38 protein-coding genes (1 of these 38 running past the window's edge) are annotated in these 41,210 nt (G+C 63.9%); 19 read left to right on the top strand and 19 right to left on the bottom strand.

All coding sequences use genetic code 11. The features are described from left to right. Nucleotides 1–66: 66 nt before the first annotated feature. The 7 genes from KF708_12335 to KF708_12305 form a co-directional block, all read right to left on the bottom strand. Nucleotides 67–2,163, bottom strand: coding sequence for an SMP-30/gluconolactonase/LRE family protein (locus tag KF708_12335; GenBank protein MBX3413469.1), 2,097 nt, complete (start codon nucleotides 2,161–2,163; stop codon nucleotides 67–69). Then, on the bottom strand, nucleotides 2,160–5,321 hold the full coding sequence (locus KF708_12330; protein MBX3413468.1) for a c-type cytochrome: 3,162 nt from the start codon (nucleotides 5,319–5,321) through the stop codon (nucleotides 2,160–2,162). Before KF708_12330 ends, KF708_12335 begins: the two co-directional genes overlap by 4 nt. Before the next feature lie 192 nt (nucleotides 5,322–5,513). Continuing rightward, the gene (locus KF708_12325) at nucleotides 5,514–5,876 is read right to left on the bottom strand and encodes a hypothetical protein (GenBank protein ID MBX3413467.1); all 363 of its coding nucleotides are present in this window, start codon (nucleotides 5,874–5,876) and stop codon (nucleotides 5,514–5,516) included. A gap of 18 nt (nucleotides 5,877–5,894) precedes the next feature. Further along, nucleotides 5,895–6,182: a hypothetical protein gene (locus KF708_12320; protein ID MBX3413466.1), complete on the bottom strand. Its 288-nt coding sequence runs from the start codon at nucleotides 6,180–6,182 to the stop codon at nucleotides 5,895–5,897. A gap of 65 nt (nucleotides 6,183–6,247) precedes the next feature. Next, nucleotides 6,248–6,595 (bottom strand): P-II family nitrogen regulator, encoded by a 348-nt coding sequence (locus KF708_12315; GenBank protein ID MBX3413465.1) that lies wholly within the window; start codon nucleotides 6,593–6,595, stop codon nucleotides 6,248–6,250. A gap of 132 nt (nucleotides 6,596–6,727) precedes the next feature. Beyond that, the gene (locus tag KF708_12310; protein MBX3413464.1) at nucleotides 6,728–7,030 is read right to left on the bottom strand and encodes a type II toxin-antitoxin system RelE/ParE family toxin; all 303 of its coding nucleotides are present in this window, start codon (nucleotides 7,028–7,030) and stop codon (nucleotides 6,728–6,730) included. After that, nucleotides 7,027–7,284 carry a hypothetical protein gene (locus KF708_12305; protein ID MBX3413463.1) on the bottom strand — a complete coding sequence of 86 codons (258 nt, stop codon included), beginning with the start codon at nucleotides 7,282–7,284 and terminating at the stop codon, nucleotides 7,027–7,029. Before KF708_12305 ends, KF708_12310 begins: the two co-directional genes overlap by 4 nt. Nucleotides 7,285–7,517: 233 nt before the next feature. Between KF708_12305 and KF708_12300 the strand changes: the two genes are divergently transcribed. Further along, nucleotides 7,518–7,928 (top strand): hypothetical protein, encoded by a 411-nt coding sequence (locus KF708_12300; protein ID MBX3413462.1) that lies wholly within the window; start codon nucleotides 7,518–7,520, stop codon nucleotides 7,926–7,928. After that, nucleotides 7,918–8,139 (top strand): helix-turn-helix transcriptional regulator, encoded by a 222-nt coding sequence (locus KF708_12295; protein ID MBX3413461.1) that lies wholly within the window; start codon nucleotides 7,918–7,920, stop codon nucleotides 8,137–8,139. The genes KF708_12300 and KF708_12295 overlap by 11 nt, the downstream gene beginning before the upstream one ends. 106 nt (nucleotides 8,140–8,245) lie before the next feature. Here KF708_12295 and KF708_12290 read toward each other — a convergent pair whose 3' ends face one another. After that, a complete protein-coding gene (locus KF708_12290; GenBank protein MBX3413460.1) occupies nucleotides 8,246–11,029 on the bottom strand; it encodes a zinc-dependent metalloprotease in 2,784 nt (927 codons plus the stop codon). A 335-nt stretch (nucleotides 11,030–11,364) separates the two neighbouring features. On the opposite strand from KF708_12290, the gene KF708_12285 reads away from it, so the two are divergent. Then, nucleotides 11,365–12,426: a phosphotransferase gene (locus KF708_12285; protein ID MBX3413459.1), complete on the top strand. Its 1,062-nt coding sequence runs from the start codon at nucleotides 11,365–11,367 to the stop codon at nucleotides 12,424–12,426. A gap of 20 nt (nucleotides 12,427–12,446) precedes the next feature. Here the strand turns inward: KF708_12285 and KF708_12280 are convergent, their stop codons facing one another. Next, nucleotides 12,447–12,692 carry a hypothetical protein gene (locus KF708_12280; protein ID MBX3413458.1) on the bottom strand — a complete coding sequence of 82 codons (246 nt, stop codon included), beginning with the start codon at nucleotides 12,690–12,692 and terminating at the stop codon, nucleotides 12,447–12,449. Here KF708_12280 and KF708_12275 point away from each other — a divergent pair. Then, nucleotides 12,691–14,661 (top strand): thioredoxin family protein, encoded by a 1,971-nt coding sequence (locus tag KF708_12275; protein MBX3413457.1) that lies wholly within the window; start codon nucleotides 12,691–12,693, stop codon nucleotides 14,659–14,661. The genes KF708_12280 and KF708_12275 overlap by 2 nt on opposite strands. 141 nt (nucleotides 14,662–14,802) lie before the next feature. Here the strand turns inward: KF708_12275 and purM are convergent, their stop codons facing one another. Continuing rightward, the gene (gene purM / locus KF708_12270) at nucleotides 14,803–15,867 is read right to left on the bottom strand and encodes a phosphoribosylformylglycinamidine cyclo-ligase (GenBank protein MBX3413456.1); all 1,065 of its coding nucleotides are present in this window, start codon (nucleotides 15,865–15,867) and stop codon (nucleotides 14,803–14,805) included. A 296-nt stretch (nucleotides 15,868–16,163) separates the two neighbouring features. Here purM and KF708_12265 point away from each other — a divergent pair, with 296 nt between their 5' ends. The 4 genes from KF708_12265 to KF708_12250 all read left to right on the top strand — a co-directional run bounded on the left by KF708_12265 (nucleotide 16,164) and on the right by KF708_12250 (nucleotide 20,611). Then, nucleotides 16,164–16,937 (top strand): cytochrome c, encoded by a 774-nt coding sequence (locus KF708_12265; protein ID MBX3413455.1) that lies wholly within the window; start codon nucleotides 16,164–16,166, stop codon nucleotides 16,935–16,937. A 207-nt stretch (nucleotides 16,938–17,144) separates the two neighbouring features. Beyond that, nucleotides 17,145–19,217 carry a glycogen debranching protein GlgX gene (gene glgX / locus KF708_12260; GenBank protein MBX3413454.1) on the top strand — a complete coding sequence of 691 codons (2,073 nt, stop codon included), beginning with the start codon at nucleotides 17,145–17,147 and terminating at the stop codon, nucleotides 19,215–19,217. A 392-nt stretch (nucleotides 19,218–19,609) separates the two neighbouring features. Then, complete coding sequence (locus KF708_12255; protein ID MBX3413453.1) at nucleotides 19,610–20,080, top strand: thioredoxin fold domain-containing protein; 471 nt, start codon at nucleotides 19,610–19,612, stop codon at nucleotides 20,078–20,080. Nucleotides 20,081–20,164: 84 nt separating this feature from the next. Next, complete coding sequence (locus tag KF708_12250; protein ID MBX3413452.1) at nucleotides 20,165–20,611, top strand: acyl-CoA thioesterase; 447 nt, start codon at nucleotides 20,165–20,167, stop codon at nucleotides 20,609–20,611. A 361-nt stretch (nucleotides 20,612–20,972) separates the two neighbouring features. On the opposite strand, the gene KF708_12245 is transcribed toward KF708_12250, so the two are convergent. Then, on the bottom strand, nucleotides 20,973–21,482 hold the full coding sequence (locus KF708_12245; GenBank protein MBX3413451.1) for an SRPBCC family protein: 510 nt from the start codon (nucleotides 21,480–21,482) through the stop codon (nucleotides 20,973–20,975). A 374-nt stretch (nucleotides 21,483–21,856) separates the two neighbouring features. Here KF708_12245 and KF708_12240 point away from each other — a divergent pair, with 374 nt between their 5' ends. The 6 genes from KF708_12240 to KF708_12215 all read left to right on the top strand — a co-directional run bounded on the left by KF708_12240 (nucleotide 21,857) and on the right by KF708_12215 (nucleotide 26,723). Further along, nucleotides 21,857–22,690: a class II glutamine amidotransferase gene (locus KF708_12240; GenBank protein ID MBX3413450.1), complete on the top strand. Its 834-nt coding sequence runs from the start codon at nucleotides 21,857–21,859 to the stop codon at nucleotides 22,688–22,690. A 97-nt stretch (nucleotides 22,691–22,787) separates the two neighbouring features. After that, entirely contained in the window at nucleotides 22,788–23,270 is a 483-nt protein-coding gene (locus KF708_12235) for a hypothetical protein (GenBank protein MBX3413449.1), read from the top strand. Nucleotides 23,271–23,580: 310 nt separating this feature from the next. Beyond that, nucleotides 23,581–24,645: a putative zinc-binding metallopeptidase gene (locus KF708_12230; protein MBX3413448.1), complete on the top strand. Its 1,065-nt coding sequence runs from the start codon at nucleotides 23,581–23,583 to the stop codon at nucleotides 24,643–24,645. After that, the gene (locus tag KF708_12225; protein ID MBX3413447.1) at nucleotides 24,642–25,670 is read left to right on the top strand and encodes a D-alanine--D-alanine ligase; all 1,029 of its coding nucleotides are present in this window, start codon (nucleotides 24,642–24,644) and stop codon (nucleotides 25,668–25,670) included. The genes KF708_12230 and KF708_12225 overlap by 4 nt, the downstream gene beginning before the upstream one ends. Nucleotides 25,671–25,872: 202 nt before the next feature. Beyond that, on the top strand, nucleotides 25,873–26,211 hold the full coding sequence (locus KF708_12220) for a hypothetical protein (GenBank protein MBX3413446.1): 339 nt from the start codon (nucleotides 25,873–25,875) through the stop codon (nucleotides 26,209–26,211). A gap of 74 nt (nucleotides 26,212–26,285) precedes the next feature. Beyond that, complete coding sequence (locus KF708_12215) at nucleotides 26,286–26,723, top strand: hypothetical protein (protein MBX3413445.1); 438 nt, start codon at nucleotides 26,286–26,288, stop codon at nucleotides 26,721–26,723. Between the two features lie 156 nt (nucleotides 26,724–26,879). On the opposite strand, the gene KF708_12210 is transcribed toward KF708_12215, so the two are convergent. From KF708_12210 to KF708_12195, 4 genes are all read right to left on the bottom strand, one after another. Next, complete coding sequence (locus KF708_12210) at nucleotides 26,880–28,196, bottom strand: type II toxin-antitoxin system HipA family toxin (protein ID MBX3413444.1); 1,317 nt, start codon at nucleotides 28,194–28,196, stop codon at nucleotides 26,880–26,882. A 2-nt stretch (nucleotides 28,197–28,198) separates the two neighbouring features. Next, nucleotides 28,199–28,540: a helix-turn-helix transcriptional regulator gene (locus tag KF708_12205; GenBank protein MBX3413443.1), complete on the bottom strand. Its 342-nt coding sequence runs from the start codon at nucleotides 28,538–28,540 to the stop codon at nucleotides 28,199–28,201. 153 nt (nucleotides 28,541–28,693) lie between these two features. Continuing rightward, nucleotides 28,694–29,134 (bottom strand): hypothetical protein, encoded by a 441-nt coding sequence (locus KF708_12200; protein ID MBX3413442.1) that lies wholly within the window; start codon nucleotides 29,132–29,134, stop codon nucleotides 28,694–28,696. A gap of 35 nt (nucleotides 29,135–29,169) precedes the next feature. Further along, nucleotides 29,170–30,333: an ACP S-malonyltransferase gene (locus KF708_12195; GenBank protein MBX3413441.1), complete on the bottom strand. Its 1,164-nt coding sequence runs from the start codon at nucleotides 30,331–30,333 to the stop codon at nucleotides 29,170–29,172. A gap of 265 nt (nucleotides 30,334–30,598) precedes the next feature. On the opposite strand from KF708_12195, the gene KF708_12190 reads away from it, so the two are divergent. The 5 genes from KF708_12190 to KF708_12170 are packed head-to-tail and all read left to right on the top strand — an operon-like array spanning nucleotide 30,599 to nucleotide 36,541. Next, complete coding sequence (locus tag KF708_12190; protein ID MBX3413440.1) at nucleotides 30,599–31,372, top strand: SDR family oxidoreductase; 774 nt, start codon at nucleotides 30,599–30,601, stop codon at nucleotides 31,370–31,372. An 8-nt stretch (nucleotides 31,373–31,380) separates the two neighbouring features. After that, nucleotides 31,381–32,817: a dihydropteroate synthase gene (locus KF708_12185; protein ID MBX3413439.1), complete on the top strand. Its 1,437-nt coding sequence runs from the start codon at nucleotides 31,381–31,383 to the stop codon at nucleotides 32,815–32,817. Then, a complete protein-coding gene (locus KF708_12180; GenBank protein MBX3413438.1) occupies nucleotides 32,817–34,250 on the top strand; it encodes an anthranilate synthase component I family protein in 1,434 nt (477 codons plus the stop codon). The genes KF708_12185 and KF708_12180 overlap by 1 nt, the downstream gene beginning before the upstream one ends. A gap of 43 nt (nucleotides 34,251–34,293) precedes the next feature. Further along, the gene (locus KF708_12175; GenBank protein ID MBX3413437.1) at nucleotides 34,294–34,959 is read left to right on the top strand and encodes an aminodeoxychorismate/anthranilate synthase component II; all 666 of its coding nucleotides are present in this window, start codon (nucleotides 34,294–34,296) and stop codon (nucleotides 34,957–34,959) included. Between the two features lie 28 nt (nucleotides 34,960–34,987). Then, a complete protein-coding gene (locus tag KF708_12170; protein MBX3413436.1) occupies nucleotides 34,988–36,541 on the top strand; it encodes a DUF447 family protein in 1,554 nt (517 codons plus the stop codon). A gap of 1 nt (nucleotide 36,542) precedes the next feature. Here KF708_12170 and KF708_12165 read toward each other — a convergent pair whose 3' ends face one another. From KF708_12165 to KF708_12150, 4 genes are all read right to left on the bottom strand, one after another. Continuing rightward, nucleotides 36,543–37,400 carry a DUF1570 domain-containing protein gene (locus KF708_12165; protein ID MBX3413435.1) on the bottom strand — a complete coding sequence of 286 codons (858 nt, stop codon included), beginning with the start codon at nucleotides 37,398–37,400 and terminating at the stop codon, nucleotides 36,543–36,545. Further along, entirely contained in the window at nucleotides 37,397–38,443 is a 1,047-nt protein-coding gene (locus KF708_12160) for a glycosyltransferase family 4 protein (protein MBX3413434.1), read from the bottom strand. The genes KF708_12165 and KF708_12160 overlap by 4 nt, the downstream gene beginning before the upstream one ends. Before the next feature lie 133 nt (nucleotides 38,444–38,576). Then, a complete protein-coding gene (gene tadA / locus KF708_12155) occupies nucleotides 38,577–39,020 on the bottom strand; it encodes a tRNA adenosine(34) deaminase TadA (protein ID MBX3413433.1) in 444 nt (147 codons plus the stop codon). A 162-nt stretch (nucleotides 39,021–39,182) separates the two neighbouring features. Further along, nucleotides 39,183–41,210, bottom strand: partial view of a TIGR03790 family protein gene (locus KF708_12150; GenBank protein MBX3413432.1) — the 3' portion only. Its footprint extends 195 nt past the window's final position; only the last 2,028 of its 2,223 coding nucleotides appear in the window; the start codon falls outside the window, past its right edge — the gene reads right to left on this strand; the stop codon is at nucleotides 39,183–39,185.

The raw sequence follows: 41,210 nt of genomic DNA, 5'->3' as shown, positions 1-41,210 counted from the left end.
GTGACTATTCGCCCTCTCCGCGTCTCCTCCTCACTCCGCGTTTCCGTGTGAGCTTGTTGGGTCGGCTTACTCGACAGGGTCGCTGGGCAGGGCGTTGGCCGTGTAGTAGGCGTCCTGGTGCAGAAGCGGCAGGCCATTGGCGGCGTTTACTCCGCTGAGGCGGAAGTGGTAGACGCGCCCCGCTTCGATGCCGCTGGCCTTGAGATGCACGGTGCGGCCGTCTTCCGAAAGTTTCAGTTCCGTCACTTCGTGCTGGCGTCGGTCGATCTCGGGGGAGCCGTACGTCGACCAGTAGTGATACCTGTACGACTCGACCAGGTAACGCTTGGCCTCGAGCGCCGACGGCGCTTCGACCGGCAGAGTGAACGCCAGGTCGAAGCCGGTTGGCTCGATGTGGATCGAATGGATCTCGAAGGGCGTGTTGCCGGTGAACTTGACGAACTCGAGCGATTGGTCGCGGCCGCCGGTGCTGCCCCAGCCGCGGTTGGTGCCTCCGACGACGAGCGTGCCGTCGGGGGCAAACTCGAGTCGATTCACGCCGGAGCTGAAACCGCGCAGCATGGGGAAGCAGGCCCCCTGCATGCGGCCTTCCACTTCTTCCATCGCCACACGCAGGACCAGCGCGTTGGTGAGCTCACCCACCAGGCACTGTCCGGCGAAGGGGCCGAAGCGGCCATCGGTCGTGTCCCAGACCGGCTCCGAGGCGGAGCGGACCATGACGTAGGGGAACCAGATCGCTGGCGCGACGACGGGGGGATCGGGATAGGCGGGGTCGCCATTCTCGTCCTTGGCGTCGGCGGGCGCGTCGGACGGTTGGTTGGCGGTGGCATTGGCGAGGCCGACCTTGCCATTCCTGGGCAGCCAGATGGTGCTGGGGCGATGCCCATAGAACTCCCCCTGTCGCACTTCGGTCAGTTTGCAGACGGGAATCCATTCGCCCTGGTTGTCGGTATAGAAGAGTCGTCCGTCGGGGCTGAAGTTGACGCCGTTGGGGCTGCGGAGTCCGGTGGCCCAGGGGATCGCGCGGCCATTGGGACCGACCTTGACGACGGCACCGCGGTAGGCGGTGGGGGATTGATCGCCATGTCCCAGGTCGGCGTTCAGCGTGATGAAGAGATTGCCCGTCTTCTCTTCGCGCACGGGTCCGTAGATGTACTCGTGATAGTGCCCCGAGAGACCGAAGTCGTCGCAGACGGTGAGGAACTCGTCGGCCTCGCCGTCGCGATCGGTATCGCGGACGCGCGTGATCTCGGGGCGCTGGACGAGGAGCAGATCGTCGCCGTCGGCCAGCAGGCCCAGCACCTCGTGCAGGCCGCGGATGTAGGGGCGCCAGCGGACTTCGGCGGGATCGGCGGCCGTGGGGTTCTCGACCAGCCATACGTCGCCGCGGCGCGTGGCGACGTAGAGCGCGCCGTCGGGGCGGAAGGCGAGCCCGGCGACTTCGATCATTTCCCCTTCCGGCAAGGGAATGGGATAGTTGCGATAATAGGCCCCCTCGGGCATGTTGGGGAAATCGTCGATCAGGCGGCGCGTGAGCTGGTTGAGCAACAGCGGCGGCAGCAACGGCTCGAAGTAGAGGGACCAGTTGTCCGCCTGGTTCGAGACTTTGACGAGCAGATCGTTGCGGCCTTCGTTCAGCTTGAGCGTGACGAGATCCTGACCGGGGGCGGCTTCGCGCTTCACGTCGCGAAAGAGGAGCTGTTCTCCGTTGAGCCAGAGGGCGAGACCGTCGTCGCTGCCAAGCGAGACGCGGACGTCGATCGCGCGGGGCACGTCGATGCGGCGGTAGAGATAGACAATGGCCGCGTCGTTCTCCTTGAAACGCTTGAGCGAATTGACGCGCCCATCGGACAAGCGGATCGGCTTCCAGGCGACCTCTTGCCCCTTGCCGGGATAGCGGGCCTTGAGGTTCAAAGGTTCGGTCTCGGGAGGGTAGACCGCGGCCAGCCCTTGATCGGCGGGGAGATCGAAGGGGCCGATGATCTGCCACAACTCGGGCCATTGCGGGTAACCGCTGGCTTCGAGCGAGGCGGCGCGCGTTTCCGCCTTGGAATCTTTCTTGACGTAGACGAGATCATCGCTGGCACAAGTGCTGCCGGCCGCAAGCGCCACGAGCACACAGGCGAGGGCGAATCGATCGAAATAAAGTCGCGGCGCGATCATGGGTTGGGATGCTCCGTTTTCGCGCGCAGCTCGCGCCGCAGGGCCTCGAGCGCGGTGGGCGTGTCTTGACGCGGGCGCCACACCTCGAGATCGAGCCGAGGTAGTGCGTCTTCCTTCGTACGGGGAATGCTCAGCACGAGATCCCAGCGACCGTCGCGCTCGACGGCATGCCATTTCGATCCGGTCGGCGCGACGCGTACGGCGAACCAGGTGGCCGGCGCGGGATCGTCGAGACGCACGATCGTGTTCGCGTCGCGCGTGGGTGCTGCGCCGCTCGAGGGCTGTGGCGAGCCATCGGGCTGTTCCCACACCGGGGGCTTCGCGGATGTGCCCACGTAGAGCCAGGTCGTGTGGCCGGCAGGCGCAGTGAACTCGACGTGCCGCTCGACCCCCTGCCCTGCCGCCGATTGCACGGGCGCGATGGTCTCGGCGAAGGTGGCCGTGCCGCCGCCATCCGTTTCGTATTCGTAGCGGAACGTGGGGGCCTTCTCACCCTGCGAGTAACCGCGGAAGCGGACGCGCGACGGGTGGTACTCGCTGTCGAGCGGATGCGCCGCGCCATAGGACACGTCGCCGGCGTGGCCGCGGAAATCGGGGGGCGTGGTTGCGTCGGCCGTGATTTCCCAGGGGAAGCCCGGCGGTGAAGTCCAGTAGATCGTCCCTTCGAGCGGCGCGACTCGGCCACCGCGCTCGGTCCAGGCCGGGCTCATGTCGAGGAATCCGCCACTCCAGGCATAAGCCAGCCGGCAGGCCTGTGCGTCGAACGCCAGATGCTGCCGCGAGGGAAAACGAATCGCGATGGCGCGCGGCGTGAGGTCGGGCAGAAAGTTTCGCACGACCAGCGGGCGCGTGCTCTCGGCGAAGTAGGCCTTTTCGACCGGCACCAGCCCGTCGGGATAGTGCATCTTGCGCGAGGCGACCAGGTAGTGCCAGATGGCCTCGCGCTGCCGCGCGGGATCTCCCTGGAGGATATCTTCGTATGGACTGCGCCCTTCGAGAAACACCGTCGGCATGCGCGTGCCGGGCTGCATGCGCTGCGGGTCGGTCATCCAACGCAGAAACCACTCGTGGTTGATGCGCTCGGGCACGCCCGCCAGATCGGGGCCGCGCGTGCCGCCGCTGGCGACGCCGAGCAGGTCGTGACACTTCGTGCAGGCAAAGCCCTGCGCGCCGACCAGTTGGCGACCGGCTTCGGCCAGTTCTTCGTCGGGCGAGGGATGCTGCGGCGCACGGTGTAACTGGGTACCTTCGAGCGCCGCGAAACCTTCCACGAGCGGCGCCACGTGCGCGGCGGCGAAACGCGGCATCTGCAGCGACATCCAGGGACGTGAACGAACGCCTTCGGCGAGCACACCGTGCAAGTAGGCAGGGGTGAGCTTATCGCTCACGCCGGTGAGCGAAGGGGGAATCACCGCTTCGGCGCTTTCGGCACTTTGGATGGCCACGAGCCGACCGGCCAACTCGGTCGAAAGTCCGCCGCCGCCGTTTCGCTCGTGGCAGCCCGTGCAGTTGAAGCGCTCGAGCGCGAGCAGGGCCTGCTGGCCGGGCGCCTGCGTACCGGGCGCGCGGCTTGCCGCGGCGAGAAAGACGCGGAGATTCTCGCGGTCGAGCGTGCCGCGGAAGCGAGGAACATTCGCGGCGCGTGATGTCTTATCGACGTCGGCGCGGTCGGGGTCGGCCAGGCAGCCAACGGTAGTCGACTGCGCCATGGCCGCAAAGTCATGCTTCGCCGGTGGCGCGGTCCAAGGACCCGACGTGCCTGGCGCTTCGATCTCGTGGCAGGCGGCACAGCGTTTCGCTTCCATAGCCCGCCGGGCAAGCTCTGCGATCCGCTCATCATCATTGGTCAGTGCGTCGAAGGTTGCCAGCGATGGTCCATCGCCGCCGACGAGGGTCGAGTAAGTCGCTCGCAACTCATCGGTGTCGGGGGGCGTGGGCGAAGTCGCAGCCGCGTGCGCAGCCTCCACGGTAGCGGGACGTGCGAATAGGTACGCCGCGAGACGTTCCCGCTCGGCATCGCTCAATTGAAATGCCGGCATGAGACCGGCCGGCGCGACGGCGAGCGGATCCTGGATGAACGCGGCCAGCGATTCGGGAGTGGTTTTCTCTCGCAGGTGCGCGATGCTAACCCGGGCGGGCTGGCTGCCGTGCGATTCGTGGCAAACGGTGCAGCCCGTGCGCACGAAGAGTGTTTCTCCTTCGGCGACGCGAGGATCGGGAGGCGCGCCTTCGACGGTGGGCGCGGCGACGCTGCCCACCAGGGGCCCGCCCAACGAGGAGAGGAATCGGGCCACCGCGTAGCGCTCGATCTCCCCCTGGCGATTTTCTTCAAAGAGCTGCGGCATGACCGCCTCGGGACGCAACGCGCGCGGATCGGCCAGCCAGCGCTCGATCCACGCGGTCTGCAGACGTGCGCCGGCCGTGCTGAGCTTCGGCCCGGGGCGTTTGCCCAGCATTTGCGAAAGGGGAATCTGCGGGCTGGGGCGGTGGCACGCCACGCAGCTTTGCGCTTCGACAGTCAGCCAACCTTGTCCGAAATGATCGGCCACCGCCAGGCGTTCGTCGGTATGCCCCAGCGCATGTGGCGGCAATGGCTCGCGAGCAAAGTGATTCGACTGCCAGTAGAGCTTGAGATGCGTGGGGCCTTCGTGCGCCGCGAACTGAATGCGCAGCGGATGGTGGCCGAACGACAACTCGACCTCGGGGCCCTCGACCAGCGACGGGTTGGGCGAGCCGTCTGTCTGGAGCACGACCTGGTCGCCGACGGTCAGCGAGAGTTCCCCGCTCGATTCGGCCGAGAAGCGGTACTGCCCCGGTTGCAGCACCTCGAGCACGCCCGACCATGCTGCGTGCCAACCGTGGGCAGGCAAGCGGGCGTCGGGCGATTGCCGCGAGTTGAGTGCCATCGCGGGTAACGCTTCCATCCGTTCGACGACGGGCACATCGTTGCCATCGACTCGATAGGTAGCTCGCAGGCCCGGGCGACGGAGCGTCTCGCCCTCTTCTGCAGCATCAGCATCCTCCCCGGCGCGCGCGAGCGTGGGAAGCCACCACAGTGCGAGCACACCTGCCAGAAACGGCAAGTAGAACCAGGTGGATCTGGCCCAGAGGTGCGCGGCCGGCAAGCGATGCGTGGGGGCGTTTTCGGTGGCGGACATGAAGCGGCGGTTGCCGAAGTGGGGCGAGGCGGGTCAGGCGATGCAGTCGCCGCAGGAAACGCGGGCGGGAGGCGGTTCGGGCGACCGAGCCCCATGATAGTTGGCCCCGGCAAGACCCACAATTGGCCGCGAAAGACGTAGACTCGGCGTCCAGAAACGCCGCGCGCTGCACCGCACAGGATGGGCGTGATTCTAAGACGCGGCGCCGTATTGCCGCAGCAATTCGTCGGCCTGCGCATGCATCTGGCCGCGCGTGAGCACCTGGTCGCAGCCGGCGTCGCTGGCCGCCTGCAAGGCTCCTGCGTGGACGTGCGGGCCGAAGGCGAAGATCAACTCGGGCGCTTGGTCCGCAGAGCGCAGTTTGGAGACGACTTCGGCGACGTCGAGCCCCGCGGTGGTCAGATCGATGACCACGAGTCGCGGTGTCGTCGTGGCGATCAGATCGAACAGTCGAGCGGCGCTCATCGCCGTGGCCAAGGGAACGCCCGCGCGAGCCGCGGCGCCGGCGAGACGCGAGGACGTGCCGAGATCGGAGCTGAGACAAACTACTGACATGGGACCCACACCGCCGGACTATTCATACTGCGCCAACGCATCATCTAAGATGCGAACCAAATGCAGTCCACTGCTGTGGCCCCACTTCTCGTCATAGCAGCCGAGTTCGAATTGTCGCATGCTTTCGTGAGTAAAATGGTCGTTTGTTCCAACCAGGAATTCGGGAATGTTGTGGATTGCATCCATAAGATCGAAGAGATGCTCATCCGGCAGGCGTCGTTCACCGGTGGAATGCAATCTGACAAAGAGTGCAACCATGCGAATGACTTCCAAGTAGGCCCTTGTCAGTCGATCATGGGTCTTCATGCAGTAATCTCAGCCGTGACTGGTGTTCCGCATGGCAACGCAGCGGCTAATCAGGGAGTGGGGTTTTACACTGCGCCCGGGCCGCGGATCGGCTCGCTGATTTGAATCGTTTCCTCGGCCGGCATGACGAAGATCTTGCCGTCGCCGATGGTGCCGTCGGGGCCGGTGCGGGCCACCGAGGTGATGACCTCGATCGTGCGTTCGACGAAGTCGTCGTTGAGCATGATCTCGAGCGCGATCTTGCGGAGCAGGTTCGTCTTGTACTCGAGGCCACGGTACATTTCGGTCCGTCCGCGCTGCCGCCCGTAGCCTTGCGCATCGCAGACGGTCATACGCTCGACGCCGATCTTGGCGAGCGCTTCTTTCACCGCGTTGAGCTTGGTCGGCTGGATAATGGCGATGAGCAGTCGCAACGCACGCACCTCCACGGGATCGCTCCGGTCGCAGCTTACACGAGCCTGCGCCGCTCAGGATACACCGTTGCGCACAGGGAGGCAAAGGCGGAGACTTGTCGTACGTGTCCAGATCTCGGCCAAACCTTCGGATCAGCGTTTTCGCTGAGCCAGCAGCGATTCTATATCGCGCGCACCATGAACGACATGCGCAATATCCACTCCCGTAGGAGTCGGAAGGTAGAGGATAACATACCGACCTTCTTGCCAGATTCGCAGCCCCGGATGCAAATCGTTGCGCAGCGAACCAAGCTCGGGGAATTCGGCAAGCCGCTGAAAGTGGTCGAAGAGACGGTCGATCAGCCGGTCGGCCGCAGCTCGGCTTTCAGACGCGATGTAAGCGTGGACTGCTTGCAGGTCGCTCCTGGCTTGTGGCGAAATTCGAAAGCATTTCACTGCTGCGGCTCTTTCGCCGTAGAAACTTGTCCAAGGATGTCCGTGATGAAACGGCTCCGATCGTTGGGGCCGTATTCGATTCCTTCACCTCGTTCAAGCTGCTCGACGCCAGCTTTGAGCTTACTCAGCACTCCCTGTCGCGAGCGTAGCAGTTCGATCGCTTCATCGATCAATTCCTGCTCCGTGGCATAATGCCCGCTTGCGAGCTCCTCGCGGACGAAGTCTCGATGCTCCGGCGAGATGTCGATGCTCATCGTGCCTCCAGCGCAAATTACAAACTGCCTGTCTAGCTATTCTATCCATTCCAAGCGAGTCAAGCCATTTGAGATTCGGTCCCGCGGATCTCGAACTGCGGCGAGCGGCAACCATCCCAACACGCGGTCATGTCCTGAAGAGTGTCAAATAGACTTGATATCGAGAATGTCTGGTTTATTGTACATTCCGAACGCCGCCGTAGAGGACTCGCTCGAACTGTAGGGAGGTCGCCATGAGTGTGTCGGAAAAAGCTGCCTGGATGCAATTGATCGTGTGTTTGGCGGCGATCGCCGTCGTGACGCTGCTCCTTCCCTGGCTGGGGCACCGTGCAACCGCGGGCTTTGCGCTATTGGCCCTGGTCACGTTGAGCGCCGTTTTTTATCGGCGAAGAGGCAATCGAATCGTCGTTGACGAGCGAGACATGGAAATCGAGCGGAGAGCGACGAGCGTGGCTGTGGGGACCACCTGGGTAGGACTCATCACCGTGTTGGCATCCGCCGGCATGTGGTCGAACTACTCTGGGGTCCATTCCGTCTCGACCGTGTTGCTGAATTGGCTGATCTGGCTCCAGTTTGTGGCCTGCTTCGGCATCAAAGCCATTGCCTCGATCGTCCTGTATCGGAGCCAACAACATGCCGCGTAGGCGCGAGCCGAAGTTGACGAATCGAGTTCGAGAGTTGCGCAGCGCCAAAAATGGAATGACGCAGCAAGACCTGGCTGACCGCGTGGGCGTGACACGGCAGACCATCGTCGCGTTGGAAGGGGGCGCCTATACTCCGTCTCTGGCCTTGGCGCTGCGCATCGCCAGAGAGTTCGGCAAGAAGACCGAAGACGTCTTCCGGCTGGAGGAATAACATTCGCCAACCGGAAGACGGCATCGAGCGCACATGCCTCCCCGGACTACCGTGAAGGCATGGCGCCAAATTTTCGCTCTGACAAGGCGCTACGGACGGATGTCGTTTACGGTCGGCTGAGTTGCAGTTGCGCGTCGAGCACCTTCCCGATGCGCTGCGCGCTTTCTTTCAGGTGCGCCTTCGAGTAGGTGTCGAGCTTGACGTCGGCCGCCAGGACGGCGTCGAGCTTGCCCTTCAGCTCTTCGAGTTGCAGGTAGGCCACGGTCTGGCAATCTTGCGGGGCGTATGAGTTGCCCATCGCCAGGTCGCTCAGACGCTTGAGGTAGATACGCTGCAGGTTGCGGCGCAGGCTGCTCACGGCCGGCTTGCGGTTGGTGAACTCTCCGCTGGGGGTGGAATTCACCTCGGCGAAGATCGCCGCCGTCAGACGTTCGATCAACTCGGCTGTGGTCAGCGCGTCCTGGTCGGCCGGCACCTTCAATTCCGAGTCGTGCAAACGCTCGAGCGTCAGCGACGACATGAGCTGCGACAGGATGCGCTCCTGCCACATCGAGATCACCTCGTGCGCCGGCAGATCGAGGCGGATCGGGCTGTTCATGCCCCAATGGTTCCACCGCGAGGCCGCCATGTAGTTGTACAGCTCGGGCGGGAAGTTGAAGGGCTTGTCGCTGAAGACCTGCTCTTCGACCAACGCCAGCGCGTCGCGCTGCTTGGCCACCTCGACCACCTGGAACGGCGGCCGGGCGTTCGCGTCTCCCTTGTGGTCGCGGTTCACGTACAGACCCCCCACGTAGCGCGACGCGAAGTGCATCGCGCGGCCGTGGTTGCCCAGCAGGATGCCGAACGCCTGGCGCGCCTTCTGGTAGCCTTCGCCATCCTTGGTCACGTCGTTGACGACGTCGGGCCAGAGCTCGGCGATGAGCTTGGCACGCAGCTTGGCGTACTCGACCGGGTCCTTGCCCATGTCGAAGCGGTTCGACAGCGGGTCGGGATCGATGCCGCGGGTGTCCTCATCGGTGGCATAGGCCAACTGCGGCTCGGCGGCACGCGAGGCGATCTTCTTCAACTCTTCGACTTCGCTCTCGGTCGAGCCGGAGAGGGGCTTGTAGCCATACTCGATGGCCCACATGTCGTAGGGACCGATCGTCGTGGAGAAGTAATCCCCCTGCTTCACCCCCTCGGGCATGATGTTGGCGGGGGAGTAGTCCATCACCGAACCGGTGAGACCCGTCTCCTTGGTCTTCTCGGTATCGTTCAGCTCTTCGAGCGTGTAGATCGTGCTCGACTTGAAGTTGTGACGCAGGCCGAGCGTATGGCCGACCTCGTGCATGGTGACTTCCTTGAGTCCCTGCATGAGCATCTTCTCTTCGGCCGCGGGGTCGCTCTTGGCGGCGGCACGCAGCGTGGCCACGGCCGAGCCCAGGGCCAGTTCCTTCGAGAAGCCGTCGTGCAGCTCGCAGCGATGGGCATGGCCCGAATGACGCAGGTGCTCGGGCAGCTTGGCCTGTTCTTCCTGGTAGGTCTGAAGGTCGAGCGCTCCGCCCGTCATACGCGAGATCGTCTCGGCCGTGAAGGTTTCATATTCCTGCTTCCAGAACTGGATGAAGTCGGCATCGAAGATGATGTCGGCGTCCAGGATCTGACCGTTCGTCGGATTGACGCGGCTGGGGCCCATGGCAAAGCCGGCGCTCGAGGTGATCCAGCGGAAGGTGTTGTAGTTGATGTCTTCCGGATCCCACGTATCCCCCTGTTCCTGCTGACGGACTTCGATCGCGTCGATGAAGCCGGCCTTGGCGAAGGCCTTGTTCCACTCGGTGATGCCATCCTTGATCGGCTTGCGATACTTGAACGGAATCGTCTTCTCGAGATAGAAGATGATCGGTTCCTTCGGCGGGGACATGTCGGCCGAGGGATCCGCCTTCTGCAGGTCCCAGCGGTTGATGTACCGCACGAAGCGATCGTCGTTCCCCTTCTTCGAGTAGTCCTTCAACACGGTGAGGAAGTAGCCCACGCGGTCGTCGGCCAGACGGGGCTTGTAGCTGTTCTGCGGCAGCAGGCTGATCGAGTAGTGGACGTTGATCGTCACGCCGCGGCTGTCGGGCACGGTGTCGAAGTTGGCCGAGCCCCCCGAGGCGTAGGTCGCCGCCACTTCGATTTCGACGTTCTTTTCGAAACCCTTCACGGCGGCCCAGGTCGACTTGTTCTGGGCGAAGCCGAAGCCCGGCAGCGAGCGCGAGATCTGCGGCAGATCGCTCATGAAGATTGGCGTGAGATCGACGACTGTGCCCCCCGAGGGGCTGGTCGTGACCGTGGGCAGGCTGAACAGCACGCTGTCCGTGTAGGCCAGCGAGACGGCGCGCTCTTCGGGGCTCCCCTTGTCGGCGCGGAAGCGGACGTTGCGCCGCACGACGTGGACGTTGTCTTCCACCTTGCGGAATTGCCAGACCCAATCGTCACCGAAGCCCCAGCTCATGCCCCCCAGGAGATCGCCTTCGCCGATACCCTTGGCGATGGAGATGAGCACGATGAAGTCGCGGTCGAAGTGGTTCGACTTCAACTCGGCCAGCAGCTTGCCGTCCTTCTGATAGAGCTTGATCAGGCTGGGATCGGCCGTCGGTTTGGCGTCCTTCATCACGTCGGCAAAGGGGGGATACTTCGGCTTGTCTGCCGGCTTCGATTCGCCCCCCGAGGAACGCGAGTCGGAACCTTCGCCCGCCGCCACCGTCGCAGGGGACAAGGCTTGGGTCTCTGGCTTGCTGCCTTCGGCAGCGTCGGTCGGCTTGTCTTCGGCGCCGGCCATCGTCGATGTGAGCAACGTTAGTGAGATACCGAGCGCCGCGATCAGTCCATTTCGGCCCGTGACGCGCATCGAACGCAGAGAGTAGAGCATCAGTCGAGTCTCGCAGGTGGGGAGCGTTGGGGTGCGCGGTCCAGGCTCAGCCAGGCGACCACGCCCCGAGGAACCTTGAAACTAGCACGCCCGCAAATACTTCGCAAATTACCGCGTCGATGTAGCCAAAACGCCACGTTCGACCGGCCGGGTGGTTTGGGCGTGCTGGGGGTAAACCTATAGTCTCGTAAACTATACGAGACGGAAGCGCGCAAGGTTTAACAGTCTCTGGTTGTATACCTGTGGTGTCTCCGCCCCTGCGCGGTCGTTCTCCCCTGCACGACCCGCACGATCGGAACCGCCAGGGGGGAACGCCGTTACAGGCGACGCGCGTCATGAAGCTACCCGATCCCTCCCCCGTTCTCGACGCGTACTCCCCGCTCGCAAGGGGCGCGCGGGTTGAGTTCCTCGGGCAGGCGGGGGGCCTGAGCGGGGCGGTCTTTTGGCGCGTGCGGACCCCCGTGGCGGTGCTTTGCCTGCGGCGCTGGCCGCGCGAACATCCCACGCGGCGGCGGCTCGACTGGATCCACGCCGTGCTGACGCATGCCGCCGGTCGGGGCATCGATTTCCTGCCCGTTCCCCTAGCGACGTCGCGGGGGGAAACGATTGTCGAGCGGGACGGGCACCTATGGGAGCTCGCCCCGTGGCTACCGGGCCGTAGCGATTTTGCCGCCCAGCCGACCGTCGAGCGACTGGAAGCAGCGCTCGCAGCCTTGGCGAGATTCCACATCGCGGTGGCCGATTTTCCGACGAATGCGCCTCGGATCGGCCCCGCGCCGGGCATTGCTGCTCGACTTGAACAGGCGAGCAAGCTCGCGGCCGAAGAACTCGACCAGCTTTCGGCGGCCATCGCGGACCACGACTGGCCGGAGCTTGTGGAACGCGCCCGAGGCATCGTGGCGGCGTTGAAGGCCCCCCTGCCCCGGGTTCGCCCGACGTTACAGCAAGTCCGCGAACGATCGGTGCCGCTGGCCCCCTGCCTGCGCGATATCTGGCACGAAAACGTCCTCTTCGAGGGGGAGCACGTGACGGGGATCGTCGATTTCGGGGCGATGCGGGTCGATAGCGTCGCGACCGACGTGGCGCGACTGTTGGGCAGCATGGCGGTCGATGATCTGCCGAAGTGGCGGGCAGGACTGGCGGCCTATCAACAGGTGCGTCCCCTCTCGCACGACGAGTCCGAGCTGGTAGCCGCCTACGACGCGAGTGGCGTTTTGCTCGCTGGCGTTCACTGGCTACGGTGGCTTTATGTCGAGGGGCAGACGTTCGACGATCGGCCTCGAGTGCTAGCTCGCCTGGATCACTTCCTGGGGCGCCTGACGAGACTAGCGCAAGTCGACGCTGCGCCAGTCGCGGCGCTAGCGGTGCAATCCTTGCAACGGCCAGTCGTAAGCTAGGTGAACCGATCGGCTTGCGATTACGTATAACCGCCGAAGTTGACGTTTCGCCTGCCGATATATGAGTTGATCCGCGCGGGATTGTGGCGTCCGGACGACGTGTCGAGCTTGCGCGAAGGGATGATGCCGAACTCATTACCGCGGAAGCAGTTCGCTGCGCCCGCGCAGCGTTGACCGTCTGCCGAGAGTAGAAATAGAATAGGGCGGCAGAATTTGCCGTTTGGCGAGGCCAGATCGAGCTCGAACCTAGGGGATTTGGGATCCATGCGACGATTCGTACCTTTCGCCCTGGTGTGGAGCTTGGGTGTCTTGGCCCTGGCCAGCCTGCTTCCTTCGCCGCTGCTGGCCTATCAATTTCCGGGAGAGGAAGAGTCTCCCATCAAGGTCTCGGCGCAGTTCACCGCCGCGACGGCCGATCAACCGGCCAAACTGTTCATCACGGCCAAGATCGCCGAGCCGTGGCACATCTACTCGATCACGCAGAAGAAGGGGGGCCCGCTTCCGACGAAGATCACGCTGGCTCCGTCCGATGCCTACCTGGTTGACGCGGAGTTCCGTGCCTCGCCGGCTCCAGAGAAGCGGACCGAGCCAGATCTCTACGGCGACCTGGTGATCGAGGAGCACACGGAAGAGGTCACCTGGTGGGCGCCGATCGAGTTCGCCAATGGCATCGATCCGCGGGCCCTGACGATCAACGGAAAAATCAATGTGCAGGCATGCAACGACGAGTCATGCCTGCCGCCGAAGAACTATTCCTTCACGGCCGTGCTGGGAGATGGTGTCGAGGTCGAGGAGGAAGCTCCCGACGCGGTCGCTGCCGACGGCGCCTCGATCGGCATGCCACCTGTGGGGCCTGCGGCGCCGACCTTCGATCCGAATCAACTCCAGATCGTCGGCGATGATGAACTGGCGAACATGCCGATCTGGCTCGCCCTGTGCGCCGGTCTCGCCGGCGGCATGCTGTTGAATCTCATGCCCTGCGTGCTGCCGGTGATCGGGCTGAAGATTTTGGCCTTCGTCGAGCAGAGCCACCATCAACGCTCGAAGGTCTTGCTGCTCAACGTCTGGTACTCGCTGGGTCTGCTGTCGGTGTTCATGATTCTCGCCTCGCTGGCTGTCTTCGCCGGCTTCGGCTGGGGGCAGTTGTTCACGCTGCCCGAGTTCAACGTGGTGCTGGCGGGGGTTGTGTTCGCGATGGCTCTGAGCTTCTTGGGAGTATGGGAGATTCCCATCCCCGGCTTTGCGGGGGGCACGAAGGCCCATGAGCTTTCGTCGCAAGAAGGGGCCTTCGGCGCATTCACCAAGGGGGCCATCACGACGGTTCTAGCCACGCCCTGCACGGGACCCTTTCTCGGCACGGCCCTGGCCTGGGCGATTCGGCAGCCGGCCTACCTGACTTACGCGGTGTTCGCCAGCGTGGCGCTGGGCATGGCCAGTCCCTACCTGCTGATCGGGATGTTTCCACGGTTCATCCGCTGGCTGCCCAAGCCAGGCGCGTGGATGGATACGTTCAAACAACTGATGGGCTTCGTGCTGCTGGCCACGCTCGTCTACTTGTTCTCGTTCATTCAAACCTGGTACATGGTGCCGACGTTCGCCCTGCTGATGGGCATCTGGCTGGCCTGCTGGTGGATCGGCCGTACGCCGGGCTATGCACCGCTGCCCGCGCGCGTGCGAGCCTGGGCCGAGGCCGTGGCCGTGGTCAGCGTCGTGGCGTTTCTGTCCTTCACCTGGCTGGGTGAAGAGATGCGCGGCCGTTTCGCCCTGACGGTCGATCGTGAGATTGCGGCCCGGGTCGGCTCGGAAGGCATGGTGCCTGTCGCCAGCAACCACGCCGGGCTCGCCTGGCAACCCTTCACGCGGGCCAACTTCGACCGCCTCGTAAGCGAGAATAAAACGGTGCTGGTCGACTTCACCGCCGATTGGTGCCTGGTGTGCAAGACGCTCGAGGCCACCGTGCTCAGCACCGACGAGGTACGCAAGGTCGTTGACACGAATCAGATCGTGCCGTTGCAGGCCGACTGGACGCACCAGGCGCCGGAAGTCACTGAGATGCTGACGCAACTCGGCAGCAAGCAGGTGCCCGTGCTGGCGATCTTCCCGGCCGGACGTCCTAACAGCCCCATCGTGTTACGCGACACCTACACGACGAACAAATTGCTCGCGGCGCTGGAAGAGGCGGGCCCATCGAAGGGGGCTGGTCCCGCGGCATCGACGGCCATGAATCGGCCGTAATCGACGACGGCAGCGGTGCGTGTGCCATGCCCTCACCGTACGCGGGGTGGGCATGTGATCGACGCTCGAACGCATGGCCACCCGGAGTACCGTGAGGCCATGGCACCCTGAAATGAAAATCTAATCAGCAAATCGGCGCGTTTAGCTGCGCCACGCGACGCCGCGCTCGCCGGAATGCACCTGGCCGATCGTCCAGCTTTCCAGGCCGAAGTCGGCCAACTGGTGGCGGATGCTCTCGGCGTAATAAGGGCTGACGACAAAGACCAGCCCCACACCCATGTTGAACACCTGGGCCATTTCCTCGTCGGGCACTTCGCCCAGCCGCTGCAGCCAGGGGAAGACGGGCTGAATTGTCCAACTGCCGCGCTCGATCACCGCGCGGATCCCCGCGGGCAGGATGCGTTCGAGATTTTCAAATAACCCGCCGCCGGTGATGTGCGCCAGACCGTGGACGACCGACTTCACGCGATAGTGGTTCAACACGGCGCGGACGGCACGCGCGTAAATGCGCGTGGGGGTGATGAGCGTTTCGCCGACGGTGGCGCCGAGTTCTTCGATAGGATCTTCCACGGCGAGGCCGGCTGCCTCGAAGACGATCTTCCGCGCCAGGCTGTAGCCGTTCGAGTGCAGGCCCGACGACGCCACGCCGATCAGCACGTCCTCGGCCGCGATGGCCCGTCCATCGATGACGCGGCGACGATCGACCACGCCGACGCAGAAGCCGGCCAGGTCGTAATCGCCGCGGGAGTACAGGTCGGGCATGATGGCGGTCTCGCCGCCAAGCAGCGCACAGTCGGCCTCGACGCACCCCTGGCTGATGCCCGAGACGATTTGTTCGAGCAGCGTCGGGTCGTCGTGTGACATGGCGACATAATCGAGAAAGAAGAGGGGTTCGGCCCCGCAACAGAGAGCGTCGTTGATGCTCATCGCCACGAGATCGATGCCGACCGTATCGTGCCGGCCGCAGAGCTGAGCCACCTTGAGCTTCGTGCCGACGCCGTCCGTGCAGGAGACGAGGACGGGATCTTCGTAGCGCCGCGCAAAGAGCGAGCTAGCGAAGTCGAGCTGAAATAGCCCGGCAAAGCCACCATCCAGCGGCAGCACGCGGGGCGTATGGGTGCGACGGAGCAAGGCAGGCAGCCGGGCCATCGACTGGCGATAGACGTCGAGATCGACCCCGGCGTCCTTGTAAGTCAATTTCGCCATTGGCTTTGACCGCCTCCTGCTGCGAAGTGGAACGCGATTCTAGGAAGCGCGCCCTTCGATTGTCAACGCACCGGACGGCCCCGCGGGGGTAACAAAAAGTGGTCAGTGGTCAGTGGGCAGTGGGGCCCGATACCCCGGGTGTTGCTCGGGGCTACCCTTGGTCTGCCCTTCGGGGCGAAGGGGAGTTCGCTTGCGGCGCGTCGTCGGGGCTGCGAAACTTGTGTTGCCTGGGTCGTGCTTTCCTCCGACCCGATAGTTCGGCAGAGCATGGTTCCTTCTTCTTGGGAGACTCGTCTGTGAAATCGGTGTCGATGCGAGTTGGCGCGGTCGTGGCCACGATGTTGGTGCTTGGCGCGGCTGGGGCCGTGGTGTGGGCGGCCGATCCTCCGGCGGCTCCGGCAACTTCGACCTATGCCCCGGCCGAGGACTTGATCGCGCAGGTGAACGCCTCGATCAAAGATCTCGAAGAAGCCCTAAGCTCGGCCGACGACTTTGAAGTCAAGCAGACGCGCGTCAAGCGAGAGGCGAACACGCTGGCTGCCCTGGGACTGGTGCTGGCCTGGCACGACACCGATCACCCGCTCAAGAACGTGGCGCCGGCGCTCGTGCCCGCGGCGCAGAAGCTGGCCGCCGCCAAGTCGCTCGACGAGGCGCAGCCTGCCCTAGCGGGGGTGCAGTCCGTCCTTGCTGGTAGTAGCGAGAAGAGCGATCCGCCGGCCTGGGGCAAGGTCGCCAGTCTGGGAGCCCTGATGAAGCAGGTCACGTTCGTCAACAGCCGACTGCGTCGCAACGTGACCGGCAGTCGTTTTGCGATGCAGGCGAACGATACGGCCCGCTATGCCGCCCTGTTGGCGGCGATCGCGCAGGCGACACAATACGACACGCACGAGGTCAAGGACGAAGCCCAATTGCCCCAATGGTACGACTACAGCATTGCCATGCGCGATTCGGCGGGTCGCATCAATGCCGCGGCAAAAGCGGGAGATCAAGATGCGGCCAAGGCCGCTTTGGGGGATCTGGACAAGAGCTGCAGCGGCTGCCACAAGACGTTTCGCGTCGAAGGCCAGTAGTGGTCCGCGCCGCGAACCGCTCGATGCGGCAGCCTCGCGCGCATTGGCCGATTTCGCCTGATCTGCACTTCCTACACGCCCCGCAGGGCGCGAACTTCACACGGGAAAAAGGCTGCCTTTCCCGCGCGAAGCCGGCGCTTCGCGCGCCAGGGGGTGGTATTCTTGCTCATGGCAACGAGCATCTTGAGACCGTCTGAGTTCCTTGGCATGCCCCTGGCGCACCCAGCCCTGCAATTCAATCATCCGCTGCCCTATGGGCCGCTCTTGCACGATGGTGGAGTGCAGTTCGTCGTCTTCAGCCGTTCGGCCACGGCGATGCGGGTGCTGCTCTACGATCACGTCGACGACCGCGAGCCGGTCGACATCATTCAGTTCGATCCCCAGACCGATCGTTGGGGAGATATCTGGAGCGTGTTCGTCCCAGGCATCGGCGCCGGCCAACTCTATCACCTGCAAGCCGACGGGCCGTTCGATCCCGATCGCGGGCACCGCTTCGACGGGCGCGCGCGTTTGATTGATCCCTACGCACGCGCGCTCGCCGGCGAATTTCTGCCGGCCGACGATCGTGTGATTCGACCGCCCAAGTGCGTCGTGGTTGATGAATCGTTCGACTGGCAGGGAGATCGCCACCTGCGACGCAGCCTTTCGGAGACGATCATCTACGAGATGCACGTGCGCGGTTTTACGGCCTCGCCGTCGAGCGAAGTCGATCAGCCGGGCACGTACCTGGGCGTGATCGACAAGATTCCGTACCTCAAGTCGCTCGGCGTCACGGCGGTCGAATTGATGCCGGTACACGAGTTTCCGATCTACAACTGCTGGGGTCATCAGGACGATCGTCCCAACTACTGGGGCTACGACCCGATGGCCTTCTTCTCGCCGCACCGTGGGTACGCGGCGAGCAAGACGCCCGGCGCGCAGGTCAACGAGTTCAAGCAGATGGTGCGAGCGTTGCACCAGGCCGGCATCGAGGTGATTCTCGATGTCGTCTACAACCACACGGCCGAAGGCAACGAACTCGGCCCGACGCTGTCGTTCAAGGGGCTCGAAAACCGCGTCTACTACATGCTCGAGAACGGCGGCGGTCGTTACCGCAATTTCTCGGGCTGCGGCAACACGGTGAACGGCAATCACCCGATCGTCCGCGAGATGATCTTCCACAGCCTCCGCCACTGGGTGCTGAACTATCACATCGACGGGTTCCGCTTCGACCTGGCTTCGATCTTGAATCGCAATCGCAGCGGCGAGCTGGTGCCGAATCCCCCGCTCGTCGAGGCGATTGCCGAAGATCCGCTGCTCGCCGATACGAAGATCATCGCCGAGGCGTGGGATGCGGCCGGGGCCTACCAGGTCGGTTCCTTCTCGAACATGCGTTGGGCCGAGTGGAATGGCCATTACCGCGACGATCTGCGCCGTTTCTGGCGCGGCGACTCGCACATGGTGGGGGCCCTGGCCACACGTCTGGCGGGCTCGAGCGATTTGTACGAAAAGAGCGGTCGCCGCCCCTACCACAGCATCAACTTCATCACGTCGCACGACGGTTTTCCGCTGAACGACCTGGTGAGCTACGCCGTCAAGCACAACGAGGCCAACGGCGAAGGCAATCGCGACGGCGACAACAACAATCACAGCGACAACTACGGTTTCGAAGGCCCCACGCAACGCAAGGGGGTCGAGCAGGTTCGTGCCCGGCAGATTCGCAACATGCTGGCCTCGCTGCTGCTGAGCAACGGCGTGCCGATGCTGCTGTTTGGCGACGAGTGTCGCCGCACGCAGCGTGGCAACAATAACGCGTACTGCCAGGACAATGAAATCTCGTGGTTCGATTGGAGCCTGATCGGGGCGAACGCCGATCTCGTCCGCTTCGTGCAGATATTGATCGAGTTCCGCAAGAATCAGCCGTCGCTTCGCAGCACGCGCTTCCTGCGTGGCGAGCCGCGCGGTCCGGGAGCCCTGCCCGACGTCGGCTGGTACAGCCCCAACGGCAACTACATCGACTGGGACTGTGTCGGCCATAGCCTGGCATGTCTGCTGGGGGCGCCTCGCCCCGAAGCCGGCCGCCGTTCGGGGAACGATATTCTGATCTTCTTCCACGGCGGACGCATGCCGCAGGATTTCGTCTTCCCGAAGCTGGCCTTCAACTTGAACTGGCGTCTGTTCATCGACACGGCGGCAGAATCGCCCAAAGATGTCTATCCCGGCATCGATGGCCCCGAGGCTCCCGCCAGCGGACGCATTACGCTCAGCGATCGCTCGCTCGTCTGCTACGTAGCGACTTGATCGCGCGGTGAATGGCTCCTGTTAAGCCCTGACGGTCGCAGCGCGGTCAACGATTCCGTTCCGGCGTGCGATCGGGTTGACTTGCGCGACGGCTGCACGCCTTATAAGTGGGGCATCTTGCGCCGCAAGCGAAATCTCTCCGAGCGACACACCGTGCCGATCCTGCAAGCACGGCAATCGGCGACCGCAACTTCTCGGGATTTGCCGCACGAACGTGCTTCACGCTGATAGTCCGCCCTCCGTCCGTCGACAATGGAAGAAGATCGCGGGACGGGGGGCGGCAGGCTCTCAAGGAATGGACCCGGTCACGGAACGACCGGTGATGAAAAGTCTTCGCAACCCGCAAACTCTCGACGCGGGCCGAGACTGCTTGCTCCACGGAGGATTCAACGATGCGCCGCAGTTGGGCCGGGGTCGGGTTGTTTTTTTGCCTGCTGCTGAGCAGTTCGACGGCCGCGGCCGGGGGCATTGCCTGGCAGTCGGATGTGGCGGAGGCCTGGGGCGAAGCGGTCGAGCAGCAACGACCGCTGTTGATCTTCGTCACGCGCGACCACTGCAAGTTCTGCCTGAAGATGAAGAAGTCGACGCTGGTCGACGCGCAGGTGGTCGAGCACGTCGAAGAGGGGTTCGTGCCCCTGATGATCGATGCCTCGGCCGAGGAGAAGCTCGTCCGCGAGCTCAAGATCACCGCTTACCCGACGACGCTGATCGTGGCGCCCGACAAAACGATCGTCGAGCGCATCAAGGGGCACGTCACGCCCTCCGAGTTGGAAAAGCGACTGGCCGAGGCCGAGCGACGCCTGCGCGGCCTCGAGCGTCGCGAGATTGCCAGCAGCCGGCGCACGGCGAACAAGACGCGGTAGCGTCGCGGCGTGGACGCACCGGTCGCACGACCGGACCGGCTCGGGTATGCTGGCCGCCAACGACCCTCGAAGGCAAGACTGGCCATGCACGAAGAATTCCGGCTGGTGCCTGCGGGCGGCATCGAGATCGAACAGCAGATTCGCTGGGGGGATCTCGACGCGCTCGGGCACGTGAATAACACCGTCTATTTTCAGTTCTGCGAATCGGCACGCATTGCCTACTTCACGGCGATCGGGATTGAGCGGTTCAAGACTCGCCCCACCGACGGGCCGGGCATGGTCAGCGGCTCGCTCAACTTCCGCCGGCAGTTGCACTACCCCGGTCGCGTCACCGTCACGGCGCGCGCCACGCGGATCGGCGAGAAGTCGTACACGCTGTCGTACGTGATTCGCGACGCCGCATCGGGCGAGGTGGCCGCCGATGGGGAATCGGCGTGCGTCTGGGTCGACTACGCGGCGAGCAAGGCGATGCCTCTGCCGGCCGAGATGGTGGCGCGCATTCGCGAGATCGAGCAGATGCCCCAGGGATGAACTGCTTGCGCTACTGCGGACGCTTTCGCGAGAGGCTTTCTACCGACAAAAGGACCAGAGTCGCAAAATCGTTGGTGCCCGGCAGCCACCAGAGGAACCGTGCGACGTGTGTGCGACAAGAGAGGGAAGTGGCCTGCCGGTCTTCAATCCTCTTATCGCTGCGCGACACGGACGATTTTCCGACTCGGGCCCAGCCCGCTGGCAACGCCGCTCCGGAAAATCGTCCGTGCCACCCCCCACCGCTTGACCGCAACATCAAGGGTTAACGACGTAGAGTGCCACGCGGATGCAGACGTGTGCTCAGCGCGTGCGTGATCTGGGAACGAGCCAGCACGGCCACGCCATGGTGCCATGCGCTCGTTCACTCGGCCGAGCAGAGGCGGGCGACGCCGATCGCTTGCTTGCCCGACTTACGGCCGTTGATCTCCGACTCGACCAGGTCGCGAAGTTCTTCCAGATAGCGTTTGTCGGTGGGGCGGCCAAAGGTGTGGAGCAACCAGAGCAAGGGACGCAGCCACAGCGGCAGACCGGCGTTTCGCAGGTGGAGCTGCTGCTTGACTCGCGTCGTTCCTCCCTGGACCTCGTCGAGGCGGTATTCCTCGAGCACGAAGCGGTCGGGCCGAGCGGGATCGCCCTCGTGGCGCAGCACTAGACGCGAGGGCACGGCAAGCTCGACCACGGTGACTCGAAACCTCTCGCTCTGGCGCGTCATGCGGTAGGTGATCCAGAATCGCTCGCCGATCGTGAGGAGACCGCGCGCTTCGCGATCGACGCCGACGATCTTCGGATTCCAGCCCGCCATCAATTCGGGATCGGCCACGTAGGGCCAGACCTGGTCGGGGCGGGCTGCGATCTGAATGCGATCTTTCATGGGCGCCGGAATAGGCTGAGCGGACGTCGACGAGACGTAGGATTCGCACCGCAAAGCAAGTCTAGAACTCAACGGCCGCGCGTCAATCGTGGCGATTGCGCCAGACACGCAGGTTTTACCGCGGCAACTGCGACCAGGTGCATTGGCGCGCCACCGGGCCACGACGCGTGTCAGGTAACCGTGAAAGCTTCTCGGCACGGGCGCGACACGCCAGGACCCCGCCGCCCTTTTCTCCAGTCAGGCATTCTCCTACGATGCCTGACGCGGCGAGATGTCCGGGAGGCATGTCTGCCGATACAAGCTCGTGTGGGACCAGTTCGGTCGATATCGGACGGACGGTCTGGCAGGCTTCACCGCCTTGTGTGGAACACCGCATGTGCCGTTTCTTTGGATTTCGAGCTACCGAACCGACCGAAATCTCATGCTCGCTCGTGAAATCTCCCCACGCCCTGTTGGCCCAAAGCCGGGTCGACCGCCGTGGCGAGACGCATCCCGACGGTTGGGGAGTAGGGTATTACGCGGGAGCGACTCCCGAGATTATTCGTAGTCCGGCGCCCGCCTACGACGACGCGCAGTACCTGGCCGCCGCCGAGCGGATCTGCTCGCCGACGGTGCTGGCCCACGTGCGGCAGGCGTCGGTCGGGGGAGCCTCGCTCGAGAATACCCACCCGTTTACTTATGGCCGTTGGGTGTTCGCCCACAACGGCACGGCACGTCCCTTCGACGAGGTCGAACCGCTGCTCGTGGCCGAGACCGACCCGCGTTATGCGAGTCTTCGCCTCGGCACGACCGACAGCGAGGCGATTTTCGTCTGGCTGCTGAGTCGCATGCTGCGCGCGGGGCTCGATCCCGCCTCGCCAGCGACCGACGTTCCCCGCACGGTGCAGCTTGTGGCGGATGCCACGCGGCAGTTGGCAAGCTGGTGTGCCGAGGCGCCGCCGGAGAATGCCGCGCGGTTGAACCTCATGCTTACCGACGGCGACTTGCTGATCGTCACACGCTGGAATCACACGTTGAGTTGGCTCCAACGCGACGGCGTACGCGATGCCGAGGCGTGCGGCGCCGCGCCGGCGCGGCGGACCGGCGACGATTATCGGGCGGTGATCGTTGCCTCCGAGCCGCTGACTGACGAGGCCTGGCAGGAAGTGCCCGATCGCAGCATCGTTTGGATCGACGGCGATGTGCGAGCCGAGTTGCAGCCGCTGTAGATCCGGCTCGTCGTTTGTATCGGCACAGACGCCGCAGAGAATCGTGGCTACGAGCTGCGCACCGGGGTGGAATGCGAGTTCTTTGTCGTGGCAGGGGATGGGCGTTCGATCGCAGACATGCACGATCGGCAGCCGAAGCCCTGCTACGACCAACAGGCCCTCGTGCGGCGTTACGATCTGGTCTCCCAACGCCATCAGCTATTCCGGCAATAACCGCACACACATGATCCGGATTCCCGGTCCCGGGTGGTGCGAATTGCGGCTGCCGGACGGGGCGGCCAATCCCTATCTGCTGGCGGCTGTCATCGCCGAGGCGGGGCACGACGGCATTGCCAACCGTCGCGACCCGGGCAAACGTTTCGACACGAACGTCTATTGGGATGGGGCGTCGGAGGAGTCGCTCCGCACCTTGCCCGACAACCTGCTCGACGCTCTACGGGCCTTCGAGCGGTCGGAGATGCTTCGCGAGGGGCTCGGCCCAGGGTTTGCCAAGTCATATCTGAAGCTGAAGCGGGCGGAATGGCGGGCCTACGCCCGGCACGTCTCTTCCTGGGAGGTCGAGCACACGCTCGCTTGCTGACGTCGGCAGGTGGCGCCGGGGTTCAGCAGCCTTAGAAGGCCTTGTTTTTGCGGCGTTATCATCGCTACGAAGCGATCGGTCACGCAGCGACCGGGTCGAGCGATAGCCGCGCACTTGCCCCGGCCGGTAAGTGCCGAACCAGGCTGCTCCGCCCTTCGCCCCTGTCGGCTGGGTAAGATATACTCTCAACGACGCGCCCTCGTGTGCCGATGGTAAAAGGGCGTCTCCTTGATGCGACCGCCCCCTGATTGCGGGTGCCTTGCGGTTCGCCCCCGGTACCCGATGGGAAGGAAGTTGCTCCGCGGTGTCAGTGCCTCGACGACGGCGTTCGACGGTCAATGGGCGCCGCGCCCGGCGACGCAGCGACCCTGCTTGGGTCGAGTTGTCGAACGAAGAACTGCTCGATCTGCGCCTGTGCGATCTCGGGTTGAAGATCGAAGGCACGATCATTGAGCCGCGCATCGAGCGACTCTACAGCGAGTTGGCGGCGCGCGGTCTCGAATTCCGCCCGCACTTCTGGTTGTCGGAAGAGTGGTTCACGCCCGACGGCGTGCCCGGCATTGCCGTGCCCTTCTACCTGGCGCATCCGCGTTTGATGAAGCTCGAGCGCCGGCAGATGCTCGAAGTCGAGGGAGGCACGCGCGAATGGTGTCTGCGCATTCTGCGTCACGAAGCGGGGCACGCAATCGACAACGCCTACCGCTTGCATCGCCGGCGCGCCTGGCAAGAGACGTTCGGACGCTCGTCGGAACCGTATCCCGAGTTTTATAATCCGAAGCCCTACAGCAAGAAGTTCGTCTTGCACCTCGACTCGTGGTACGCACAAAGCCATCCGGCAGAAGATTTTGCCGAAACGTTCGCCGTGTGGCTCAAACCGGACTCGCGCTGGCGAAAACGTTACGCGGGCTGGCCGGCGCTCAAGAAACTAGAGTATGTTGATACGCTCATGGCGGAGATCGCCGACAGCGCGCCCCCGGTTCGGTCGCGGGCGCACATCGAACCGATCTCGCAGATCAAGAAGACCCTACGCGAACATTACGAAGCCAAGCGCGCCCGCTACGGCACCGATTACCCGGTATTCTACGAGCGCGACCTGCGGCAATTGTTCTCCGACTCGCCCAAGCATGCCCGCAACGAATCGGCGGCGGCGTTCTTGCGGCGGATTCGGCCCGAGATTCGCAAGCGTTGTGCGCAATGGACAGGTACGCACGAATACACGATCGACCAGGTGTTGCAGGAGATGATCGCGCGTTGCCGGCAGTTGCGGCTACGGCTTGATCGCTCTGAACGGCAGGCCAAGCAGGACGCCACGGTGCTGTTGACCGTGCAGACGATGAACTATCTGCACGGGGGCCACCACAGGTTGGTGCTATGAAAAAACGACGCGTGCTGGTGTTGATGCACGAGGACCTCGTCCCGCCCGACAGTATCGAGGGGGTGACCGACGAGGAAATGGCCCCGTGGAAAACGGAGTACGACGTCGTCGCGGGACTGACGAATCTCGGTCACGACGTCCGTCCCCTGGGGGTGCGCACCGACCTGGGGGTGATCCTCGAAGCCATCGAGTCGTGGAATCCCCACGTCGCCTTCAACCTGCTCGAGGAGTTCCACGGCGTAGCCGTCTACGACATGCACGTCGTGAGCTACCTGGAGTTGTTGCAGCGCGCCTACACGGGTTGCAACCCGCGGGGGCTGATGCTGGCGCACGACAAGGCGCTGTCGAAGAAGATTCTGACCTATCACCGCATTGCGGTGCCCGACTTCGCGGTCTTTCCGAAAGGGAAGGCCGTGCGACGTCCGCGGGGGCTCGAGTTCCCGCTGCTGGTGAAGTCCTCGACGGAAGACGCCTCGCTGGGCATTTCGCAGGCCTCGGTCGTCCATAGCGACGACAAGCTGGTGGATCGCGTCGCGTTTATCCACGAGCAACTCGGCACCGATGCGCTGGTCGAGCAGTACATCGAAGGCCGCGAACTGTACGTGGGCGTGATCGGCAATCGCCGGCTGCAGACGTTCAATACCTGGGAGATGCTGTTCAACAAGATGCCCGAGGGGTTGGCCCGTATCGCCAGCGCCAAGGTGAAGTGGGACTTCAAGTACCAGGCGAAGTACGGCATCACGACCGACCGCGCACGCGACTTGCCCGAGGGGCTGGAGGCGGCGCTCGAGAAGCTCAGCAAGCGCATCTACCGCACGCTGGAGATGAGCGGCTACGCTCGCATGGACTTTCGTCTGCGCGAAGATGGCAAGATCTTCGTGCTCGAGGCGAACCCCAATCCGAACCTGGCCTACGGCGAAGATTTCGCCGAATCGGCCGAAACGTCGGGGGTGAACTACGAAGAGCTGCTGCAGCGCATCTTGAACCTGGGGCTGAGCTACCAGGCCGAGTGGCAGATGGAATGAAGTGTGCCCTTAGGGTGATCTTTGGATATTAGATATAATCCATTATTCCGCTTCACGCAGCCCATGAGCCTCGGGCGCCCAACGGAAGCTCGTAATGCGTGAGGGCACCGTTCTTCAAAGTGGCTCATTGGCCGCGCGGACAGCAATAAGCATAGAGCCAACGTAATATCCCACGACAACTTGGCGATGCACGAGGTCGAGTATGGTCACTACTCAGTTCAATCGCGATGCGCTTGCAAGATGGTATGCCAAGCAGCATCTGATGACCGATCCGGGGATCCGGTCGATTTACTATTTGCCGGGGGATTCACCTGAGCGGGAAGTTCGACTTCTCGAGGTCAACGAGTTGATTGGAGAACTCGACGATGCGGCAATTGAGCCAATCGACTATGGGGTCGATTCTGGCTCGGAGAATATGCACCGGCTTTTTGTCATGGATGTAACTCCCCAGCAATGGGAGCGTATTGAAGCCGCGACAATGCGCTTGCCCGCCGGGTGGACGCTGGAAGGGCGAGTGGAATTTCACCGAAAATCGAAATGAACGATGCGCAGTGACTTTGGTGGCAGCAGGCGCAATCCGACTACAAGGTGCTGGTCCTATTTCGACAAGCGGGCATGGTAGATTCCTGCCATGAATTGCACTATCTACAGATGGCGACAGAGAAACTGGCCAAGGCATACTTTTGGAAAACCAATCAGTCACCGATGAAGAGCCATTCGGCATTTGTTCGGTTCATGAAGGCGCTGGTGAGCAAGAATACCAGCAAACGAGAACGAGATAGGATCGCGAATGTCTTAGGGTTCAAGCGGTTCTCGTCGTTTCGAACTAGGGTTTACTCCATTCTGCCTCGACTGCACGAATTGGAACGCATGGCGCCTGCGTTAGCCGGCGACGACGGACCCAACGCCGAGTATCCCTGGCCACGAAACGCTCCGCAATTCGCTCCCGCGAACTTCCGTTTCAACCTGATCGACTGGACAGAATCCGCGCACGGTCGTCAGTTAATGAATGTTCTCCAGCGTGCGATAGAACGCTTTCCGCAGTACGCATAGTCTCCTTCAGAGCCAATGATTCAGGGCACCTGCTGCTCGAGTAATCAGTCGTTGAGCACGATATGCTCCGGAGCAGGATGACACTCGAAGAGAGCATCTTCGGGAAGGAGCCATCAGGCCGACGGAGTAGGGCATCGACGGCTGCACGGCACGGGGCTACATCGACGCGAGTCGTCGGTGATTCTCGCCGATTCGTCGGGTACGCTGCGCTGCAACGCCCGCCTCTTGGGCGAAGGTCGGCCAGCGTTCGATGGCGGCGTCCACTTCTCGTAGCATCGTGTCGAGCCGCTTGCCGCGAAACAGCCGGAAGCGTTTGGCGGCCGTGCGAAAATCATCCTGGGTAAAGCCATCGCGCTTGCCGTTCAGCGTCATTTGATGCTGGTTGGTCCAGTGGCCGGCCGGATTGTAGCTATAGACGACGTCGAACGCCGGCGCCAGGTGCCAGACACCTCGCTTGTCCATTAGGAAGGCGATGTTCTTGGTGTGGTCGTCCTGGTTCCGGGCGAAAATATTGAACACGGCACGACGTAAAAGTTGCTCGCGCACATCCACGGAGAGCTGCAGATCAACGGCCATTTGTAAGGCCTGTTCGTAGCTGTAGGCGCCCGCCTGATTGAAATCGTAGTGCCCCAGGGCGCACAGCGACTGCATGAACAGCTTCTGCCCGTCGTCGGTCCGGTCGAAACGCTGCGTCATGAAGTGGTGGCGGCCATTTTCCGACAGCAGGCGGCAGCGCGACATCGCGAGGCCCGCCTCGAGGGCCATCAAGTAGTAGGCATACTCGATCTGTCCGTATCCTCGCGGATCGTTGACCTCCTTGTCTCGATTCTCGGAGACGCCATCGAACTTGAGGAGCCAATAGGTGAAGCCCGCGGGGGCGGTGACCTGTCCCGAGCGCACCTGGCCGGTGGCCTCGTTCCAGGCGATGACCGCCTTGGCCCGCGCGCCGCCGGCCGACGTGCCGACGCGAAGAATGTCGGCCAAGGCGTCCTGGTCGCGTGGGCTTTCGCGGAGCTTCGTCTTCCACCGCTTCTTCTGAGTGAGCACCTGCGAGGCGAGCTCGACCAGTTCGGCCACGTCGACGGGAACGGACTTCGAAAGCCCACCGCGGATCGCCGGCCGGAATTCCAAGGCGCCCAGGCCGCGCGAGCCGAGATAGCAGAGTCGTTCGACGGGATTAAAACTGCCGGGCGAGCGCCCCTGACGCACCAGCCATTCGTCGATCAGCAAGCTGCCGAACTTGTCGGGCAGGCAGTCGGCCAGTATGCCGGGCAAGCCGTGAAAGGATGGTTTGGCCAGCGCGGGGAAGGAATAGATCGTGGGGCCGAGGGGCATCGTTCGCGGGGCGAGCTCGATGCCGCTGTCGCGAAAATCGCGCGCGTATTCGAAAGCGGCAAGCTCGCGTTCGCTGTTCCAAGAGACAGCGCCGATCTCGTTCCCCCAAAGCTGGACCGTGGCCACGTCGACGGGCATGGTCAGTTCTTCCAGCGCCAGGTTTTCGTGGGGGGCTTTGCCTTCTTCGGGCTCGTAGCCCGTTGCCGTAGCGAGCCCCGTTGTTTGGCCAACTCGAGTGGGCTTGGAGGCGGAGGCGGCAGAAACAGGTCGAGCTGGGCCAACTCGCCCAGGGCGCGCAAGATGGCGATGACGGTTTCGAGCGTGGGCGAATCCCCTTCCTCGGCCTTTTGCAGCGTGCGACGGGCAATGCCCGCCTGACGCGCCAGGTCCCCTTGGGTCAGGTTTTTGTTGAGGCGGGCACGGCGCAGCCGGTCGCCCAGTTCGGCGAGGAGGGCGTCGTTGCTCAGATCGATGATACTCATAGTGCTCACAATCGTGCGCTTTGATGCTGAATTGTAGCACTAAGCGCACTTTTATGCGCAGTAATAATAGTTATTGAAAGCGCATTATAATGCTCTTTATATCCATAAAATCCAATCAAAGCGCACTAAAATGCGCATTATATTTGCTTTGATTTAGATTGTCGGGTAGTGCGGCTTCCCCTGCTCGCGCAGCTTGCGCCAGGAGTATTCCGCGCACTCGGGGTGAGCGATCCGATAGTCGCGTCGAGCTGCGGGCGTGGCGAACCATGCGTGGTAAAGCCAGGTGTGCAATCGCTTGGCTTCCGATTGCGCTTCGCGGAGCGTGCGACACGGGAACGAGTGAACTCCCGAGCAAATGCGGTACTTCAGGCAGTGGACTGCCGCGGCGAAGCAGTCCGTTGATCCGATGGGATGCTCGTTGATTTGCAGGGCGAAGTACTGGCGACCACCTGTCGCGTGGCCTGACTCATACCATACGACCCTTGTCCAGTCGTCGAACAAGTGATTGCGGGATCGCAGGTCGTGCCAGCCGAGTAGGCTGGCAAAATGTTCGAGACGAGCCACCACTCGAGCTGGCCGGGGGAATCGGGTCATCGATGGTCCCCATTCAAAGGCGTGTAAGACCGTCTCTACGGCACCTGTTGCTCGAGCAGCCAGTCTTCCAACACGATGTGCTCGATGAAGGGGGCTCGCAGCAGGGCTGCCCGGGACGAGAGCATTTTAGTGAGCCAGGGGCGGCGGGCGACGCGCGACATGGCCCGCAGGCCAAAACTGTTCAGCGAGCGCCCCTTCAATTGCACCTCGACGTTGTCGCTCAGACGCTTAAAGGTCGCCAGGATCAGGTTCGGCTCGGGGCCGACGTGGACGACCGTCTCCACGCCGGAGGAGAGCGTTTCGCACACCGCGTCCCAGAGCCGTTGCGGGTGGTCGATCCAGCGGTTCAATATCTCGCGGCTGTTGTAGTCGTTGTAGCTCACCTTGCCGGTGACGAGCGAGACGATCGGGATGGGGGGCTTGATGAACCCGCCGGGCATCGTGTGCATGTCGAACGCCGCGCGATTCACCAAGCGCTTTTCCCACAGGATCGGCGTATGCAGCGGCGGCCAACGATGGCTGTTCTTGCGCAGGTGAACCTGCTTGGGCATCAGCTCGTGCATGCGGCGTTGGAATCGCTCGACCGTGGTCCCCTGCCCTAGCACAAGCACCGTGTTGGGAGACAGGTAGGAGGAGATGGCGATCACCCCTTCTCCCTCGGCGTTGATCTCGAGGCACAAGCGGCGCACGGCGTCGACATCGAGCTCCGGCCCGCGCGAGAAGACAACTCCCATCGTCACGTCGCGCCCCAGTTCGGCGCATTCGCGGGCCATAGCCACGGGAGCCGGCACGATGTGCCGCATCTCGTACACGCCACAGCCGATGAGGGCGGCCACTTCCCCCAGGCTGTAGCCGAACGCCAGCTTGCCCTTGACCCAGTCGATGCCGAAGAACTCGCGCAGGATCTCGAGCTGGGCGAGCTCCACCGCCACGATGACTGAGATATCGGCCGCAAAGGTTTCGAGCGTGCTCTCGCCCTGGTTGCGCACCGTGGCGATGAGATCGAGGTGCTCGTGCGTCGCGTCCGAGGCCACCTCGCCCGCTTCGCGCAGATGTCGCTCGACGATCGGACCGTAGGCCGGGTGGTTCAGCAGCTCGAGGCTGCGCCCGTGATTGGTCACGTTGTAGCCACGGAAGGCAAAAGCGGCGGTCGACAACCGATCCTTGAAATTGAGTCGTTCTTTGGGGATATCAGCCATAAGCGCGGAAGTCGGCGATGATGTCAGTCCAGGTCTGAGAAGAGAGTGGCCGACCAGCTCGGCACGAAACGGAGCATCATAACAGATTGAGGGCAGGTTAAATCGGGGGGCCGCCCGAATCAATTCGGTGGACCGCCCAAGTGTACGACACGGGCCGGGCACGCGAACTCGCTCCTTGTCCCCTGTGGGCCGTCCGACTACAACCGAGAAGGTCGCATGCCATCGCGGCAGAGCACCGTTTTTATGGGTTTTTCGTACCTGGCCGATGTCTGACGTTGCCGAATTTCAACTCGCCGGGCAAACTGCCGTGGTGACCGGTTCATCGAGCGGCATCGGACGCGCGATCGCGCTCGAACTGGCCCGCTGCGGCGCCGACGTCGTCGTACACGCCCGGCGCTCGCGCGAAGGGGCCGAACAGACGGCGGCGGAGATTCGCCAGTCCGGCCGCCAGTCGCAGGTCTTCATGGCCGATCTTGCCGAACCGGCCGAGCAAGACCGCCTGGCGGAGGAGGCGTGGCAGTGGCGCGGCTCGCTCGATATCTGGATCAACTGTGCCGGCGTCGATCTGTTGACGGGCGAGGCCACGCGCTGGACGTTCGAGCAAAAGCTCGAGGCGCTGTGGCGCGTCGACGTCACGGCGTCGCTGCGGCTGGCGCGTGAGGTGGGGCGCCGCATGAAGGCGCGGGGACGCGGCGTGCTGCTCAACATCGGTTGGGACCAGGCCGATCACGGCATGGCCGGCGACAGCGGCGAATTGTTCGGGGCCTCGAAGGGGGCGGTCATGGCACATACGAAGAGCCTGGCGCTCTCGCTGGCCCCCGAGGTACGCATCAACTGTCTCGCGCCGGGCTGGATCAAGACAAGCTGGGGCGAGACCGCCTCGGCCGCCTGGCAGGAACGCGCGAAGCGCGAAGCACAACTGGGACGCTGGGGCGAACCGAGCGATGTTGCCCGGACCGCGCGGTTCCTGGTCTCCGAGGAATCGAGTTTCGTCACCGGCCAGGTCTGGGCGGTCAACGGCGGCTTCCAAGAATCGTGAACGACGATATGCCGCGCGAGCACCTTCATTTCGTTACCGGTCGACTGGCCGAGTTCGCCCTGAGGCAGCGACTGGCGGAGTTGGCTCCCGCCGTGGGCTTCGACTATTCGATCGGCGTGCTGGGCATCACCGTGGCCGCGCTGATGACGACCGAATGGGTGGCGAAGCGTCTCGAGCCCCCTGCCGCCGCGACGCGGGTCATCTTGCCCGGCTACTGCCGGGGCGAATTGGCCATCGTCGCGGAGAAGCTGCGACTTCCCGTCGAACGCGGGCCCAAGGATCTCCGCGATCTGGACGAATTCTTCGGCCAGCCCAAGCGTGGCCGAGCCGAGTATGGCGCCTACGATATCGAGATCCTGGCCGAGATCAATCACGCCCCCCGGCTGAGACGGGAGGAGATCGTCGCCGCGGCAGAGCGCCTGCGCGCTTCGGGGGCAGACGTGATCGATCTGGGGTGCGATCCCGGCGATACGTGGGGCGGAGTCGCCGAGGCGGTTCGCGCGCTGCGCGACGCCGGGCATCGCGTTTCCATCGACAGTATGAACACGGTCGAGATCGCCGCCGCGGCCAAGGCGGGCGCCGAGCTGGTGCTGTCGGTGAACCACACGAATCGCGATGCCGCGTCCGACTGGGGATGCGAGGTCGTCGTGTTGCCCGACGTGCCGGGCACGCTCGAGGGGCTGGAAGAGACAGTCGAGCAGCTGGCGACAGCGGGCGTGCGCTTGCGCGTCGATCCGATTCTCGAACCGATCGGCTTTGGCTTCGCCGCGAGTCTCGAGCGCTACATGCAGGTGCGCGCGCGAATGCCCGAGGCCGAGATGATGATGGGCATCGGCAATCTCACCGAGCTGACCGACGTCGATTCGGCGGGGGTGAACGTGCTCTTGCTCGGCGTGTGCGAAGAACTGGGCATTCGCAGCGTGTTGACGACCGAAGTGATCAATTGGGCTCGCAGTTCGGTGCGCGAATGCGATCTCGCGCGGCGCCTGGTGTATTACGCGGTGCGTCAGCGTGCGCTCCCCAAGCATGTCGAGCCACGGCTGGTCATGTTGCGCGATACGAAACCGCACACCTTCGGCGAGGAGGCGCTCTCGCGGTTGGCTGACGAGATTCGCGATCACAACTTTCGGCTCTTTGTCGAAGGGGGCCAGTTACACCTGATTTCCGCCGGCCTGCACCTGCGCGGCGAAGACCCCTACCTGCTGTTTCAGGAAATGACGTCGCGTGGCAATCGCACGCTCGATGCGTCGCATGCGTTCTACCTCGGTTACGAGATGGCCAAGGCCGTGACCGCGCTAACGTTGGGAAAAGACTATCGGCAGGACGAGGCGCTCGAGTGGGGATTCTTGACGCGCGCGGAGCAAAGCCACCGCGCGCGGGCAAGGAATAAGACAGATGAGCCGTCGTCGCACTCCAGCGAGGACAGCGCGAGCGAGGATGTCTGATGGTCACGCCGCTGCAATCCTCGGCACAGACTCTGCCATTGGTCGAGCAACTTCTGCCCGTGCCGGATACCGAGTCGCTGTTTCGCCGGCTCTGGTCGCTGCCGCACTGCGTTTTTTTCGATAGCGCGCGGCGCGAGAACGAGCTGGGGCGCTACTCGTTCCTGGCGGCCGATCCGTTCGAGTTTCTTGTCGCTCGCGTGGACGAACGAGGGGCGCTCGAGCGGCTGGCGGAACGCCTGCGGCGGCATGTCTCTGTCACGGTGCCGGGGCTGCCGCCGTTTCAAGGGGGTGCCGCTGGGCTGTTCAGCTACGACCTGGGGAGGCAACTCGAGCGTATTCCCTCGCCCCAGTTCGACGAGTTCGAGGTGCCCTGCCTGGCCGTTGGGCTCTACGACGTCGTCGTGGCCTGCGATCATGCCGAGAACCGCGCGTGGATCATCTCGCAGGGCTGGCCCGAGACTGGGCCCGCGCGGCGCGAGCGCCGAGCCCGCAATCGGTTGGCTCAAATGCGGGCATGGTTGACGACCGGCGAAGACTGTCCGCCCCATACGATCGAGCATCGTGCTGGGACGCTGCCGATCGAGGCGCTCGCTCCGCAATACGCCGTGGGCGGGATGCCGGGGCTCGCCAGCAATTTCTCGCGCGAGGGATACCTCGACGCCGTCGCCCGGGCAATCGAGTACATTCGCGCGGGGGACATCTTTCAGGTCAACCTGGCGCAGCGTCTGTTGTATCCTGCGGGCGACCACGCCGCGGAGTTGTACCTGAGATTGCGCCGCCGCAACCCGGCGACGTTCGCCGCCTATTTCGATCTGGGCGAGACGCAAATCGCCAGCGCCTCGCCCGAACGCTTCCTCCGCGTCTGCGATGGTCAGGTCGAGGCACGGCCGATCAAAGGGACGCGCCGACGATCAAGCTCGCCGGAGGCCGATCTCTTCACGGCCGACGAATTGCGGGCCAGCGACAAGGATCGCGCCGAGAACGTGATGATCGTCGATCTGTTGCGGAACGATCTGTCGCGGGTCTGTCGGCCGGAGAGCGTGCGCGTCTCGGAGCTATGTCGACTCGAACTGTATGAGTTCGTGCAGCACCTGGTTTCCGTCGTTGAGGGAACATTGTTGCCGGGCCGGACGGCGCTCGATCTGTTGCGTGCGGCCTTTCCGGGGGGATCGATCACCGGCGCTCCGAAGGTGCGCGCGATGGAAATCATCGCCGAGCTGGAACGCGTTGCGCGAGGGCCCTACTGCGGCGCCTTGGGATATCTCGGCTTCGACGGCACGTTCGACGCGAACATTCTCATTCGCACCGTGACGGCCTCGCGCGGTTGGTGGCAACTGCCCGTCGGGGGCGGAATCGTCGCTCCATCGGTGCCCGAACGCGAGTATGCGGAGACCTGGGACAAGGCCGAGGGGATGTTACGGGCCCTGGTCTGAGGGTATTCTGAATCGCGACTCGCCCGCTTCCTACCCGACTCGCATGTCCATTCTGCTGATCGATAACTACGATAGCTTCGTCCACAACCTGGCGCGCTACTTCGAGCGGTTGGGTCAGTCGACGCACGCGGTCAGGAACGACGCGATCGATGTCGCCGGCGTGCGGCGGTTGCGTCCTGCCGTGGTGGTGCTTTCTCCCGGTCCTTGCACGCCGCGCGAAGCGGGCTGTTCGCTCGACCTCGTGCGCGAGCTGTACCGGGAGCTGCCGATCCTGGGGATCTGCCTGGGACATCAAGCCATCGCCGAGGCATTCGGCGCGAACATCGTGCGCGCGAGAGAACCGGTACATGGTCGGGCCTCGCAAGTGCGCCACGGCGAACGGGGCATTTTTACCGGCTTGCCCAACCCGCTGGTCGTCGGACGCTATCATTCGCTGGTGGTCGATCCCGCGACGCTGCCGGCAGAGTTGGAGATAACGGCGACGACGACCGACGGCGCCGTCATGGCGCTCGCGCATCGTGAGTTGCCGCTGGTGGGACTACAGTTCCACCCCGAATCGATCCTTACTGAGCACGGTTACGAATTGCTGGCGGCCTATTTGCAGACGTGCGGGATCGCATCGCGCAGCCCGCGCCCCGCGATGCGCGACGAGCGGCCAGAAACGGCGCCGGCCCCCTTCGTGTTGCCGCAACACCCGGTGACCTTCTAGCGGCGTGAAACGCCGGCGGAGCTTCGCGTTGATTCTCGAGGGCATCGTTACCACCGAAAACGCCGATGGCTCGGTGAATGTCGCACCGATGGGCCCGACGATCGACGACCGCGCGGCGACGAGCGGCGACATCACGCGTTTGAAATTGCGACCGTTTCCCGACTCGACGACGTTTGCCAACTTGCGTCGTACCGGTCGCGGCGTCTTTCACGTGGTCGATGACGTCGAGTTCCTCGCCCGCGCCGCGATCGGGCGGCTCGAGCAGGCACCGCGGTACTTGCCGCCTGCGGACGGAGTTTGCCACGTCCTGACCGACTGCTGCCGGTGGTATGCCTTCGAGGTGCAAGCGATCGACGAAGCGGGGCAGCGCGTCACGATCGAGGCACAAGTCACGCAGGCAGGTCGGCGTCGCGATTTCGTCGGTTTTCATCGCGCGCGATACGCCGTGCTCGAGGGGGCGATCCTGGCGACCCGCGTTCACGTCTTGCCGGCGGCCGAGATCGAGGGAGAATTGGCCCGGCTGGCGATCGTCGTCAACAAGACCGGCGGCGCCGCGGAACAACGGGCATTCGAGCTGTTGCGGTCCTACGTCGCGGAAAAAACGGCTGCGGGCAAAGCGACTCACGTGGGGCAGTCGGTGCGCGTGGTGGCGCCGAGCCGGCTTCATTTTGGTCTGCTTTCTTTCGGAGAGACTCGCTCGCGCCAGTTTGGCGGCATGGGGGCCATGATCGATCGCCCTGGCTTGGAACTCTTGCTCGAACCGGCCGCCGCGTTTTCCGCGACGGGACCGCTGGCGGCACGGATCGAGCAGTTCGCGGCGCGGGTCGTGCGGCGTGGAAAGTTTGACATCCCGCCTTGCCGCCTGCGACTCGTGCGCGAGCCAGGGGAGCATATTGGCTTGGGCACCGGGACGCAGTTGGGGCTGGCCGTGGCGGCCGCCTTGCACGCGTTTGCCGGAAGGCCGTTGCCTGCTGCCGCCGACTTGGCGGCCATGGTCGAGCGTGGACTCCGCTCGGCCATTGGCGTGTACGGTTTTCTCGGCGGCGGTCTGATCGTCGAGGCCGGCAAGCTTGCGGACGAAGTCTTGGCGCCGCTCGTATCGCGGATCGCGTTGCCAGCGGAATGGCGTTTCGTCCTGGTCACGCCTCAACATCCCCCAGGCATGGCGGGAGACGCCGAACGACATGCCTTCGAGACGTTGCCCGCCGTGCCAATCTCGACCACCGAGCGTCTTTGCCGCGAGATTTTGTTGGGAATGTTGCCGGCGGCCGCCAGCGGCGATTTGACAACGTTCGGCGAAGCGCTCTATCGCTACAATCGCAGGGCCGGCGAATGCTTTGCCGCGGCGCAAGGGGGTGCCTTCGCGGGTGAGCAGGTCGAGCGGCTCGTCGAGACGATCCGTCAACAGGGGGTGTCGGGCGTCGGTCAAAGCTCGTGGGGCCCGACCATATTTGCTCTAGCGGCTCACGACGACGAGGCGCAAGCCATCGTCGCGGGGCTGCGCACGAAGCAGGAATGGCGCGAGGCCGAGTATGTCATCGCCGCACCGAATGTCGGCGGCGCGAAGGTCGAATTCGTCTAACCTATTGGCCGCGGAGCCACTCGAGGTGCGTGACGAGCTCCTGCTCTGCCTGGGGAGAACGGGCGCCGATGGCGAGCGATAAGGGGGGGGCCACGCCCGACTGACGGAGCGTCTGCAGGTAACGGCAGAGCTGCTCGCGGCGCTCGGGGGTCGATTCGAGCATCCAGTGGACCCAGGCCCAGGCCTCGGCATAGTCGCGCTGTTGGAGTTGTCCCGCTTCGTGAATGGCTTCGATCCGTTGCAGCGACGGGCTCCACGTGCCGGCCGCCCGTTCTGCAAGCAAGGCCTCGACATGGGGGCGGTTCACGCCCCGCGTGCCGCGCGGCACCTCGAAGTATTCGGCCAGGCCTTCGTCGAGCCAGAGGGGCAGGTTCGGCACCACGGCATGCAGATAGCCATGCGCGACTTCGTGCCGCAAGTCCTCGGCGACGCGATCGCCCCACTGGGCGTAGACCGCCAGACGCGTATCTCCTTCGACGAAGAAGGCGCGGCGGGGCCCCAACTCGGGATAGTGCAGACGCATGTAGGCCGAGAATTCATTCGGTTTGTCGAACAGGTAGACGTGGATCGGCTCGTCCGAGGTGGGCAGCATCAGTTTGACGGCCAGATCGCTGCGTTGCGCGCAGAGCTCTTCGACCAGCCGGTGACGTTCCGGCATGTCGAAGTCGCTGTGGATGATCAGTTGGTCGCGCACGTGCTCGCGGCGCAACGGCAAGGTCGACGCCGGCTTCGTGTTGAGCGCGTGGCATCCGGCGGCGGCCAGGGCGAGCGAGACGAGGCCGTGCAGCGCGGCGCGCGAACGTCTGCCGCTACGGGCAGTAGGGGGACGTCGGTGCTCTCGACCGGGCGAGAAGCTCATGAAACCGGCTCGAAGAGTTCCGCCGTCGGCGAAGGATGGTGCGAATCGTGCCACACCTGCTCCAGCAGCCCGGCAAAGCGTTCGCCCCAAGATTGCGCGGAGTATTGTTCTTCGACGAGGCGGCGCCCGGCGGCTCCCAAGCGCGCGCGAAGGGCCGGATCGTTGGCCAGCCGGGCGATGGCGGCGGCCCATTCACGCGGCGTGCTTGCCAGCAGACCGGTTTGGCCCTCGAGGACCATTTCGCGGTTCATGCCCAGCGGATTGGCCACCACGGGCAAGCCCGCCGCCATGTATTGCAATACCTTCAGTCCACACTTGCCCCGGCTCCACGGATCGTCGGGCAGCCAACTGATACCGATATCGCAGCCGGCTAGTTCCGCGGTTTCGGTCATGGCCGACCAGGGACGTTCGACGACGCGCGGACCCTGGATCACGGGAAAGCGATTCGACACGACGTGCAGCCGCAGGCCGGGAAGCTGCTCGGCGGCGGCGGACAGTTGTTCCGAGGCATGGTCGAGACAAGGCAGCGTGCTGTGCTGACCGATCCAGACCAGACGCGCCGCGGCGCCGCGGCGCTCGTGTCTTGCCGGCGAGTAGAGACTGGGAGTTACGCATGTGGGCAACAGATGCACGCGCTCGGGCACGACGTAGGCCGAGGCCTGTTCGGCCAGGTAGGCGTTGCCCGCGATCACCGCATCGGCGGCGTAGATCGTGGCCCAGAAGTGTGCGAGCCGAGTGACGCTCGACGGACCTTTGCGGGCGTAGCTGTCGCGATGGAACAGCGCATCGTCGAAGTCGTAGATCAGGACGCGCGCGGCCTTGCGCAACAGGCGCAGTTGCCACAACGGCAGCAACTTGCGCTGCAGTATGACGACGTCGTAGGAGGCGGCTTCGCGCAACTGACGGTTGCGGGCGAATGTCTGCGGATCGAGCGGCAGTGATTCGAGCGTCCAGCCGCGCGCGGCCAGCGCCGGGGCGTACGCCTCGATCCGGTAGCGATAGCAAACGTGGTTGGGGGCCTCGATCAGGGCCAATGCCCGCATGGCCTACATCTCCGCCGTGTCGTCCATGACTCGCGCCGCTCGACCTCGGCCGTTCGAGCGGGGGGCGGGATTCTAGCGAAAGCCCTAGAACCGCAGAAGGGCAAAGGGCTTAGGACGGCAACGTCCGACGCGGCTACTTCTTGCCCAGGCTGCGCTGCTGACGGAAAAACCGCGTCAGAATCTCGCCGCATTCGGCTGCTAGCACGCCCCCCACTGTCTGGCAGGTGTGATTCAATCTCGGATCTGCTAGCAGTTTGTACAGCGATTCGACGGCCCCTGCCTTGGGATCGCGTGCGCCGTAGATCACCCAGGGAATGCGCGACTGGATGATGGCGCCCGCGCACATGGGGCACGGCTCGAGGGTCACGTAGAGCAGGCAATCGTCGAGCCGCCAGCCGCCGCGGGCCTCGGCCGCCTGGGTGATGGCGATCATCTCGGCGTGGGCCGTCGGATCGCGGAGTTGCTCGCGCTGGTTATGCGCGGCGGCGATTATCCGATCGTGGTGTACGACCACGGCGCCGACCGGCACTTCATCTTCGTCGAAGGCGCAGATAGCCTCGCGATACGCCAGTTGCATGAAATGTTCGTGCAAGACAACTACTCCCACTTAAGCTGCGACATGGTCTTTTAGCCCGGACTTTCGCCGTGGCGCCCGTGTTGCTCGTACCAACCGAGTGCCGGGGCACGACAGTCCGTGGACTGCCGCAGCAGGTTCTGCCTCGAGGGACGACGGGCGCGTTTAGCTACCTGTCGCGGGCGTCGATGGCAGATGCGTGAACATGCGCTCGCCGATGCGCCACGTGCCGACGTTGCCGAAACGAATCTCCAACCGCACCGTGGCGCCGCACTCTCCTTCGACCACGAGATGGTGCAGCCCCTTGGCCAGCTTGAGGGGGATCATCTGCAGGGGGGAGGCATGATCGGTCGAGGTATCGAGCACGACCTGCTCGTCGAGCGTGATCTTCAGCTTGCCCACGAAGCCAGCCTGCAATTGATAGAGATCGTCGGCCGGAACGTCGCAGTACCCGTCGAGCTTGAACTGTTCCTGCGCCTTCAATCCCTGCGCCGCTAGCCAATTGGGGTCGAGCGTATCTTTCACGACGGCAGGCCTCGCTCCCTCGCGCGTCAGTAAGACTCCCGCGGCGAAGCGCGCCTCGGCGGGCACCGAGATCGCCGGCAGCGTGGCCGGAGCTTCAATATCGAGTCGCAAGGGGGCGGACGCGATGCCGGGTGGTGGACTGCCGGCGTGTTGGGCGACCGCCCAGACGTGCATGGGACCGAGTCCGAACTGTGCGGTGTCGATTTCGAGCGAGGCATTCTCGCCCGGCACATTGCCCAGCAGCCCACCGGCGTGATAGAGATCGATCTGCGAAGCGCCCGGGGAGTGCGCCTCGAGGGTGACTTTGTCTCCGTGGGGGACAGACTTCGTGGCCGAGGATTTGATCTCGCAGGCGAGACCCTGATTGGCGACGTAGCAGGGGATGCCGCAGCGCGATTGCGTCGCGATGGCCCCCGCCTCGATGCACACGATGCGGACTTCGTGATAGCCATCGCTCGTGGCCGTGGTATCCCAAGTGAGCTTCTCGCCCGGTTGGCATTGAGCCACACGCTTGCCATCGACGAACAACTCGAAGCGTTCGACGGCGTATTCCTGCGGCGTCTCCTCTTTGTCGGCCGGGACATCGCCTTTGCGAGCAGAGGGCCGGGCGGCCGGCGTCAGCTCGATGGTCCCCTTCACTTGTTCGTTGACTTGCAAACCGGTCACGCCCACCTGAGCCAGGTTCGCCCAGGGGCGGCAGAGCGGGTCGCCGACGATCAAGAGTTGATACGGTCCGCCGATCGACTGATAGAACGATTCGGCCAGCGAGCAGCCACGCGCGTAGTGTACGTGGACGGTCGCGAGAGGAATCTTGGCCTCGATCGTCCGCGGTTCCATCACGGTGCCGCAGCTTCCGCTGGCGCCATAGCGCAGGAACTCGGCCATCGAGGTTTGCGTGCCATTCTCGCGCAGCCGGCCGCCGGTGCTCGTAAAGTTGTCGCAGATCGCCCCGGGCAGAATCGTGCTCCCGCTGGCGCTCCAGTCGAAGGTGGCGGCGCCGGTGGTCAGGCCCATCACGTCGTTCTTCCGGATCGGCAATGTGCCGTTGATCGCTTCGGTCTTGACGCCCAGTTTGCGCAGGTCGTCCATCGCCGCCTGAAAACGAGGAGAACGAGTCGTCGAGCGGGGATCGTTGTTGCGCACGAAGTAGATCGTCCCCTGGGGATGGGTCCCGTCGGCGTAGTAGCCACGCAGGAGATCGTTCGTCGCCTGGCTGATCGAAGTGCCCCGGCCGCTGGTGACCGCCAGCATCGTCGACAGCTTGTACTGCAGCGGTTGTTTGGCGCGCGCATTGCTCGCCGCCGGAAACGCCGTTTGGGAACTAAAGGCCTGTGACGGGGGCGTCGGATCGGTCTTGGGGGGCAGGACCGCGTAGCGATTCACGTCGAGCATCAGATAGTAAGGCTGCTTGGCCGCCACGAGCTGTGACAAGTAGGTCAGGCCGGTCAGCGAAGCGCCCGGCAGCAGATGTTCTGGTACCGTGGAGTTACGCAGATCGGGGCTGGTGTCGACCTCGTAGGGGAAATCGCTCGAATAGGCGATACAGTCGATCTGCTGCGCCAGTCCGCGCTTGTCGATTTCGGTCAGGATCGGTTCGAGGATCTGGTCGCGAAACAGGTCGACACTGATCGGTTCGTCGAGCTGCCCCTCCCAGGGAAGCATCATCAC

The organism is Pirellulales bacterium (assembly GCA_019636335.1).
In the GTDB taxonomy this organism is placed as follows: Bacteria; Planctomycetota; Planctomycetia; order Pirellulales; family JAEUIK01; genus JAHBXR01.
Note: the sequence above shows the minus strand (reverse complement) of the source record. Positions and strands in the feature narration are given on the sequence as shown.

Bases quoted from the DNA above. Each gene is read 5' to 3' on its own strand.
- glgX (MBX3413454.1), top strand. From the start codon at position 17,145: ATGCCCCTGGCGCACCCAGCCCTGCAATTCAATCATCCGCTGCCCTAT.
- KF708_12300 (MBX3413462.1), top strand. From the start codon at position 7,518: ATGAGTGTGTCGGAAAAAGCTGCCTGGATGCAATTGATCGTGTGTTTG.
- KF708_12205 (MBX3413443.1), bottom strand. From the start codon at position 28,540: ATGAGTATCATCGATCTGAGCAACGACGCCCTCCTCGCCGAACTGGGC.
- KF708_12175 (MBX3413437.1), top strand. From the start codon at position 34,294: ATGTCCATTCTGCTGATCGATAACTACGATAGCTTCGTCCACAACCTG.
- KF708_12215 (MBX3413445.1), top strand. From the start codon at position 26,286: ATGGTAGATTCCTGCCATGAATTGCACTATCTACAGATGGCGACAGAG.
- KF708_12285 (MBX3413459.1), top strand. From the start codon at position 11,365: ATGAAGCTACCCGATCCCTCCCCCGTTCTCGACGCGTACTCCCCGCTC.
- KF708_12195 (MBX3413441.1), bottom strand. From the start codon at position 30,333: ATGGCTGATATCCCCAAAGAACGACTCAATTTCAAGGATCGGTTGTCG.
- KF708_12295 (MBX3413461.1), top strand. From the start codon at position 7,918: ATGCCGCGTAGGCGCGAGCCGAAGTTGACGAATCGAGTTCGAGAGTTG.
- KF708_12240 (MBX3413450.1), top strand. From the start codon at position 21,857: ATGTGCCGTTTCTTTGGATTTCGAGCTACCGAACCGACCGAAATCTCA.
- KF708_12325 (MBX3413467.1), bottom strand. From the start codon at position 5,876: ATGTCAGTAGTTTGTCTCAGCTCCGATCTCGGCACGTCCTCGCGTCTC.
- tadA (MBX3413433.1), bottom strand. From the start codon at position 39,020: ATGCAACTGGCGTATCGCGAGGCTATCTGCGCCTTCGACGAAGATGAA.
- KF708_12210 (MBX3413444.1), bottom strand. From the start codon at position 28,196: ATGCCCGTCGACGTGGCCACGGTCCAGCTTTGGGGGAACGAGATCGGC.
- KF708_12180 (MBX3413438.1), top strand. From the start codon at position 32,817: ATGGTCACGCCGCTGCAATCCTCGGCACAGACTCTGCCATTGGTCGAG.
- KF708_12220 (MBX3413446.1), top strand. From the start codon at position 25,873: ATGGTCACTACTCAGTTCAATCGCGATGCGCTTGCAAGATGGTATGCC.
- purM (MBX3413456.1), bottom strand. From the start codon at position 15,867: ATGGCGAAATTGACTTACAAGGACGCCGGGGTCGATCTCGACGTCTAT.
- KF708_12245 (MBX3413451.1), bottom strand. From the start codon at position 21,482: ATGAAAGATCGCATTCAGATCGCAGCCCGCCCCGACCAGGTCTGGCCC.
- KF708_12235 (MBX3413449.1), top strand. From the start codon at position 22,788: ATGGGCGTTCGATCGCAGACATGCACGATCGGCAGCCGAAGCCCTGCT.
- KF708_12305 (MBX3413463.1), bottom strand. From the start codon at position 7,284: ATGAGCATCGACATCTCGCCGGAGCATCGAGACTTCGTCCGCGAGGAG.
- KF708_12330 (MBX3413468.1), bottom strand. From the start codon at position 5,321: ATGTCCGCCACCGAAAACGCCCCCACGCATCGCTTGCCGGCCGCGCAC.
- KF708_12290 (MBX3413460.1), bottom strand. From the start codon at position 11,029: ATGCTCTACTCTCTGCGTTCGATGCGCGTCACGGGCCGAAATGGACTG.
- KF708_12160 (MBX3413434.1), bottom strand. From the start codon at position 38,443: ATGCGGGCATTGGCCCTGATCGAGGCCCCCAACCACGTTTGCTATCGC.
- KF708_12255 (MBX3413453.1), top strand. From the start codon at position 19,610: ATGCGCCGCAGTTGGGCCGGGGTCGGGTTGTTTTTTTGCCTGCTGCTG.
- KF708_12200 (MBX3413442.1), bottom strand. From the start codon at position 29,134: ATGACCCGATTCCCCCGGCCAGCTCGAGTGGTGGCTCGTCTCGAACAT.
- KF708_12275 (MBX3413457.1), top strand. From the start codon at position 12,691: ATGCGACGATTCGTACCTTTCGCCCTGGTGTGGAGCTTGGGTGTCTTG.
- KF708_12225 (MBX3413447.1), top strand. From the start codon at position 24,642: ATGAAAAAACGACGCGTGCTGGTGTTGATGCACGAGGACCTCGTCCCG.
- KF708_12250 (MBX3413452.1), top strand. From the start codon at position 20,165: ATGCACGAAGAATTCCGGCTGGTGCCTGCGGGCGGCATCGAGATCGAA.
- KF708_12165 (MBX3413435.1), bottom strand. From the start codon at position 37,400: ATGAGCTTCTCGCCCGGTCGAGAGCACCGACGTCCCCCTACTGCCCGT.
- KF708_12190 (MBX3413440.1), top strand. From the start codon at position 30,599: ATGTCTGACGTTGCCGAATTTCAACTCGCCGGGCAAACTGCCGTGGTG.
- KF708_12320 (MBX3413466.1), bottom strand. From the start codon at position 6,182: ATGAAGACCCATGATCGACTGACAAGGGCCTACTTGGAAGTCATTCGC.
- KF708_12280 (MBX3413458.1), bottom strand. From the start codon at position 12,692: ATGGATCCCAAATCCCCTAGGTTCGAGCTCGATCTGGCCTCGCCAAAC.
- KF708_12335 (MBX3413469.1), bottom strand. From the start codon at position 2,163: ATGATCGCGCCGCGACTTTATTTCGATCGATTCGCCCTCGCCTGTGTG.
- KF708_12185 (MBX3413439.1), top strand. From the start codon at position 31,381: ATGCCGCGCGAGCACCTTCATTTCGTTACCGGTCGACTGGCCGAGTTC.